Genomic DNA, 57,671 nt, shown 5'->3' on the forward strand with positions numbered 1-57,671 from the left:
TGAAGTAGCAATGCCTGCGGCCTCGCAGAAATTTTTTGATACCGGCTGTTGTACTTTGTGGCATCTTCGTTGCGTCGCAATCCTTTCATCGGCTGGTACTTTGGGCGTCTTTTCAGACCCGGGTAGGAAAATCGTGAGTGGTGAATGGTGAATGGTGAGTGGTGAATAGTGAGTGGTGAGCACACTTCATTTACGTCGTACATCCCACATCTAACATCTTACATAAAAAAGGTACTTCGTACTTCTCCCTTCGTACTTGCTTACATCGTACATCCCACATCATACATCTAACATATTACAGGTACTTCGTAACTCGTACTTGTTTTGCATCGTACATCCCACATCTAACATCTTACATATTTAAAACGCTTCGCCAAGGTTGATGTAGAAAATTTTTGAATGCTGGCTGATGGCATAATCCAGGGCTATGTTGGTGTTAGAGCGCTTGTTGAACTTTATCCTGAAACCAACGCCGGCCGCGGGGTGAAAATTGGTGAACCAGTATTGATTGGGCCTTGTAACCGTATTCATGTTTACAAATACGGTATAGCCCAGCAAACCATTCTCTGTAATATCCCGCCGGTATTCTGCCTCAAGGTTTAAGAGCCCTTTACCGCGATAGCGGTTTTGATCAATACCGCGGCCGCTGCGGTTGCTGGGGTCCCAGCCGATGGAAGGCAAATCAAGGTATGGCGTATTGCCTCCAAGCACCGTCCAGTAATAAGCCCAGAGAGCCAGCACGTTATGCTTTTTCTCGCTGTAGGGGATATACTTTCTGAAATCGACATACAAAGATTGCCATGTATCGTTGCTGCCCAGGAAGCCGGGATTAAAACGCAATACAGCATTGGCGTAGTAACCGGATAATGGGTTAATAGAGTTTTGCCGGGAATCTCTTAAAAGGTTTAACGACAGGCCTGATGATACAGAATGTGCGCCAGGCTCTGTACCGTAAGGATACTTTACAAAATCGGCAAGTTGCAGGGTATCATTATTTCGTATGCGTATGCCGGAATGCCAGTCAAGATGGTAACCTAAACCACCCAGCAGGCCCGGTTTTATTACTTTCATAAAAGTTTGATACAACCTGAAATAATTATTGCCTACCAGTTGTTTCTCTTCTTCGGGCACACCATTCCCCAGCCCCCAGGTATATTGAGGGTTTATGATAAAACGAAGGTCGCCGGTTATATTGCGGTTATTACCCTCTAACCAAAGGTTAGAATGGAAAGAGAAAGAAAACCGCCCGCTAAATGAAAAAGATGGAGAAAAAGATACATTGGATAACCTGGTAGTGGAGCGTGGCCCCATGTAAAATGCCGCATTGGTAGAGGTAACAAGTGCCCTGCCACCACCAGGTATATTAGAAGCTATAGGTATAAGTGAGTAATAGACTTTCTTTTTTCCGCGTTGGGGCAGTTTTTTTGTACGGAAGGTGAAGGTTTGTTTTAAAACATCAATAATATCTTTTTTAATAACAGTGTCATACACTATATCGTTCCTGGATTTCCTTCTGGCCCTGCTGCTGTCCTGGGATTGCACCAGCAACGGGATAATAAGAAATGGTACGGCCAAGTATTTTTTCATCCGGATAGTTTTAGTGTTTTAAACAGGGTTATAGTTGCCGCCATGACCAGCCCGCTTCCACGTACCCACAATGCTATTGCATTGCCTGTTACCTACTTTCAAACATCGTACCCTTTGCAAAAGGGTAATATTTTACACAGCTACACTTACGAAAGTAACAAGCCACAACAAAACCATTTCGTGATCAAATCCAGCATTACACATTTCTACAACCCCGTTCTGAAATTTCTTGAATTAACCGTTGTAACAGCCACAAGCTGGTCGTGCCGGCCACTTAAATCGCGGTAATACACGAGTATGGTGTAATCATTTTCTGTTTCCCAATAATTACCGTCGGTTTGGGTGGCATCAGCGGGTTTGCCATCTTTAAGGTCTTTGGTTACATAGGTATAGGTATAATAACCCTGTTTAAGCAATAAAGTTTTCTCGTAAACGCCCAGGTTGGCATTATAGTTAAGCTTTGTTTGCTCATTAAGTTTATAACCTGTAAACTGGCCCACTATATAAACATCCTTACCGGCATAGGGCTGGTTGCCGTTGGGGCGCAGTATAAAATTAACGTTGGCATAATCGCCCTGCCACCAGGGATTGATAGATTCGGTGCTGCTTATCTCATAGAACCCGTTAAGATCGCGATATGTCACAAACCGTAACTGCGTTCTTTCCGCATCGGGCTGCATTACCACTTCAAAAGGCCGGGCAGACATATTGATAGATGCCACCCTTTCACTCTGAAAGCGGAAGCTGCGTAAATCAGCCCAACGGTATTCCTTACCCGCCGGAAAAACCAGTTCATTTTCATTGTTGTACTCAAACAGGTTGCCCCGCATAAAGGTGGGCTGGAGTATTTTGGTAGCATTATCCCACCTGAAGTTTTGCAGCACCACCACTTTTAACTGTTGCTGCGGATTAATAATGTTGAGCTTTGATTTATCTACCGTAAACTGTATTTTCTGGTGTGTGCGGAACATATCAGGGTTAAAGGGCTGGGTAAGCTGTGCAGCTACGCTAACCACCGATTCATATATCATGAACCGGGAAGTAAAAGCCAGCTTACTGGTATCGCCATTAAGAAAAACTTTCAAAAGGTAGTTGCCACTTTTAGTAGGCATGCTGTTGCGGTTGGGAAAAGTAACCTGGTAATGTATGTAATTGGTTTTGGCGATGGACGACTGCCTGTACTGTGTAAACCTGTTTTGGGTAAAGCCCTGCATATAGTCCATTATGCTAAGGCTTACCGGCTTCCAGTCCGCGTTGCATAGCTGAAAAGTATAATTAAAGTTTTTTACGTAGTTATCAAAATCGTCAAAGTGCAGCTCAAGGCCTTCAGAAGCGCCCAGCGCAAGTATGGGGTAAACAGTTTGATCTCCCTTTACAAAAAGCTTTACGCTGTGTATGGAAGGCATGTAAACACTATCGGGTAACTGAGCTTTACCTGTTAAAGGGGATAAACAGTAAATAAGGGCAATGGCAAGGCCAAAGAAAATTCTCATCCACTCAAATTTGTTCTAAACATACAATAATCTTACCACATGAAAAGCAGGCAGAGAACATGAGCATGTAATGGTATTGCCTGATATTTTATACTCAGCAACAGTCTCTTTTAAGCCTTTCCAGCAACATATTTGTTTCAAGGCTGATGAATGATGCCGAATAGTCGCTTAACCCGTAAGGTATTATAATATGATCGTTGTTAATGAACGACCCGCAGGAGTATACTACATTGGGCACATAACCTTCCCGCTCATCATCGTTGGGCACCAGCAAAGGGTCTTTCAAATGCCCGATAACTTTTGAAGGGTTCTCCAGGTCCAGCAGGCTGGCGCCAAGGCAATACCGGCGCATAGGTCCAACGCCATGCGTTATCACCAGCCAGCCATCTTTGGTTTCCAGCGGCGAGCCGCAGTTACCAATCTGTATAAATTCCCAGGGATACATAGGCGCCTGTAACATTTTAGGTTCATCCCATATACCAATGTTTTTGGAGTACATGATATAATTATTCCAGCCATCAATGCGGGAAATCATGGCATACATGTCATTTATTTTTTTTGGAAACAGCGCCAGGTTTTTGTTCTGTGCGCCATTGCCATACAGCGGCCTTACTTTAAAATGGTAAAAATCTTTTGTCTCCAGCAACTTAGGCATTATAATAGTGCCATCATAAGCGGTATAAGTGGCATAGTATTTTACATCGCCATCTTCCTCCGAAAAACGTACAAAACGTGCATCTTCTATACCTTTGCTTTCAAATTCTGATATGGGAAAAATAACCCTGTCTGATATATCCGTGTCCAGCGAAAATTGAATTTCATGGTAGGAGTCAGAAAGCCAGAGTATCTTTTCAAACTCCAGCTTGCGCATATCATCCTGCTCAAGGTTTTGAGAGTCGGCCACAAACTTCTTCAGCCGTTTGTATTCAAAATGCTCATCCAGTTTGCTTTCTACTTCTGTTATCACATTCACATCAATTTTCGCCTCCAGCGCTTTTTGAAGAAACAGCTTTTTGTTGTAGATAGAATTGCGTACTACTTCAGCTTCGTCAATGTATTCACCCGCCGGTATTACTGTGATGGCATTATGCTGGTCAATAATAGCCCTTCTGAAAACAATGGAAGAAATATGCCCTTCGCCCACAGCCCTGAAGCTGATGATTATCCTTTTCTGGCCTTCGGTTAATTCTGTCTGGTCGGGGTCTTCAACAATAGAAGGGTTAAAAAAAGCCGCGGATTCTATTGAGTACTCATGGGTAAAATAAGAACCGATGAGCAGCTTCCTGTATAAAGAAATATCATCCAGCTTAATCTGCAATTCATTAAAGATGGGTTCCAGTTTTTTACAGTGCCTTTCAAACACCCGTGTAATGTTACGGTGCCGTTTAGAAAATTCCTGCAAAAGAGGGATAACGAGCTTATATACATGGTCTTCTTCCAGGCCCATTACCCTTTGTATCAGGCTTTTGGCCCTGTCGTTACTGGAAAAAAAGAAACGGGCAATTACACGGGAAGAATCAGGATAAACCTTAATATTCATTCGTTCGATAGGTAAGCGCATGCGGTGGAATTTTATTCAACAGCTTACCATTACCTCAAACACTGTTCCAATAACGGCAGCAACATTGTTATTCACTACTACCTGTTTATGTCAATTGACGTCTTTTGGTTACCATTGTTCCCAACCATGTGGCAGCTCGTTGCGTCGCATCACCTTCATCGTCCGGTTTGTTATGGCGACAAAATCAGTCATTTTCAAAGGTATTATTTGCCCAGGTAAGCGTTTCTTTCAAATTAAAAACCTGGATTACTTTGTCCTCGCTATCAGTAGTTGTGTATTTCTTGAATTTTACCGCCTCTTTTAACCAGGCAATGGCACCTAACTTCCAACCATCGCCATCTATAAGGATAATAATGTGCTTTTCTGGCATCGCTTCCACACAATTCAAATACAAATAAGGCAGTTTTTCATCCACAGAACCAGATGTTTGTTGCCACTTGCACTCAATTCTGATTCTCAAATCGTATTTCTGCGAAATCAAAAGATATTCTGTATTTCCGTTATGCTTATAGATTGTAGTAAATGGGGCATTTTTCAGCAGAAGCTCAGTCCCATGCTTATCAATATTTTTTTCCCAATTTCTGTAATTCAATACCTCAAATCCCTTTTGGCTTAGGATTGTTTCTAACGTTCTTTCAAGAAGGTTACCTGTTCTGTTACCCTTACTTCCTTTTGCCATTGAATTAATAGTTTGTAATTACAATTTCCTGAATTTCTCCCCTCTTTGAGGCATCTGAGTTAATCATTCTTTTAGCCGGGATTCGCTGAATGTTGAATGCCTGGTAGATTTCATCAAAAAAATTATCAGAAGGATCAATATTTTTGGGGTCGGAGTTACTAAGCATCAACTGGGCCCCTTTCTCGTTTAGCCTGGTAAAAAGTTCGGCAAGCTGAAGTTGCTCAGAGTCTCCAAAATCATGTTTGCTATAGGATTTGAAACTGGCAGTTTTACTTATCGGCCTGTAGGGAGGATCAAAATAAATAAAGCCATCACCAGCATAATCTTTCTTGATTTGCTTAAAGTCAGCTTTTCGAATAGTTGCTTTCTCTAAAACTTTTGAGACGGCAAGCAAATTCATTTCGTCACAAATGGTGGGTTTATCATAATCACCAACAGGGGTGTTGAATTCCCCTTTTGAATTCACCCTGTAAAGCCCGTTAAAGCATGTCTTATTAAGGAATATGAGCTGCGCTGCCCGCGGTATCCATGACTCAGAATATTTATCATAATCAACAGTAAAACGCCCCGTATTATAGCTATGCCTTTGGTCATAGAAATACTGCTTCCTTTGGATTTTAGTAAGTTTATGGTAAGTCTTCTGGTATCTCTTCAAAAAATCAATAAGTTTATTAACATCCTGCTGGATAACCCTATAAGTTATAATTAGCTCTTCGTTAATATCATAGAGAAAAGCAGCATCTATATCAAAATTTTGAACTATATCAAAAAAAACAGCACCACTGCCTAAAAAAGGCTCATAGTACTTTTTTATTCGCCTGGCTTTAAGCTCTTTGGGGTAAAGTTCCTGAAATTTAAAGAGGAGTTGGCTTTTTCCGCCTGCCCATTTTAAAAAAGGCCTCGCCCCAACATTATATGGCTGAAACAAATCTTCAAGAACATTTGAAGATTCTTCATTATTGATAGAATAGGATTTAGTCATAGCCAAAAATACCGTTTGCTTATAATAATAACCACAAAAGTTTTACCCACTCTATCTCCCCTTTTTGCCCAGCACTGCCACCGTAAGCCGGCTTACACAAACCAGCTTTTCATTGTCATCATGTATGTGTATATCCCATACGTGTGTTGTACTGCCAAGGTGTATAGGGGTGCAGGTAGCGGTAACATGGCCATCCCTTACGGCACGTATGTGGTTGGCATTTATTTCAAGGCCCACGCAAATAAACTTTTCAGGATCTATTACCAGGGCAGATGCTATGCTGCCAACCGTTTCAGCAAGGGCTGCCGAAGCGCCGCCATGCAACAGGCCATAAGGCTGGCGGGTACGATTGTCAACCGGCATACTGCCTTTTAAAAAATTATTGCCTATTTCAATAAACCGCATGCCTAAATAATCGCCCATGGTGTTGGCGCCAAGATGCTGCAAATCCTCTACTGTTACCGCTTTATTAAACCAGATGCTCATTAGGTATGTTTAATAATCCCGCTCAATTAAAAACGCGGCCAATTCTTCCAGCGGTTTTTTACGGGCAGAAACAACAGCGATGGCTTCCAGGTGATGGTACGCTTTATCTACATACTGTTGCTTTAAAGCCTTCGCCCACTCATCCACGTTACAATCCCGGAAAATCTGCAAGACCTTTTCCACTTTATCCCCCGGGTTTTCTTTCATCAGCCGGTATAGCTCAGCCTTTTGAGATGCAGAAGCTATTTCCAGCGCATGTATCAGCAGAAAGGTTTTCTTGTTCTGGCGTATGTCGCCGCCGGCATCTTTTCCAAATTTCTCCGGGTCGCCAAAAGCATCCAGGTAATCGTCCTGCACCTGGAAGGCAATGCCTATGTTGCGGCCAAATTCGTACAGGTGGTTGCGGTTGCCTTCGCTGGCTCCCCCCAATACCGAACCCATCTGCAGGCTTGCAGCCAGGAGTACCGAGGTTTTTAACTGTATCATGTTAATGTATTCATCCAGTAAAACATCGTCACGCTTTTCAAAATCCATATCAAGCTGTTGGCCTTCGCAAACCTCTTTGGCAGTGCGGTTAAACAGTTGCAGTATTTTGGGCAGGTAAGCCGGGTTTATTTTGTTAAGGTATTCGTAGGCCACTATCAGCATTACATCGCCGGTTAGCAGGGCTGTGCTTTCGCCGTACTTGGTATGCACGGTTTGCAGGCCACGCCGCAAAGGCGCTTTATCCATGATATCGTCGTGTATCAGCGTAAAATTGTGAAACAGTTCTACCGCCGTGGCCACCTGCCAGGCATCGGGAATAATTTCGCCAAAAAGCTCATTACCCATCAGGCACATTACGGGGCGTATGCGTTTGCCGCCAAGTGTAAGAAAATAATCACCAGGGGTGTACAGGCTGGCAGGTTGTTGGGGGAAATGCGGTGTATCGAATTTTTCAGCGAATTCCGCTACCAGTTCTTTAAACGATTTCATGCGGGTGAAGATACAGGATGAAAAGGAAAAAACAGGTTACGGCTTTTACCTGGCGGCAACTATGGAGGGCACGCAGGCTGTGTCACCACCGCGCCAGGGATAGCAGTGAAAACCCCGCTGAAGGTACGTGCCGGGGGCTTTTGTGGCGGAGTTGTAACGGATAGCCCGGTGCCTTCGGCAGGCGCCCTGAACATTTTTTGTTTAATGCCCGGCTGAAGTTTTTATTAAAACCTTAAGCATTGGCAGCTTTACAATATAGCAGGCATTAAAAAGAAATTAAAAATGTCTGATGTACAATTACAGATAACCGTTTTAGCTATTTTGAAACAAAATCCAATATTCCATGCGCTCATTAGAAGTAAAATTTCTATTTGATGGGGTGCTGTTTACTACCCCCATCTACATACTCAACTCCTCTGCCGAGAACCGGCGTGTTGAGTTTTTTGTAACCTTCAGCACCAAATACCTTATTAAGGAATACGGCAGAAGTTATAAAATGGTGTACGAGAACAACCGCTTCACTCCTATTTTCAGCGAGAAACAAAAAGAAAGGGAACTGATAAGAAGCATTCAGGACGCCATTAAAAGCCATCCCGAAACATTACTGGTTGCTTAACTGTTTACACCAAAATTGCATATAACCGGATAACACTTTTACACGCTATTCTTAAGCCGCACAGCATACAGCAGCCCCCGGAAACACACCAACTGCACAAAGTAAAGCGGCAACAACCACCCAGCCTATAAAACTTCTGAAGGGTGCAACTGAAGCAACTCAGACGACCAGGCCCTTAACTGCCTTGCAACTACCATGTTTTTGGCCAGTGACTGGCCAAAGGAGGGTATCATTTGCCTTAACTTATGCTGCCACTCCGGCGATTGCATTTGCGCCGGAAAGCAGCGCTGCAGCAGGGTTAACATGATAGATACGGCTGTAGAAGCACCCGGCGATGCCCCAAGCAACGCAGCCAGCGAACCATCCGCGGCGCTAACCACTTCTGTACCAAACTCCAGTATGCCGCCCTCCTCCTCGTCTTTCTTAATTACCTGTACCCGCTGGCCGGCAATTTCCAGTTCCCAATCCTGCATTTGCGCATTGGGCAAAAATTCTTTCAGGGCATCAAGCTTGTCTTCGGGTGATTGGCGCACCTGCTCAATAAGATATTTGGTAAGCGGTATGTTGTGCAGCCCCGCCGCCAGCATGGGGCGTATATTACTAAACCTTATGGAGGTAAGTAAATCAAGCGATGAACCCTGCTTTAAAAATTTGGTAGAAAAACCAGCGTAAGGCCCAAACAACAGCGCCTTTTCACCGTTAATAACCCGCGTATCCAAATGCGGTACAGACATGGGCGGGGCGCCCACCGCGGCTTTGCCATACACTTTGGCATTGTGCCTTTCTATAATGGCGGGGTTGGTACATTTTAACCACTGGCCGCTAACAGGAAAACCACCAAAACCCTTGCCTTCTGGAATGCCGGATTTAAGCAACAACGGCAAAGAGCCCCCTCCAGCGCCAATAAACACAAAACCTGCATTTATATCAGTCTTTTCACCGGTGTTTTCGCCTTTTATCTCTATACTCCACCGCCCGCCTTCTTTGCGCTCAATATCACGCACTTCGCAGTTAAAATGCAGACTTACGCCAGGTTGCGTTTTCAACTCATTAAACAGGCTGCGTGTAAGGGCGCCAAAGTTTACATCGGTGCCCATTTCCATACGGGTGGCGGCCACTTTCTGTTCGTTGCTGCGGCCTTCCATTATAAGGGGCATCCATTCCATTAGCTGCACGGGGTCTTCAGAATATTGCATGCCTTCAAACAAATGGCATTGCTGCAAAGCAGCGTACCTGGTTTTCAGGTACTGCACATTTTTTTCGCCCCATACAAAACTCATGTGCGGTATGGGTTTTATAAACTCATCCGGCTCTGTCAAAATATTTTGCTGTACCAGCCAGGCCCAAAACTGCCGGGAGACGTCAAAAGATTCAGCAATCTTAACCGCCTTGGATATGTCAACAGAGCCGTCTTCTTTTTCGGGCGTATAATTCAGTTCGCAAAAGGCTGAGTGGCCGGTGCCTGCATTGTTCCAGGCATCGGAGCTTTCAGCGGCGGCAATATCCAGCCGCTCAAAAATTTTGATGCTGTAATCCGGGTTCAGTTTTTTCAATAAAATACCCAGCGTAGCGCTCATTATTCCGGCGCCGATAAGTACAATATCGGCGGTAGTATCCGCAGTGTTGTTCATGCCGCAAAGATGCATATTAATAGCCTGACAGCCTTGTGAAAATGGGAAAATGAAGCACTGAGGTTGCTTCAATTGTTAATTTAAGCGTATCAATAAAACAGGAAGAATAAGGGCGCCTGCCAAAGGCACCGGGCTATCCGTTACAACTCCGCCGCAAGGGCCGGGCACAAAGCCTTCAGCGGGGTTTTCACTGCTATCCCTGGCGCGGGGGTGACGCAGCGCAACCACCCACAACGCTGTTTATGGCAAGAGCTATGCAAAACCCTGGTAATACAGCATTGTAAAAGGCAGCGGCACTTACAAAAGCCCGGCTTTAAGCACTTCGTACTCTTCTTCTGTAATGCTGCCGTTGTTTTTAAGGGCGGCAAGTTTTTCTATATCGGCTATTTTTTGAATGGTTTCTGTTTTAGCGGGCTGCCGTTCCGGCCGGTTATGCTTTTTTACAGGTATGGAAATATTTCCCAGGCCTTTTTTATAGTTCATTCTCAGCCCATGTGTTTTGGCCAGCAGCAAAAGCGCAATCGCCGCCGCTATTGCCAGCCATATACCAGGGGCTGTTCCGGTAACAATCATTCCGCCGGAAGCGCCGGCCAATATGCTGGAAAATGCAACTACAATACATAACAAGGCTGTAACTGCCGCTACAATAAGCCCAAGGCGGCATAGCTTCTGCCATAACCTTTTTTTAAACAAAGGCAGTGAAAGCAGCGCAGCCGCAGCAAAAGCCAGGAAAGCTGCCTGGCCGCCCCCCTGCAAACCGCTTATGCTAACACTTGCATGCATGGCAGCACTGCCTGTTGAAACCCTTACCCAGGGCAACAGTATAGCCGCGGCGCCAACTACTGCCGCAATAAACAGCCACAGCCTTCTTTGCGTGCTTATGAATACAAGGTTAATCATGCTACACTATTTATGAAAGGTGGTTTAGGGCTGATGGCCAGGCATTGCGCCGGCTTGCACTGTTATGCATCACCGGCCGCTTAAAAAAAGGGGGTATATAAACTTTTTTAAAAAATACCGGCCTGTTCTTTTTTAACGGGTTATGCATTAACAACTTTAATTGTATCTTTAGCTCCTGCACATGCATATTTTATAATACCTTTTCTCCAATGCCATTGACGCGAAACCTGCCAGCCCGGCGACACCTGCGGAAAAAATAACAGGACTAATTTTGTACAGGGCGGCAACGTAAATTTTCTATATAAACTTAACTGTAGTTTTAGCCGTGGTTTTGGCGATTTATTTTTCGTGGGTGTTGATTTATTTTTTGCAGGGAGTGAAATTTTAAACGAAATTATTTGCCGCTGTTGCGGCTTTTGTTAAGAAGCACCATGTCGCAAGCTGCATAGCATTGGTAAGCGTCACCTGGCAGCAGTACCCCATAAAAATCCTTTGCCTTATGCAATAACTGTTATCTACCCAAAAAACCGTTAACAAACAACCAATAAAAGCCCCCTTTAAACCTCGCTCACATGAAAAATGCTTTGTCCCTACGCTGCCAGGGAATACCATTTAAAACTGCATTATTGCTTTTTATGGCGATGCTTTGCCTTTGCATTTGCCAGGCACAGCAGAAAAAATTAGACAGCCTGCTTAAGGCTTTTAATACCCATACGGCCGAAGACAGCACCAGGCTGGACATTCTTAACAACCTGGCGCAGGTGTACAGCAGCACCGACCCTGAAAAGGGCGTACAGGTAGCAGATAAAGCCATTCACCTGGCCACGTTGTTAAACGATAAGAAAAGGCTGGCTTCGGGCTATAACTACAAGGCCACCAACCTGTCGTCGCTGGGTGAAGATTCCGCAGCTTTGTCCTTTTACAATAAAGCACTCGCCGTACACATGGAAGCCGGTAACAAGCTGGGCATGGGCTCTGTAATGTTCAACAGCGGCATCATTTATTTTAACATGGGCAATTATGATGAAGCCTTTAACCTGTACAGGCAGGCGCTTAAAATATTTGAACAGTTAAACGACCGCAGCCGTGTTGCCGCTGTTTATAACAGCCTTGGCATAAACTACATGTACCTGTCTGACTACCCGGCAGCTATGGAAAATTACCTGGATGCGCTGAAAGTATTTGAAGAACTGGGCAACCGGGAAAAAGTGGCTATGGTGCTGCAAAACCTGGGACTGGTAAACAGGCACCTCTCCAACCCGGAGAAGTCGCTGGATTATTACAAAAAAGCGCTGGCCATTTTTAAAGAAACTGACGACAGGAAAGGCATGGCCGATGCGCTGGGCAATATGGGCACCATTTACGATGAAACGGGCAACCAAACCGAAGCATTAAAATATTATGGTGAGGCCTTAACCCTCAGCGAAAGCATTGGCAACAAAAAAGGTATAGCCAGCAACCTGGCCAACCTGGCCATTGTTTACAATGCACAGGCTAATTACCCGCAGGCTTATCAATATCTTCAAAAGGCTGCTGCTATGTACCGTGAAATGGGCGATATCCAAAACCTTGCTATTGTACTGGATGAAACGGGTACCCTTTACCGCCAATGTACTGCGGCTGATTTAAAGACAATGGGCATACCGGCCACGCAACGTTATGCCAAAGCATTGGAAAACCACCGCCAGGCACTGGAACTGTTTAAGCAAACCGGCTCTCTAACCTCGCAAATGCTGGCATTGGAGAACATTAGCCTTACTTACGAAAAACAGGGCAGCTATACCCAGGCACTGGAAGCTTATAAACAAGCCAACAGCCTGCGGGACAGTATTCACAACGATGAAAAAAACAAACAGATAGCCCGCAGGGAGCTGGAGTTTGAATATGAAAAAAAGCAGGCGGTAGCCAGCGCTGAACATGAAAAAAAACAGGCCATAGCCGCCGCGGAAATAAAACAGCAAAAAACAGTACGCAATGCCGGCATAGGCAGCGCTGTATTGTTGCTTATTTGTGCCATAGCCGGTTATGTTTTGTACAAAAGAAAAAGAGATGCTGTTGAACAGCAAAAAGAGGCCGACTTTAAAGTGCAGGTAGCTGATACGGAAATGAAGGCATTACGCTCTCAGATGAACCCGCATTTTATTTTTAATTCGCTCAACTCCATCAGCGATTACATGCTGAAGAACGATATAAAAGCCGCCGATGCCTACCTTACCAAATTTGCCAAAGTAATGCGGATGATTTTAGAAAACTCCGAGCAGAAAGAAATAAGCCTGGCCGATGATTTAAGGGCACTAGAACTGTACATGCAGCTTGAATCTCAACGGCTGAACAAAAAGTTTACTTACGAAATAATTGTGGATGAAGACATTGACGAGGAAAGTACCTTGATACCTCCGCTTATTTTGCAGCCTTTTGTTGAAAACAGCATCTGGCACGGGCTTTCGCAAAAGAACGGAGATGGCAAAATTACCATACACATACAACGGGACGGCGATATGTTGAACTGCGTGGTGGAAGATAATGGGATTGGCCGGCAGAAAAGCCCGGCTGTAGCGGAAGCAGGCAGCGGCAAAAAATCGCTGGGCATGAAGATAACCAACGCCCGTATAGACATCATTAACAAGATAAAAAAATCCAGCGCCGCGGTACACCTTTCAGACCTTACGGAAGGAATGCGGATAGAGGTAAAGCTTCCGCTGGAGGTAAGCTATTAACGTAAGTTTTGGGTTTCGCACATACCTGTATTGAATACCCTTATTTACTTTTTTGTCTTGACACAAAAAAGTAACAAAAAAAGTCAAGGAAGAAACGATATACAGCACGTTTCTTCCATTCGCCCTGATTAAGCTTTTGTACTGCTGTGATTTCAGCAGTAGAATGTTCTTATACAAGGCATACTGAATTTAATGATGCAGTTAAAATGAATGATCCTATATGATTTTTATCTATATATATATGATATCAGTATAAAAGATCCAAAACTCTCGTTATTAGCCTTTAAAAAGAACGTTGTGCGCAACAGCCCTGCCCGCAAAAACAGCAGCGTGTTACACTTTCGGGTGAGGGATTGAAACGGTTACCCCGGTGAGGCCATTGCAGCCAAGCTTTGTGCCGGAGTAGTAGCACAACCTTCGTTAAAGCAACTAAATGTTGCTTTAACGAAGGTTGCGAACGTAGTTCTGCCCGACCCCTTGCGCAGCTTGGGGGCACCCCCAAAAATCTTATGACAGCAGAATGCGGACACTGTGCCCCAACCTGCTTGCCTTATCACAACTTACGATCAAGGGAAATCGTCAACATTTTGAAAGCAAGGCATTTATATAACCTATATCTTTAGCATAGTACTTAAAGGTATAACCGGAACAACACGATGATAACAGCCATAATAGTTGACGATGAACAACACTGCACTGACCGGCTTTCGCACCTGTTGAAAGAATATGCACACAACGTTACCCTTGAAGGGATGTATGCGAACGTTGAAGACGCAGCTACCGCGATACAGCAAATACAACCGCAGCTTGTGTTTTTGGATGTGGAGATTCATAACAAAACAGGCTTTGACTTATTAAAATCCTTGCCGGAAATAAACTTTCATGTAATCTTTACCACCGCTTACGAGAAATACGCGGTGCAGGCATTTAAGTTTAGTGCAGTAGATTACCTGCTGAAACCTGTGGATGCCGATGACCTTAAACTGGCGCTGGAAAAACTGCAAACCAAAATTTCCAAAGAAGAAATTTCCAAAAAGTTTGATGTGTTGTTCCATAACCTGCGCAATATGCAGGGGGTATCCAAAAAGATAAGTGTACCCACCGTTAAAGGCTTTGTTTACCTGCAGGTAAATGATATTATTTATTGCCGCAGCGAGGTTAACTACACCACGCTGTTTTTAAAAGACAAACAAAAAATAACCGTAGCCAAAACCCTTAAGGAATTTGAAGACCTGCTGAAAGATTACAATTTTTACCGGGTACACAACTCCAGCCTTATTAACCTTAGCTATATAAAAAGCTATAACAAGGGCAAAGGCGGCTGCGTGGTAATGAGCGACAACTCAGAAATTGAAGTATCCACCCGCAGAAAGGATGATTTTTTAAAAAGGCTGGCTGAAATATTTTAATGCAGGCTATTTAACCGCCTCCAGTTTTTCCAGGAATGTATCCGCATCAGCATAACTGTATTTCTGCAGCACATTAGCCTGCCGCATTAATACATAAGAAGGGTTTACCCGTACGGCTGTTTTAATTACAGTGGCATCACAGATAAGCACATGTGGCGCTACGCCGGCACCAAATACTTCCAGTGCTTTTTGTGGCAGCGAAGTAACATAGTATAAGGGGATATTTTTGGTTTTGGCCGCAGCCTGTATTTTTGAGAAGGTTTCATTCTTCCATTCGCTAACCTCGCTAAAGTCTTTGATATAGAACAATACATAGTACCCTGGCTGGCTGAGTATTTCGGTGGTGGTATCTGTTTTGCTGAGGCTTTGCAAGGCAAAATCTGTAATGGGTGCAGTGGCGTTTCCTTTGCGTACCAGCTTATCATAACGGTCAACAAATTCGTAGGTAGAATCAAAATCGGCCGGAAAATGTTCCGGGTCAAACTCAAGCACATTTCCATTCTTTTTGTAGCGGAACGTCATAGCAAAGCTATCCGGCACGGCGCCGGGCGGCACTTTCATTTTCTCGATAAGATTGTTGCCTTTTTTATAGGGCAGGCAATCCACAAAAGGCAAATGGGTAAGCGCATAAGCCTGCATATAACTAATGGCGATAATACTGCCAAGCAACACTACAAAAGAGGGCAACGTGCCCAATAGCGGTTTAACCTTACTATGGTTAACCAGTATCAGCACAATCAGCAATAACAGCAAAACATCCTTAAGGAAAGATTGTAGTGGCGTTAGCGGCAAACAATCCCCAAAACAACCGCAGGTTTTTATTTTACCGGAACGCAGGGCATAGCCTGTTAAAAAAGTAAAGAATACTATCAGTAACAGCAATAACCTGCTGATGAGCCGCATATTCCACCCGATGAGCAACGCTATACCTGCCATTACCTCAAACACGTTCATGATAATGGACATGGCCAGCGTATAATCATTCAGGCTGTGCCAGCCCCACACTTCAAAAAACTCCTGCATTTTATAGCTTAGTCCAAGGGGGTCGTTGGCTTTGATAAGCCCGGAGAAAATAAACAACACCCCTACAATAATCCTTGATATGTTTAATAGTAGCTTCATGGTAGTGATGGTGAGTAGTGAGTGGTGAGTGGTTGATGACCGGAAAAATTTCCCTGCTTACACAACCTTCTTCATTCGAAATTCCTTGATCCTTGTTCGTTATTCTTTATCCTGCATGTTTGCCTTCCGCTATCAGTATCAGGGCGAACAATGCGTAATTGACGATATCTACATAATTGGCATCTATGCCCTCGCTGATGATAGTCCTTCCCTCATTGGCCAATATCTGCCTTACGCGCAGCAGCTTTACCAATATCATATCGGCAAAGCTTTCCTGGCTCATTTCACGCCAGGCTTCGCCGTAATCGTGGTTTTTATCTATCATTACAGATTTGGCAAAAGCCGCCTGCTCCCGGTACAGCTTTTCGGTTTCTTCCAACGCCAGGTCTTCTACTGCGGGGTTATTAAGTGCCAACTGTATAAGCCCGATAATACCATAGTTTACAATGCCGATAAACTCACTCTTAATATCGTCGCCCACTTTTTGGGTTTTCTTCTCCTGTATGGTACGTATGCGCAGGGCTTTAATAAAAAGCTGGTCTGTTACAGAGATAGTCCTTAGAACCCGCCAGGAAGTGCCGTAATCTTTTGCTTTCTTTAAAAACAGTTCCCGGCAAAGTTCCAGGGCTTTATCGTATTGCTCATTTGTCATAAAGTCAAAAAAAAGTCATTGGGTCAAAAAAAGTCATTAAGCCATTGAGTCAAGAAGTCATTAAGTCAAGAAGTCATTGAGTCAAAAAGCCATTAAGTTATAAAGCCAAAGAGTAAAACAAACGGGTGGTTTTGCGGCATAACTACCAGTTACGGCAAAGGCTACTTCAACCACCGGCAACACATCTTTACCTTAGCTTTACAGCCAAAAATAAAGGAATAATGTTTACGCTTAATTGCAGGGGGCGTTTATTAACGATAGACAGGCCGGTAGTAATGGGCATTATCAACAGCACGCCAGACTCTTTTTTTGCTGACAGCAGGCAGCAATCTGTTAACGCTGCGTTACGGCAGGCAGAAAAAATGCTGAACGATGGCGCCGCCATGCTGGATATTGGCGGCCAGAGCACCCGGCCCGGCAGTACGCAGGTAACGGCGGCCGAAGAACTGGCAAGAATAGAAAATATTATACCGGCCATACACAACAGGTTTCCGGAAGCGGTTATTTCTGTTGACACCTATTATGCCAGTGTGGCCAGGATGGCGGTACAGGCGGGGGCTGCCATCGTAAACGACATAAGCGGCGGCATGCTGGACGAAGCCATGCTAACCACCGTTGCGGGGCTTAAAGCTGTTTACATCTGCATGCACATGAAAGGCAACCCGCAAACCATGCAACAGCATACCCAATACGAAGATGTTACCCGAGATGTGCTGGATTACTTTATTGAACGTACAGAAGACTGCCGCCTTGCCGGCATAAACGATGTAATTGTTGACCCCGGCATAGGCTTTAGCAAAACCATTCAACAAAATTTTGAGCTGATTAAAAACCTGGCTACGTTAAGAATGCTACAAAAGCCTCTGCTGCTGGGCGTTTCAAGAAAAGGCACCATTTATAAAACCCTGGGCATTACGGCAGATGAAGCGTTGAATGGAACCACGGTGCTGCATACCATCGGGCTGCTTAACGGGGCTAATATTTTAAGGGTGCATGATGTTAAGGAAGCTGTTGAAGCTATAAAACTGGTAGATGCCTGCGCATTTGCCGGATGAAGCTTGCCGAAGGCAAGCAATGGTACCCGCTTAAATGCCGCCATAAAAAACTACCGCACACGCTGTGCGACGCAAGAGGCGATGCCATGAAAAACCGTCTGCCGGGCCCATAAAAAAACTCCGCCTAAAGCGGAGTCTTTTCTATAGCATACTTTGTAAAATTCTTAATTGCCCTGCTGCTGCTCCTGCTCACGCTTAAGCTTTTGCAACATGGGGTGGCCGGCCTGGTCGGGTGCATCCTGCACGTCCCTTACTTCTATATCAAAAATAAGTGTGGAATTTGGCGGAATACTGCCGGGCCTGCCTTGCGGGCCGTAAGCCATGTTGGAAGGTATGTACAGCCTGCCTTTGCCGCCTTTGCCAAAATAGGGCAAGCCTTCATCCCAGCCGGGTATAACAGAACCTGTACCTACCACCAGCGGGTAAGGATCGGGATGACCTTTGGATGAATCCATATTGGTGTCAAAAACTTCGTTGTTAGATTTAAGGTAACCCCTGTACATGATGGCCACTTTTTTGCCCGGCTCTGCCTTTAAAGAAGTATCACCGGCCGACTGTATTTCTACAAAAGTGCCGCCCTTTGTTTTTTGTGTTTTAATGCCTTTACCGGCAAGGTATTTTTCCAGGTCTTTTGCTTCCTGCTCAGAAGCCTTGGCCTGCCTGCCCCTTTCTAACTCCAGCTCTTTCTGGTAATCGGCATTAATTTCTTCTTCGTTTTTAAAAGAGCTTAATATCCTGAACTTGCACATAATCCTGTCGCCCTTGCCAAATGTTTTATCATACTGGGGTATCATGCCCCTTTTGACCAGGGTATCAACACTTAAAATGGCGATGCCACTATCGCCCACGGCGCATTTGGTAAACACTTCCATAAAAGAATGCTGGCTTCTTGCTGAAGTATCTATGGGGGTATAACCCGGCAATTTTCCGTAAGTGCTGTTTAACAACGTATCTTTTTCCGGTATAGTAAATTCAATATTGAATTTGGCATACTCACCCACCTTTAATTTAGGCGCTTTGTCGTTTTTGCTGAACACTTTGTATGCCACGCCCGACTTGGTTTTGTCATAATTCACATTGCAGGCGCTAAACAAAGCCAGTACACATATGGCAGAAATAACTCGCATCATTGTTAGTTGTTTTTATTAAGTTCTTGTTCGTATTGATGTATTACCTGTTTAAATTTTTTTACGGTTTGTTCAAGGCTGTCGCTGCTGCGGCCACCGGCGGCATTTTTATGTCCCCCACCCTCAAAATGGTTGCGGGCAAAAACATTCACGTCAAAGCTGCCCTTGCTGCGAAAGCTCCATTTACGTTCTTCATCACGGTCTATGACAATAGCGCCCAATTTTATACCCTGTATGGTTAACAGGTAATTTACCAGCCCTTCCGTGTCGCCGGTTTTAATGTCGTACTTCATTAAGTCGTACTTGTTTATTACCATCATGGCTGTATTGTACTCGTACAGCACATCCAGCCTGTACAGCAATGCCTGGCCTATAAACCTCAGGCGTGATTCGGAGAAGTTGTCGTAAATATTTTCATGTATCGGGGTATGCTCAAGGCCCATCTCTTTAAAGTGTGCCACCGCCCTGTGTACAGAAGCCGTGGTAGAGGGAAAGCGAAAACCGCCTGTATCCGTCATAATGCCGGTGTACAGGCAGGTAGCAATATCCAGGTTAAGTTTATCCGCATAGCCAGACGCCATAATAAAATCATACACCATCTCGCAGGTGGAGCTTTTGCCGGTATCGCTGGCGCCGTAATCAAAGGCTTCTTCCTGTGGCTGCTGGTGATGGTCAATCAGCACTTTTACAGCTTTCGATTTTTGCAGGTGCGGCTCCATGTTTTTTGTGCGGTGCAACACATTAAAATCAAGGCAAAAAATTAATTCCGCCTGCTGTATTACTTCTATGCATTTTTCTTTTTTGCCCTCAAAGTCAATAACCTGGCTGCTGCCGGGCATCCAGCTTAAAAAGCCGGCCCAGTTGGTGGGAGAAATGGGCACTACATCATGACCAAACTGCACCAAAAAATGATAAAGCCCGAGCATGGAGCCCATGGCATCGCCATCAGGCTTCTGATGGGTGGTAATAACTACTTTTCTTGGTTGCGGGAGTAACGCGTAAAAATTCTGTATCGCCTGCATATAACGGCGGCAAAATTGGGTGTTTCAGGGCATTTGCTCAAATATTATTTACAAAAGGGGTGCATTGGGCGACTGCCGGCACTTTGCGCAGAAATAAATTTTAAGGGGGTGTCCCTCGTACCTCGGGCCGGGCTTTCCGCTATTACTCCGGCACAAAAACCAGCGCACAAGGCCTCACCGGGGTAACCGCTGCAATCCCTCACCCAAAGTGCAACACGCTGCCGCTTTCGCCACGAGGTTGTATTAAATAAAGGCAAGCCACGTTTACCACGCAAAAACGCAATTTGCGAAAGCCATTAGGTTTACTACATTTGCGGCGAAATTTTATACAACCTATATGAGCAACAGAACTTTTACAATGGTTAAGCCGGACGCTACATCCAAAGGATATACCGGCGGCATACTGGACCAGATTCTTAATGCCGGTTTTACCATTAAGGCTATGAAATGGACCAGGCTGACCGAAGAGCAGGCTGGTGAATTTTATGCCGTACATAAAGAAAGGCCCTTTTACCCCGAACTGGTGAAATTTATGAGCAGCGGCCCTATTGTGGCAGCTATACTTGAAAAAGACAATGCCGTAGCAGACTTCAGGAAGCTTATCGGCGCCACCAACCCCGCACAGGCTGAGGAAGGTACAATCCGTAAAAAATACGCTGCCTCTATGGGCGAAAACGCTGTTCACGGCAGCGATAGCGATGAAAACGCCGGTATTGAAGGAGATTTCTTCTTCTCCAAACTGGAAAGGTTTTAATCTGCATTGCGGCAGCCGAGTTTGTATTAAACAAAAACTTCTATAGCGGCCACACCGGTAGCTATCAGCATAATTTACCTGTAGGGAGCTTTTCCTTACAGGTTTTTTATTTCATTAACCAGTGGCCGTAGTGTATAACCCTTTTGCTTAAGCAGGTTAATTAAGCCCTTGTCTCCCCCAAGGTGACCGGCCCCAACCGCTATAAGTAAACTTTTGCCTTTTGTTATAGCGGGAAATTGCGCTGCCCAATTGGCGTTCCTCTTATATAGCATGATATCCTGTACGCCTTCAGACCCGGTAAGCTCACCTTTTGTGGACAGTTCGTACAGCTTTTCAAAATCCTGCTGCCTGTACAATTCAATCATTTCATTTATCATCTTCCTGTAATCATTTATGCTGTCTGCCATGTTCAACAGTTCTTTGGCCTGCAGGCTGTATGGAATTTCGTCCAGTATGCCCGCCTGGAATGCTGCCGTTTCAAGTCCTTTTATTTCTTTGTTGTAGGGTTTGGCTTCTTTCATAATAGCCAGTTCCATACCATTGGTTTCGCTACAGGGCAGCAATAACTGGTAAAGCAGGGACGAGGTTAAGATGGGCTGCATACGCTGCACTGTTTCAAGCTGGGCACCCATATCGTGATCGTCAAAAAAACGCCCAAGCCTTTCATAGTCTTCTTTGCTGTACAATTCACTTAATATAGTATCATTTTTCATTCGGGCCATGGTAAAACCGCTGAATAGCTGCCCCAGATCATCCATATCAATTTCAAAGTAAATTTCATCCGCTTTTTTTATTACCGCAGACAATGTTGTTCCAACCTTCGCATCGGGGGCGCAGATGAGGTGTATGGTCCCAAACACATAAACAGGCTTCTGAAGCCCATTTCCGCTCACCTCCCACAAAAGGCTTTTACCCGATGGGGCTGTTTCATACTTATCCTTTGATTTACAGGAGAATATATTGAAAGCTGCGAGGAAAAAAGTGAATAATTTCAAGAGATTCATGTATTTACACTGTTAACTAAATGTTGATAACGAAAATTTTTCTGATTTTTTCTAAGAAAAAAATGTTTTTTGATTAGGATATTGGCATGGTTTTCGTACTTTTGCAATAGTTTTTTAAGGGTTTAGGGTTGAAAAAGGGGCGTTGGTTTTCCTCCGCCCCTATTTTTTTCTTCAACCGCAACACTTACACCTTTGTATACAGCCATTCTGCCGATTAAATTTCATACTCACCTAACAACATTGTAAAGACTTCCTGATTTGGCAAACAGCCTGTCAATGTTCTTTTCTACCACAGGGTCACTTTCCAGCACCGGCGCATGGTGTGGTTTTATGCGGGCATCAAAAACAACGGGCCCGCTACAGCCCCAGTGCTTGTATTGTGTATGTGCGGCAATTCCATATATGTCATGCGATGGATTGCACCGGGTATAAGTTACCCACAGATAGTTACGCAGGTTGGCGGCTGTAAACTTTGCATCATCACATACGGTTATAAAAGCAACTTCAACAAGGGTGGATAGTTTGTCTGCCAGTTGTTCATGCAATAGTTGCATTTCGGCTGCTGCATTGTCATACGTTGTAAAAGGTTTTGCCTGCAGGCAAATAACGCCGGGCATAGCAAGGCTGGCATTTTCAAATCCTTGTAATTCACGTAAAACGGCAGGTACGTCCGTACAAAGCTTTCTTTTAATATCTCCGTAAGCGGCAAATACCACTTTACTGCCACTATTAAGCCCTGTGCCTGAATAGTCCAGCGTATCAATGGTGGTATTGGTATAAAAATGAATGTCCCTGGCAAAATCCATCCGCTGCAGCATGTAAAGAAAAAACTCCTGCACTTTGTGCGCAGAAACAGGCTCCCTGTCTTCCGCCGTTATAAATAAAAATTTAGCCAGGCTAAGCTGCCCCGTACCCAGCACATGGTTAGCGATGGTTAAAATTTCGGCAGGCTGCTTAACACGCATATAAGGTGTATAGCGTTCGCTGCCTACAGCCAGCAATAAAGGATGAACACCCGCGGCGTCAACCGCATGCACTTCTTTAAGCCCCGGCACTTCCTGCTGTATGGCATCACCGGTTATGGCATGTATCAGTTCACCAAAGCTGGTGTCTTCCTGTGGCGGACGGCCAACCACTGTAAAAGGCCAAATAGCATCCCGTTTGGCGTACACTTTATGCACCCGCATTAAAGGAAAAGGATGGCGCAGGCTGTAATAGCCCAGGTGGTCTCCAAAAGGGCCTTCCGGCTTGTTCTCGCCGGGGCATACTTCGCCGGTTATTACAAAATCCGCATCCGTACTAATACAGTAACCATCCTTATAAGCATACCTGAAGCGCCTGCCGCCAAGCACGCCGGCAAAAGTCATTTCACTAATGCCTTCCGGCAGCGGCATTACCGCGGCCAGCGTATGAGAGGGAGGGCCACCGGCAAAAACGCTCACTTTAAGCGGTTGTCCCTTTTTGTTGGCCTTTGCCTGGTGTACACCAATGCCCCGGTGCAACTGGTAATGCAGGCCTATCTCTTTATTTGTTGTATAATCATTGCCCGTTAACTGCACCCGGTACATACCCAGGTTGGCCTTCATAATACCAGGCTCATCCATATCTTCTGTATATACCTGCGGAAGGGTTACAAAAGCGCCGCCATCCATAGGCCAGTGTTGTATAAGCGGTATATCCGTTACCTGTATCTCATTTTGAAGAACCGGCTTAGAAGATGGATTTTTTAGCGGCAGTGCCTTTAAAGCTGCCCAACCTGCATTAAAATTTTTGAAAGGGCTTTTAATGGCCTTAACCGGGTTACTCTTTAGCTCAATTAAACGCTGCACCAGTTGCAGCGTATCCCTGAAAATAAAGCGGCTTCTTTCCAGTGTACCGAAAATGTTGGAAGCGGCCCTGTATTTGCAGCCTTTTACATTCTCAAACAACAGCGCCGGGCCGCCAGCTTCATGAACCCTTAAATGAATGACAGCCATTTCAAGAAAGGGGTCAACCTCTTCTTTTACCCTTACAAGATGCCCGTTTTTTTCCAAGTCTTTTAAACAATCTTCCAGTGATGAATAGGCCATAAGCGAAGGTAAACAGAAAGGCTATACCTTTTGATCAGCGCTTCCCAAAGAGTTTTTTTGAAGATGATGGGCCCGGCGGAGGAACTGCTATTAAGCATCGTTGCGTCGCACTCTTGTACGTTTGGATTCGCTACGCGGCTTTTCCCGCAGGATAGTTTAGTTTCTGCACTTCGTTAACCACCGTCAAAAGTATTGATGGTAATCACCAACTTTTATTTAAATCACCCGGATATACAGATCGCACCTACGGCGCTCTTTGCAAATAGTTTCTTTTCTTGTCTGCTAACATGCCGCCCGATGGAGCTTATTGTTCAATGTTCTTTTGTTTAAAGTTTTATGTTGCCAGCCTGTCGCTGTATGGCACTTGCACCTCACACTTACTCAACATGACCAGCTACCAGCTACTTTTCTTATCCCAAATTGAGACCCATTTTTTACTTATGAGAAAACAGACCTTAGAAATTCTACACAACGCATTGATTTACAAAGAATAATATTCCCGGCACGCATATCGTTAATAGTATGCCGGTTTTAGTTTCCTATTGCTTTATTTATATAACATTTTTAGTCCGCACTTTTCAACCATTAAACCCTTAGTCATATCCTGCCGTACGTACGGCAGGATATATTTTAAAACACTGGTCATGCACTCATTAAATGCCGTATTGCATTTCATTCACCTGAATGACATGTCAATTGAAGATTTTGAAGATATCGCCGGGTTATACCCCGGCACTTTAACCGATGCTTACGAAGCTTCTTCGGAATTAAGAAACAGGGATGTTAACAAAATAATAGCCAGGTTTGGCCGTGAATTATATAATCTTGGTTTTATGGTTTACCCTGTGCACCGCACGCCGGGCAACCCCAATGATTATGTGATTATGGAAAAAGACCTGAATGAAATGTTTTTTGCGGATAAACTTTAGCGGTTACGCTAACCCGATTTACAGTTTTAACCCATGCCCTCCTACCCTTTTTCAAAACCCGCGATACTTATATTTTGGTCTGCCAACGCAGTTAAAATACTGCCTTTTAAGCCCCAGATCTGCCCTTAAATTTTAAAACCCTACCTTTGCGGCTCTTACAAATTATTAAATAACCATGTTGAACAACATTGCCGTAATTGGAAGCGGCAGTTGGGCAACGGCACTGGTGAAAATTTTTGCTGAGAGTGGAGTACATATAAAATGGCTGGTCCGCAACCAACATGCAGCGGATTACATAAGGCAATACCGCCATAACCCACGTTACCTCAGTTACGCCAATTTAAACACAAAATATATCACACCCCTTACAAGCGCTGAAGAAGCCTTGCAGGATGTTGATTTTATTTTATTTGCCGTTCCATCTGCCCATTTAAAAAACACAGTACAGGATATTGAGCCGGAATGGCTGGCAGGCAAACAGCTTGCCGTATCCATTAAAAGTTTCGTGCCCGGCACAGGTAACATACCCGGTGTTTTTCTTAAAAAATATTTTACGGCAGAACAGCCCGTGATGGTGCTTGGCGGCCCCTGCCATGCAGAGGAAATTGCCATGCAACGCAACACTTATCTTACCGCAGCCGGAGATGACATGGCAATGGTAAAGCAGGTGTGCGATAGTATCAAAGTGCCCTACATTAAAACCATTGCCAATGCAGACCCCAGCGGTGTAGAGTACTCGGCCATACTGAAAAATATTATTGGTATTGCAACGGGCATAGCCAATGGCCTGCATTACGGAGAAAATTTTCAGGCCGTGCTGGCCAGCAATGCCATGCGGGAGGTACAGCGCTTTCTTGCAGCGGTAAACCATACCACAAGAGATCTTTTTGATTCTGCCTATTTTGGTGATATGCTGGTGACAGCCTACTCTGACTTTAGCCGCAACAGAACACTTGGCAAGCTTATTGGTAGGGGGATGCAGGTTACCAAAGCGCTGCAGGCTATGGAAATGGTGGCTGAAGGTTACAATGCATCAAAAGAATTAAGCGTCGTAATGAAGCAGCTTAATTTATCGCTGCCCATTATGAATAGCGTTGGCCGGATACTGCACCACCACGCTAACCCGTTTCACGAGTTTAAACTGATAGAACAACAGTTGAGATAACGCCTTTGCGGTTAAAAAAACGTGATGCACAATGTTGAGCAGAATTACAGAACGTAAAAGAGTGCGACGCAACAGCAGCTCAATAGCAGCATTACAGTCCTGGCCCAAAAATCCTTACTTAAAACTACATTATTAACAAAACAGGATGATATAGGATACATAAAATTTACACAACACACTTTACTTACTAAGTTACCTTGCGTAAATTCATAGCATCCCCGCATCCGTGTTCAATTAAATAATAGATTATGATTTTAGCAACGGATTTAGACGGCACTTTTTTAGGAGGCAAAAGTTTACATAAACAGCAGTTGTACCGGCTGATACGAAAGGACACCAGCATACAGTTAATTTTTGTTACCGGCCGCGGGCTGGAGTCTGTGATACCTTTATTGAATGACCCCATTATTCCCAACCCTGATTATATTATCTGCGATGTTGGCGCTACAGTAGTTAACGGCCATACGCTGGAAGCTATAGAACCTTTGCAGAATGAAATTGAACAACACTGGCCCGGCGTTCTTAAAATACGTGAAGCGGTTAAAGACATTAAAGGCCTGCAATACCAGGAAGTACCGCAACAACGGCGTGTATCGTTCTTTGTAAAAGATGAAAATGTTATTGAAGAAGTAAAAGAAAAAGTTGCCGAAATTGATTGCGATGTTATTTACAGCGCCAATAAATTTTTAGATGTGCTGCCTAAAGGCACCAACAAAGGAAGCACTTTAACCAACCTGATTAAGTTTTTAAAATCATCAACAGATGAAGTATTGGTGGCAGGCGACACACTAAACGATATGGCCATGTACCAATGCGGTTTTAAAGGTGTGGTTGTAGGCAACAGTGAAGATAAGCTGGTACAGGCCACTAAAGACATTGAACATGTGTACCATGCCAAACACCCCGGGGCAGGCGGCATACTTGAATCGCTGAAAAACTTTCAGCAACTGGCGCACTACAGCCGCAAGTTTGATGAAGAAGTGATACAGGAAGAAAAGAGCGATACGCCGCAACTGGTAATGATGTACCACCGCTTTCCGTACGAGATAAAAGAAATTAACGGTGTTAAAGAAAGGGTATCGCCCAACAGCCCCAACGGTATACTGCCCACATTACAAAGCTTTTTTACCAGTGGCCGCAGCGGGGTGTGGATTGCCTGGGAAGAAGTTGCCAAAAGTGGCGAACAACTGCGTAATGTGTATATAGATAAGGATAAGTATCCTAACCTGATGGCATCGCGTATTGGCCTTACCAAAAAAGAGGTGGAAATATTTTATAAGTCGTTTGCCAAAGAAGCTTTTTGGCCCACGATATTTTCATTTATAGAAAAAGCGAAATTCAACCACCACCACTGGGACCATTTTGTAAACATCAACAGGTTGTTTGCACAAAAGGCCAGCGAACAGGCCGATTATGGCGCTATTGTATGGATACACGATTACAACCTTTGGCTGGTACCCGGCTTACTGCGGGAGCTAAGGCCCGATGTTAAGATTGGCTTCTTTCACCACACTGCTTTTCCTGCGGCCAATACGTTTAACATACTGCCCTGGCGCAGGGAGATTATCAGCAGCCTGCTGCAATGCGATTATGTAGGCTTTCACATACCCCGTTATGTTGAAAACTTTGTGGACGTGGTAAAAAGCCTCTTCCCGGTTGAAGTACTGGAAGAAATAAACTGCGCACCGCGTTATCTTACTTACAGCACAGCGCTTGGCGTACAGAAGATGACAACTACCATAAAAACAGACCATCGCGTAGTAAAGCTGGGCGCCAACCCCGTGGGTATTAATGTTGGCTATATTAAGCAACTCATGCAGCAGCAGGAATTACAGGATAAAATAACTGCTATGAAAACGCAAATGGGTGATAAAAAAGTTATCCTTAGCGTTGAGCGACTCGATTATGTGAAAGGCCCCCTGGAGAAGGTATTGGCCTTTGAACAGTTCTTAAACGACTACCCGGAATTTCATGGAAAAGTTGAACTGTTGCAGATATGTACACCCCCTGCGCAGGGCATGAAAATATACGATAAAATACAGCATGACCTTGAGCATGCCATTGGCCGCATCAACGGCAGGTATTCCCGCATTGACTGGATTCCTATACGCCTCTTCAGCCGCTCTTTCCCCTTTGAAGAACTGCTTACTTACTATGCCGCCGCGGATATTGCATGGATAACGCCCCTGCGTGACGGCCTTAATTTAGTGGCCAAAGAATATATTGCCGTGCAGGGTCAAATACCTTCAAGCAAAGGCGTTCTTATATTAAGCGAATTCGCCGGCGCCGCTGTGGAACTGCAATATGCTTTGCTAACCAACCCTTACGATTTACGTTCTTTAAAAGAGTGTTTGCTACAGGGTTTACTGCTTGATGACAACGACAAACAAACACGCATGCAACGCCTGTATGAACAGGTAGAACATTATGATATTGACTTTTGGGCAGATGATTTTTTAAACCACCTGGGCAACTAAACCAGCACAGATAAATTGTACGTTTATCAGGATACAGCACTTTTCGGTGCTGTATTTTTTTATGGGCCCGGCTGCAGGAACTACTATTAAGCTTCCGTTGCGTCGCACTCTTGTACGCCATCACTTTACGCAGCAGGTAACAGCGCAGCCCAGGGCATCAGGCTACGGTTAAACAACACAACAATCTTTGATGATATTTTTACCCTTATACTGACGCTTTAAAATGCAGATTTTTTGCCGCAGGTTATTGCCCCATCAATTGTTATTGCTACTTTGTTTATTAATTGCAGGCAATAACAAAAGCCCGGCCACAAAGCATATAACATGGGGAATACAGGATACGACAACATACTGCTGCTTACAGCAGGTTTTATTATTGGCACACTGGGTACATTAATCGGGGCAGGTGGTGGTTTTATACTGGTGCCTGTATTGATACTGGCACAGCCTGAGCTTTCGCCGGAAATCATCACCGCTATTTCCATAGCCATTGTTGCCGCCAACGCTGTATCAGGGTCAGTAGCCTATGCAAGGTCTGGGCGCATAGATTTCAAGGCCGGCCTGGTGTTTACTCTTGCCGCTTTACCCGGCTCTGTTTTAGGGGTTTACTCTACTGCATGGATACCCCAAAAATTGTTTCACATTTTTTTCGGTTTGTTGCTTATTGTACTTTCTGTATTACTCTTCATCAAAAAAAACACAGCTCCTGCATATACAATGCCCGCACCCTTACGAAAGGGATGGAAGCACCATATTCTTACAGATAAAGAAGGCATTACCTACGAGTATGCTTATAACCAGAACAAAGGCATTTTTATCAGCGCCATAGTTGGTTACCTCTCCCCCCTGTTGGGTATTGGTGGCGGAATTATACATGTGCCTGCGCTGGCAAACTGGCTGCGCTTCCCGGTACATATAGCAACGGCCACATCACATTTTATACTGGCCATCATGTCGGTGGTAAGTGTTGTTGTACACGCTTTAAAAGGCAACTACAGTAATCCTTTTGTGCTGCACATGGTATTGATGCTTGGGATTGGTGTTGTTATCGGCGCCCAGGTCGGCGCACTGTTGTCGCACAAAATACAGGGCAACAAAATAATACGGGCACTGGCCATTTGCCTGGCCATAGTAGGTTTAAGGATACTGCTGGAAAGCTAAAATCACTTATAAAAGAATGCAGCTTCACTGCTGAAATTGTATTCCGGGTTACCAGGAAACTCTCCACGGCTCAGCATTTTATGTAGCTTTTTGTCTTCCTGTTCAACAGTAAAGAAATGAACCTTTTCGGGTACCCCATTCGTAAGGGTGGTTACCTTGCGGGGAAACCTCGTCATACTGCCAAGCAATGGATAATTATACAATTCATACATTTCCTCAATACTAACCGCACTGATAAATACCCAGGCATTAAAACTGCACTCCTCTGTATACCCTTCTATCACCCGTGTTACAGTATGCCCGTTGTTGCTTACGGAGACTATTTTGGCAGGCAGCGATTGGGCATTGTATTCATACGTGCTGGCCCATACCAGTTTCTTACCGGCTTCGTTGGTAATATAATAATCCAGCTTACTTAACTTTTTGCCTTCGTAAAAAAACTCCAGCGTTGTTACTGACGGTGAGTAAAGAGATGTCATAACAATTTTGCTTACCTTACCCTCACTGTTATAAAAATACCTGGAAGTTCTTGGGGAACGTGTACTGGCAATTGTTTCTACCTTCTTGTTAAGGTAAGTGAACCTAAGCGTGTCTGTGGCAACGGCGGACTTGTAAATAATCCTGTTTTCCGTGCTATCGCTGTTATACCTGAAAAGTGCATGGTAGTCGTAATCTTTCCATGCCACACTGTCAAGCAGGTAACGGGGCATATTTTCGCCAGGGCCGTCGGGCAAAGGTTTATCATCTTTTGAGCAACTTATTAACAAGAGCACAAGCGCTACATACGCAACAGTGGTTTTTACATGTAACATCCGGATATCATTTTCAGTATAAAACTAAAAGCGCCCGCCGCACCATGATTTTAAGAGTGGTTGAATTGTAATATCCGGCGCTGAATTGATAAAAACCATTACCAGAGAAATAATAAAAAACAACATGCCGATCTTTATTGGCATTACGCCCGGCAGCAGGGTAATTGTTTCAACTGCGGAATGAATTTTGTAGGACAGAATCCGTAATAAATTTACCATAGCCGGATATTAACAGGAAAATCTATGATCAGCATCGTTTTACCGGCCCTTAACGAAGGGGCTACCATAAGAAAAGTAATACAGCGCATAAGGCCCGCTAACCTGGTACATGAAATTATTGTGGTGGATGACAATTCAGCAGACGACACAGTGGAACAGGCGCAAAAAGAGCAGGTAAGGGTTATTACCAGCTCCAGGCGGGGCAAGGGCATCTCCATGCATGAAGGCATGATTGCAGCCCGCTATGACATTATTGTTTACCTGGACGCTGACATTCTTACTTACCCCAAAAACATAGTAGAACTGCTGGCACAGCCCATCCTGAATAATGAAGCAGATTTTGTAAAATCTTATTTTGAGCGGCAGGCGGGCCGTGTGACACAGCTTGTGGCCAAACCGTTGCTGAGTATTTTTTTCCCCGAACTGGAAAAATTCCAACAACCGCTAAGCGGTATGGTGGCAGTGAGAAAATCTATGCTAAAAGATGTTGACTTTGAGAATGATTATGGCGTTGACATTGCCCTGCTGATTGATGCACATCATGCCGGCCTGCGTATTAAAGAGGTTAATATCGGTTACATAAAAAATGCCATGCAAACGCTGGAGGCATTGGGCAAAATGTCAAGACAGGTATCCCGCACAATTCTTCAGAAAGCCTCTTTTTCTCCCGCTGAAAACTTTGAAACTCTGGCCAACATACATAAGATAAGCGATGAAATGGATTACGCCATTTTAGAATCCATCAACAGGTTGCAGAAAATGGTGATTATTGACATGAACGCATTGCTGGAAACAGACTTTTTATTATACACGGCGGCAGCCAATAACTGGGAGCAAATGATGATAGACATCTATACTTCCGGGATGAACAATGAAGAACAATTACATGCCATAGCCGCCATGTACAAAGGCAAAAGCCTGCCGGAAATGCAGCAGATGCTCGACAGCATTCCCTTGCTGCCGGATGCAAGGGCTACCATACGCCAGTTAAAGAAGAAGGGATATATATGCGTACTGGTTAGCAATGGGTTTGATGTAGTGGCAAGCCATCTGAAGAACAAACTGGGATTTGATTACAGCTTTGCCAATAAGCTGGTGATGGAAAAAAGCATCGCTACCGGAGAATTGAAAGTTCCCGATTACTTCAGAACTGAAAACATAGAAAAGGGTACATACAGTAAGGCGGCGATACTTGACTTTTTATCGGAGAAATTTAAAACCCCGGCCAAGAATATGATATATGTCGGCTGTGAAGAGGAAGACATAACCCTTATACAGAATGCAGGCCTGGGTATTGTACTTTCAACAGCTACCATTTCAGCCAGGCTGGCCGCTGATGAAGTGATAAAAGAACACTCGTTAAAGCCACTGCTGCAACTAACCGCTGGTGTTGCCACCAGGCAAAACGGAACAGTTGCTACAAAAATCAAAAGAAACATCGGCATTGCCGGCCTTACCGCAGCCGCATCGCTGGGGGTTTACTTCTGGCTTAAGAAAAGCGGTAGATTTAACTGGCAATAACACCCTATTTGTTTCTGCCGCTATTGGCGGCAGAAACAATATGTACTACCCTGTGGGAAAAGCCGCATAGTGAATCCAACCGTACAAGTGAGTGACACAACGGAAGCCTCATACGTATTCCTGATGCCGGGCCCATAAAATTACCCGGGCTATTGTTTACCCCTACTGTGTTCCCCGCAACATTCCAGACCGTCACCTCAATAATTTTAGCCATCTTTAACCAAACAGAATTTTGCTTCATGAACAATAAAACGCGGCAAGTATTGTTGCATGTGTGTGGCTGCATGGTATTCCTGATGCTGCCTGTATTATTCGCCCCGGACCTGCCGGAATCTTTTAATATTACCAGGAGCATACCCACGCAACGTAACATGCTGGCTTACCTGTTGATGATTGCGTTTTTTTACCTGAACTACTTTGTTCTGATACCCCGCTTTTATTTTACCGGCAAATATGCCCGCTTTGTAATTGCCATACTGCTTTGCTTTATGGTGGTGGTTACGCTGCCGCATTTTATAATACCCAATGGCAGCCACCGCTCACAACCTCCTCCACGCAGAGAGTTATCGGACAGGCCACCACCAAGGCCTATGCCTATGCCCGGAAACGAAGGCTTTAACCGCCAGCCAGGCCCGGGCGAGCCGGAACGGTTTTCGGTTTTTAACATTACACAGCACCTGTTTATTTTTTTAGCGGTTGTATTTTTTTCGCTGATACTGCGCATCAGCAACCGGTGGAAACAATCAGAAAGAGAAAAACTGAACGCGGAACTGCAATACCTTAAAAGCCAGGTGAACCCGCATTTTTTGTTTAACACGCTTAACAATATTTATTCGCTGGCTTTACAGAAATCTGACAATACCGCATCTGCGGTGGTAAAGCTATCCGGCATGATGCGGTATGTGCTGAGCGAAGCAGACAAAGATTATGTACCGCTTGAAAAAGAACTGGCATACATTAACAGTTATATTGAATTGCAGAAAATACGGTTTGAAGACACTGTAAAGCTTGAGTTTGAAACCGGTGGCGACCAGCATGGCAAAAAAATTGCACCTTTAATACTGATAAGCTTTATTGAAAATGCTTTTAAACATGGTGTTAACGCAGAAGAGGACTCGGATATAAGCATAAGGATACACATTACAGAAACAGAACTGGATATGCTTGTAACAAACAACAAAGTAACCCATGCAGATGATACAGCGCAACACAGTGGCCTGGGCATTGAGAACACCAAAAACAGGCTTCAATTGTTATACCCGTTTAAGCATACTTTAGTAATTGATGATAGCAGCGACAATTTTACTGTTGCGCTTAAGTTGATAATAGCATGATTAAAGCGATAGCGATAGATGATGAATTACCCGCACTTAAAGTGATAGAAACCTTTTGCGGCAAGGCTGGTTTTATTGAACTGGAAAAAACATTTAATAAACCCTCTGAAGCGCTTAAATACATCAACAAATTTCCGGTGGAGCTGTTGTTCCTGGACATTAATATGCCATCGCTAAAAGGCACGGAACTCTACCGCAGCATCAAGCAAAAAACGATGGTTATTTTTACCACCGCCTATAGTGAATACGCGGTTGAAGGCTTTAACCTTAACGCTGTGGACTACCTGCTTAAGCCCTTTACGTTTGAACGGTTTATGCAGGCCGCTGATAAAGCAAATAACCTGCTTGCACTTAGCCGCAACCAGCCAAAAAATGATGAACATTTTTTATACATCCGGGCAGATTACAGCCTTATTAAAATAAACACCGCTGAAATACTTTTTATAGAAGGCCTTGATGACTATCTTAAAATACACCTGGACAATCAAAAGCCGGTAGTTGCCAGGATGACGATGAAGGCCATGATGGAGAAACTGCCTGCGCAAAATTTTATACGGGTGCACAGATCTTACATCATATCGTTTAATCATGTGGAGCACCTGCGCAATAAGATCATCACCATACGTGGAGAAGAAATACCTGTAGGCAACAGCTATGAAGAACCCTTTTTAAAACTCTTTAACAGATAAGTTAATAACCTCAAAAATTCCCGCCTTTACCTCAATCATTTTTACACCCTTCTTTTTTATTGAAATTTTGAACCGTTAACAGTAAATGATGCTGGTGGGTAAACAGCGCCGGGCTATATTGTTATACCATGCATTAAACAATCAACTTATTACATGCTTCAGCTTTACTAATCACTCACAACTAAAACTTCAACTATGGAAAGAAAAGACTTTCTGAAAAACAGCATGGGCATATTGGGTATAGGCACCCTTTTGGCAGAGGCATGCAAAAAAGACGTTACATCCGGCACGGACACTACCGGCGGCACCGATACCGGCGATTGTACAGTAACTGCAACTGAAACAGATGGGCCTTATCCTTTGTACAACAGCAGAGGCTCAGCCATTCAGCGGGTAGATATAACCGATGGCAAAACCGGAGTACCTCTTAGTATAACACTTACTGTACGGAATGTTAATGATGACTGCAACATAGTAAGCAATGCACGGGTGGATATATGGCACTGCGATAAGGATGGCTATTATTCGGGCTACTCCAATTCAGGTTACCTGGGCACGCAGAACAACACAGCGCTGGTTTTTTGCCGGGGCCTGCAATACACAGATACTACAGGCGTGGCTAAATTTACTTCCATATACCCGGGCTGGTACACAGGCCGCATTACACACATACATGTACAGGTATATGTAAGCAACACGCTTAAGCTTACCAGCCAGATAGCTTTTCCGGCCGCTATTACTACTGCAGTGTATAATACGTCACTCTACAGCGCACATGGGCAAAACACTTCCGTATCCAGTTTTTCGTCAGACAATGTTTTCAGCGACGGCACAGATACAGAATTGGCTACCGTAACGGCCAACAGCAGCACTGGTGGATACGACCTAACCCATACGATTTACATTTCAGCATAAAATTATTCAATGGCTTTCTGTTTAATCATCATAAACTTTCTCCCCAATAAAGACAGCAGCGGCAGGCATTTCTTAATGCCTCCCTGCCTTTTATGTACAAATTAATACCCATATTATGACCAAGGCTTATATAAAACTGGCCATCAGGCAAATAATAGACGCTTCCAGCCACGGTAGTTTTGAAAAAGATGTGTTTAACGACACCTATCATGAGTTGCTGATGCAGGCACAGGCTTACAACCCCGGCAACAAACTCAGCACTTTTAAAGATCTCATTGACAATAACCCTAAAGCCAACAGCCTGCACTATAAGGTTGGCTTTTGTATAGGGTTATACGTACAAGAACTGAATAATATAGTGCCCGGAATTACCGATACGCTTAACCGTGTGGCACTGCCTTTTGAAACAGCCCAATTTCAAATAGTGGAATCCAGTCTTATTAACAAGCAACAGCACAAAATAGCCTTAACCTACACTTCAGGCACCTTAAGCCTGCATGCCGTAATTGGAGATGCTTTATTGTTATCCAGTGGCGAAAATCATGAAAACAGCGAGGCAGCGGAAACTTTCCTGCTGCAGTTACAACCGTCCATTTCTATTTGCAGCTTTAAAGAAGCGCATACAATAACCGCTTAATTCAATACCGAAGGCCCAAAATCAAAAAAAACTTAAAACTTTTAAATATACTTAAATAAGGTAGTACCGGGTTAGATACGTTGGGTAAATTGCTTATTAAACGCAACCCAATATCTTATGGCACTTTTTGCCTATTACTTAACAGAACTCTTCCTATCTGTTTTTTACCGGAAAAAATACCACGCTTCTAAAAAAGAGTTTTACGAGCGTCAACTGAGTTTTGCATTCTTAGACTGGATATTTATTCCAGAGGAGAATAAAAAGCTTTCATCTGCCGATATTTTCTTTGCCAACGACAGCCCATTTCGTTTTATGGATGTTGAACTTTGCCAAAACAGGCAGCAATGCACAAATAAACTTGGCAGGCCCAACTATGTTTTTAACATAACCGCCAAAGCAGGTATTAAAATAAGCGTAATATTTTACAAGCTAATTATAGCACACACTACCTGCCTGCTTCAATTGTATTTTGCAGACAACAAACTTTATTGTGTGGATCTGAAATTTGGCGGCAACCTAGAAACCAGCCGTGAAACAGTTCTGGAAAGACTGCAGGCTGTAATGCAGGATACACTGCCACCAGATGTAAAAAAAGAACTGGTAACCCTTACCTTGCAAAACAGGTTTGCAGACATACTTACCGGAAAATTCTATGCCCACATAGAGAACTATTTCAGTTTCCGCATACGTGTTATCCCTCATTTCAGCAAGTATCGTTCATTAATTTCTCACAAGAAAAACGCCAAAACCGCTTATCATAAGTTATAAAACATGGCTGTTGGCAAGCTTTGTGGCTTTGCATTAAATTATTTTTTTTCAACTATACATAAAGCATATACGCAATGTTTGTATTTTGCACCCGTTATTGAAACTTTGGTTTACCATAAGCAAAGTGAACCTTTTATCAGTTGTGTTCCGTATTGCCGCTAAAGATGAAAACCAGTATAAGAAAACACCGAATGGTGCCTTAGTTTAGGTTGCCTCTATGACAGATTCTTATATTGCTTTTTATAGCTTCTGATAATGCTTCAATAATGCATCTCTTTATTTACAACACCAGGAACTTCGGAGAATTTTTTTACCACACCGGCCGGCTCACCGCCTGTATTTAATAAAAATTCCTGATGTTTTTCATCAGTCTTCGCCATCATAACACCCCGGCTTTTGTATTGCAGCAACTGGCCATGTAATCTGTTACCGTAAACGACTGCTTATTGCCGTTCGCACCCAAAAAACAGTACACTAAAAAGACAGAAACCAAACACAAAAGATGATCTTACTCGGGATAGTAAGCGACGATTCAGTATTGATTCAAACAATTAAAAAGATGGTGCAGGCTAACCCTGGCTATGGCATCAGCTTTGTGTTGCAAAATTTTGACCCGGGCAACAGTAACGAATCTGAAGACAATTTTGCTGACGTGGTGATAATTGATAAGGAGCAGGAGGAAATGGATGCCCTATACACTTTAAAGCATTTTAAGCGCAGAATAAACCCTGTTTTTATAACCGCCATTTCAACTGACAGCAACGCATCCCTGCTGTTAAAACTGATAAAAGCCGGCACCAGCGGTTTCATTACCAAGCCGCTGGCTGAGGAAACCCTGTATAACTGCCTTAACAACATTGCCAATAAAAAATCTTACATAGATGAAGCTAAGCTGTTGCAGATTTTTACCCTGCTGCAAAAAGAAGAGCACAGCTATGCCAACATCGTGTTAAGCAAAAGAGAGTTTGACATTATTAAGCTGATTACCCGGGGGCTGACCAATAAGGAAATAGGTGAAAAGCTCAATATATCCCACCATACGGTAAATGAACACCTGAAGAAAATTTACCGGAAGTTTGATGTTAATTCAAGAGGCCGGCTGATACATAAATTTATTACCATTAACCCCGGCAAATAGCTGCATAACGTAATGTTTTATGCCTCCTGCCCAATCCATACAGCACCGCCGATGCTGTTGCGCATTGCGCCTGTAACACTGCTTAAAACGGTATTCTCTTCCCGCCAGCGAAGTATGCCGTATAATGCCATTACCAACGCCTCCTTATACTTAACGGTGCTTTCATCTGCCACCGTAGCCAGGGTGTTACATGATTGAAGATTTTCCTGCAGTCTCTTTACCAGGAAGCTGTTGAAAGCGCCGCCGCCGGTAACCAGCAGCTTAGCTTCAGTACCGGCTTTTTTAACAGCATTTACCGCATAAGCTACCTGTTGGGCTATATGCTCCGTATAAGTGCGCAAGGCATCTGCTGTTGGCAAATCAAACGATTCTACTAACGGCAAAATGGTTTGTGTGCCAAATTCATTCGCCAGTGATTTGGGGTAAGGCTTGCTGTAATAATCCTGCCTGTTAAGCATCGTAAGCAGCGGCGTATAAATTTTTCCAGACGCGGCTATTTTTCCATCTTCATCATAAGCCTTTCCCTCTTTTTGGGCCAGTGTATTTAATATGCGGTTGGCAGGGCAAACATCAAAAGCAGTTACAGCATCTTTGTTATGGTAAGACAGGTTGGCAATGCCGCCGATGTTCAGGAAAAAGTCATACCCCTCAAAAAGCAGTTTCTCGCCAATAGGCACTATGGGGGCGCCCTGCCCTCCTAATGCCACGTCTATATTACGCAGGTCGCTAACCACATTAATGCCTGTTAATGCGGCTATGGTGGCTCCATCGCCAAGCTGGGTACTTATACCGTGAGAAGGATCATGAAATACTGTATGCCCGTGAGACGCAATTAGCTGTACCCGGTGGTAAAGGTTATGCTCTTCAATAAACATGTTAACCAGTCCGGCCGTGTAACGCCCATAGGCAGCATGTAGCAGCATATAATCCCTTGCGCTTAATAAAGGCGCATTCTGTAGTTTTTGCACCCATTCTTCATCATAGGTATAGCAGTTTGCCGCTTTAATCTCGTATTTCCATTTGCCGCCACTGTCTTCCAGTTCTGTAAAAACAATGTCCAGTCCGTCTAAAGAAGAGCCGCTCATTAATCCAATAGCCCTGTAAACCATACTGTAATTTTATTTGTAAAGATGAAGAAAATACAGGGATAGAAAAATGGAATACATGTTTTACAAAGCCTAATGTATGTGCATTGCTATATCGTTTAAGGCAAACCGGATGCAAGACGAAAGTTAACCTACGCTTAAATGTCGCCCATTGAACAGAACGATGAAAAGATTACCAGCCAGCTTTGTTATTGTATTTTGGCGCTGGCGAACCTCCTTCGTCGGTTTGCGACGCAACGATGAAGCCATGAAACCATATCGCTGGTATCTAAAAATTGTTTTATACAGCTATAGCGTACTAAGCCGCCTGCGTGCTTATGTACCTCACCAGCCTGCGTTTGGCAATGGGTAGCAGGGTTTCTTCAACAGGTATATCCAGGTTTACTTCTATGGCATATACGGCAGGGTTGGGCATCATTGTCCTTTGCTTTATAAGATGCCGCTTTATACTTTCGTAAGTGTTGGTAAAGCTGCGCTGCCAGCTATCTATAAATTCAGTCTTAATACTGCGGTATTTTTCATCATGCTTCTCAAAAAAACTAAGCCGGTATTGATATACCCTGGTACGTTTAGCCGTTTCGCTCAAAAAAAAGTACCCTTCATTTTGTTCCAGCGGTATAAGGCCAATAGGCGCAATGGTAATTTTTTCTTCAACAAATTCATATATCTCGGTACCGCTGCTAATGGTTGACTGCATTTTAGCAGCGGCATATTGAATAATATCTTCCAGTTCCTGCATCAGTTCATCATCTTCTATCATTTGTTCGTACAAAAGCTGCAGTTTCTGTAACTGTATGCCGGTAAGTTTTTTGGGAAATTGCTCCTGCAAATACTTCTTATTTTCCCTGAAAGCTACAAGGTTGTTGTAGTGAAAAATAACATCTGCCAGTTGGGGATAGAGTTTGGTTTGGTTAAAGTATTTACTTATTTCCTGCAGGTAAGCGAGTAGGGTATATTTTTTCAGCTCAAAATCAATATAGCCATCCGCGAACCACGTCTCAGATAATGTTTTCATGCCGTATAATTTTGTATCTCAATTTACAAAAAAATCAACATCAAAAACCAGGGTATTAAGCTTTAAGGTTTTACTAATTTGGCTATTGCTAAAGCCATTCACATATTTTAGATACCAGCGACATATTTTTATGGCGTCGCCTCTTGCGTCGCAATCCTTTCATCGTTCTGTTCATTGGGCAACTTTTCAGACCCGGATAGAAAATATCCAACAAGGAACAAGGAATGTAGAATGACGAAGGAACTCCCCCACTCACCATTCACCATTCACGACTCAAATACCCAGTTTATCCAACACTACTTTGGCCATCAGGTAAAAGGCTTCATGGCTGTAGCCGGCTATATGCGGTGTAACAATCACGTTGGGCCTGGCCACCAGGCTGGCCAGTTGTGTTTTCTGCTCTTCGTTGTATGTATCCAGCTTTTCATTCTCCAGCACATCAAGTCCCGCGGCGGTTATTTTGTTATTATCAAGTGCCCGTATTACGGCTGCGGTATCTGTAACCTTACCACGGCATGCCGTTAAAAAGTAAGGCTTCTTTTCAAGCTGGTTAAAAAAGGCATCATTGGCATAGTGAAAGGTCTCATCTGTAAGCGGCAGGTGCAGGCTTATCACATCCGCATAACGGGCAAGCTGCTCCAAAGAAGCTTCACGAACAAAATCTTTCGCAAAGCCAAACTTGTATTTATCATGCGCCAGCACAGTAACATTAAAAGGCTGCAGCAGCCTTGCAAAAGCACCGCCGGTATTGCCATAACCAATTATGCCAACAGTTTTACCGGTAAGTTCAACCGCACGGTTGGCATCCCTTATCCATTTGCCCTCTTTTACTTCATTGTAGCTGCTGACAATTTTGTTCATTAACGCCAGCAACAAACCCAGAGAGTGTTCTGCAACCGCGTTGCGGTTACCTTCCGGACTGCTAACGCAGGTAATGCCCCTGCTTTCAGCATAAGGCACATCAATCAGCTCCATACCGCTGCCCAGCCGGCCTATCCATTTAAGGTTAGGCGCAAGGTCAAGCAGTTGTTTATCTATGCGCAGCCGTGTTGTAACAATAAGGCCGGTAACATCCTGCAGCCTGCTTTGTATTTCATTGTAGGTAATGGCAGGCTCAAACAACACTTCAAAGCCTTTCTCCTGTAACCTTTCCATTAAATAGCCATGCACTTTAGCCGTAACAATAACTTTCGGTTTCACTATCTGTAATTTATGATTGGGTGCGTTATTTACTTCATCCGGAAAGTAAGCGCCGCAAAATCCTGCACACTCAACTGTTCCGCACGTTTGTTAAATATTTCGTCCTGCAGGGTTGCTTCATCAAACATGCCTCTTACAGCATTGCGCAGCGTTTTACGCCGCTGGTTGAAAGCGGTTTTTACCAGCAGGAAAAATTTTTTCTCCGATTGCATAGCAGGCACTTCCTGCCTGCGCACAAGCTTTATTACACCGCTCATAACCTTGGGCGGTGGGTTAAAGCAGTTGGGGTGTACATCAAACAGGTATTCCACACGGTAAAATGCCTGTACCAAAATACTGATGATACCATACACCTTGCTGCCCGGCGCCGATGCGACACGTTGGGCCACTTCTTTTTGAAACATGCCGATGCACACAGGCACCTGCTGCTTCCACTCCAGCACTTTAAATAATATCTGCGAAGAAATATTGTAAGGAAAATTGCCCACCACAATAAATGAATTATCAAACGGGGCGGCAATTTCAAGAAAGCTGCGGTGTATAATCTTTTCCTTTAATGCCGGGTATTCATTCTCCAGGAAAGTTACTTTCTCGGCATCCAGTTCCACCGCTTTAAAATCAACATCTGCCAGTTGCAGCAGGTATTTGGTTAAGGCGCCGCCGCCGGGGCCTACTTCCAGCAGTTGGTTAACAGTGGCATCAGTCATACTTTGCTGCAGGGCTGTTACTATTTTTTTACAAATGTTTTCATCCCGCAGAAAATGCTGGCCCAACGATTTCTTTAATGTGTACTGCATGCGCCGCAAAAGTAAGTAAACAACACAATGCAACTGTACCAGGCGCTTTAACTGCATTGCCCGGCTATCTCATTAACCAGTTGTGTACCCATTTTTCTGAAAAGCAGCCTGTTGTACTTTTAAAAGCCGAATCACTTACATTTACACCTCAAATTTTTTGATATGAGTAATGAGTTGCAAAAACCGGTGATTGGATTTACCTGTGGCGATGTAAATGGCATTGGGCTTGAACTGATCATTAAATCGCTTTCAGACAGCCGCCTGCTGGATATATGTGTACCCGTAGTTTTTGCAAGCAACAAAAGCCTCAACTTTTACCGCAAAGCTTTGCCCGACATTAACATAAGTTACCAGGCCATTAAAGATTTCACCCGCATTAACAACAAACAAATTAACCTGTTTAACTGCTGGGAAGAAGAAGTTCAGATAACCCCTGGCCAGCTAAATGAAATTGGCGGGAAATACGCTCTCATTTCGCTTCAACAGGCCACCGCTGCATTAAAGGAAAAGCAGGTTGATGCCTTGGTAACGGCCCCCATTCACAAAAAGAACATACAGAGCGAAGCCTTTAACTATAGCGGCCATACACCTTACCTGAAAGACCAGTTTGAAGTAAAGGATGTTGTGATGATTATGGCCGCTGAAAACATGCGTGTGGCGTTGGTTACAGAGCATGTACCTGTAAGCGGCATAGCTGCATACATAACCAAGGAAGCTATTGTTAGCAAACTTAAAATACTGCATGCCAGCCTGCAGAAAGACTTTGGTATTGAAAAACCAAAAATTGCTGTACTTGGCCTTAACCCCCATGCCGGTGATGAAGGCCTGATTGGCAACGAAGAAGAAACGATTATTAAGCCGGCCATTAAAGAAGTAAAATATCAAAACGTACTGGCCTTTGGCCCTTACAGCGCCGATGCATTCTTTGCCCGTGGCAACCATGAAAAGTTCGACGCGGTGCTGGCCATGTACCACGACCAGGGGCTCATTCCTTTTAAATCGCTGGCTGTTGGCGAGGGCGTTAATTATACCGCGGGCTTGCCAACAGTACGTACAAGCCCCGACCATGGTACCGCTTTTGACATAGCGGGTAAAGGCCGGGCAGACCATGCTTCTTTCCTTGAAGCCATTTATGTGGCTGTGGATATTATAAGAACCAGGGCCGGTTACCACGAAAACCGCAGGAACCCTTTACGCAAAATGAGCGCCATGCTGGTGGCCAATGCCCAGGATGAAGTAATTAAAGAAGACAGCCAGGCATAATAGGCATACAAGTGAACTTGTATGCAACAGCTTTTTATGGGCCCGCCTGTATTGCTGCTATGAGACTTTACCTGGGCAATTCTGCGTGTTGAAGCAGCAGAATTGGAAACTCTTGTACCGCTGCACCGCTACTGTACATTGTGAAGCAAGCCTTTTTATTTATTCAGCTTATCAAATAAAAAACGTTTAGCATGATTATACAAAACGAGGTTCTTACAGTTGACATAGCAGCCAAAGGCGCGGAACTGCAAAGCATTGTAAGCATTCAAACCGGGCTTGAGTATATGTGGGATGCCAACCCCGCTTTCTGGAGCAAAAAAAGCCCTGTGCTTTTTCCGGTTGTGGGCGGGCTTAAAAACAACAGCTACCAGTTTGACGGAACCGTATATCACCTGAACAGGCATGGCTTTGCCCGTGAAATGAACTTTGTTGTTACAGAACATACCGATACCAGCATCACTTTTCTGCGCAACAGCAACGAAGAAACCTGGGCACACTACCCCTTTAATTTTGAATTTTACGTAAAATACAGCCTGCATGGCAACCGGCTTGATGTTACTTACATCGTTAAAAACAAGAGCGAAGTAACCATGTTCTTTTCCGTTGGCGGGCACCCCGCATTTAAAGTACCCGTTGCGCCAGGCACCAGCTTTGAAGATTATTACCTTCAGTTCAGCGATGTGGAAACGGCAGACCGCTGGCCGCTTTCTAAAGACGGGTTGATTGAACTGCAATCCACACCGCTGCTGGTAAACAGCGATAAGATACCTTTAACCAAATCATTGTTTTACGAAGACGCGTTGGTGTTTAAGCACCTGCAATCCAGCAGCGTGTCTATTGTTAGTGACAAAACTGTACATGGCCTAAAAGTTAGTTTTGGCAGCTTTCCTTTCCTGGGTATCTGGAATTTTAAAGATGCCGATTTTGTGTGCATTGAGCCCTGGTGCGGTATTGCCGACAGTGTTAACGCTACCGGCCGCCTGCAGGACAAAGAAGGCATTAATCAATTACAGGAAGCTGAAACTTTTGAACGCACCTGGAGTGTGGAGGTGTTTTAGTGGTGAGTGGTGAATGGTGAGTGGTGAGTGGTGAGTAGTGAGTGGCTAGTGGGGGTATTCCGCTTCGCCATTCTACATTCCTTGTTCCTTGTTCAATATTCGTTTCGTGAGTGGGGAATGGTGAGTGGTGAATCGTGAGTGGGGGGTCTTCATTTCTTCATTCTACATTCCTTGTTCCTTGTTCGATATTCTTTCCGTGAGTGGTGAGTGGGGGCATTCCGCTTCGTCATTCAACATTCCTTGTTCTTTGTTCAATATTCATTCCGTGGGTGGTGAGTGGTGAGTAGGGGGCTTCATTTCTTCATTTATCATTCCTTGTTCCTTGTTCGATATTCTTTTCCCTGGTGCGTGTCTCCACGCACCAGCCTACCCGGGCTGAAAAGCCGCCCAAACAACCAACCGATGAACGGATTGCGACGCAACAGGCGATGCCATGAAACTATGCGGCTGGTATCATAAAACTCCCGGGCCTGCTATGCTGGAAGCCCTTACCACCAGCTCTGCCGGTAAATTTATTTTAACGTTACCGCTATTACCGTTCTGCTTTTGCAGCAAAACCTGTGTAGCTATGGCGCCCATTTGCTTAAGGGGCTGTTTTAAATAAGTAAGCGGGGCGTAAAACATATCCAGCGCCTCGGTTTCATCAAAAGTTACAATAGCCATTTGCTGCGGCACTTTAAGCCCCAGTTTATTAATGTATTTTACCCCATGTATAGCCACCACATTGCTGGTAAACAGCAGCGCATGCACCGGATGCGGCAGTGCCAGCATTTCGTCAATGGCAGCCTCCACCTGCTGGCGGGTATCCGTTACCGTTACCTGCTGTACCCATCCATCGTGCACGGGTAAATGATGCTGCGCCATGGCAGAAAGGTAGCCCCGCTTACGCTCCTGCATGTGAAACAACGAGGTGTTGTACGTAACAAGGCCTATGTTCTTAAACCCATTAGCGGCCAGGTGATTAATGGCCTGTAAGGACGCCTCATGGTTATCCAGCGCCACATAGCTGGCATCAAGGCCGGGAAAATAGCGGTCAATCAATACAAATGGGGTACCCTGCTTAAGAAGGTCGCCTATTTGTTCTTCGGCATGTTCGGCGGCAAAAATAATAAGGCCTTCTACCTGCCGGGTGGCAAGAATATCCAGCAGCTTCAGCAATTTACGGGCATCGCCATCGGAACTGCCAAAGAGTACGGCATAATTTTGTTTTTCAGCCTCGTCCTCTATTATGCGTGCCAGCGCCGCGTCAAAGGGGTTTGAAATATCGGCCACCAATAATCCTATGGTATTGGTTTTGTTTGTTTTAAGGCTGCGGGCAATCTGGTTGGTTTTGTAATTCATTGCCCGGGCAGCATCCCTTATTTTTTGGGCAACTTCTTTACTTATACGGTTTTCCCGGCGGTTGTTAAGCACATACGAAACCAGCGCTGTAGAAACGCCCAGCTTTTGCGCAATATCTTTTAATGAAACTTTTTTGTTCATACGGCCATTCGGTTGACTTTTTTTTGGGGACCATCTGCAGTATTTCATGGCTGCATCGTTGTGTCACTCACTTGTACTGCTGGTTTTTTATGGCATCATTTAAGCGGGTATTAAGCCCTCGCAGAAACCTTACCACTATACAAAAACGCTTCTGAAAAACCCTGCTACAATAACTTAACATTTACCCAAATTACAAATTTTACCTTGATAATCAGTAGTTTGAAAGTTAAGCGACAGCGCAATTTATACAGTTTAAGCCAATGGTTAATCGTTTAACCAAAATTCCTTTATCTTTGCCGCTGTAAACCTATTTGTAAACATTAAATCCAGAGATGTATGAACAGTGTAAAAAATGTGGGTTTGTTATATGGCGGTTTTCCCGGAAAGGAATTGCAGTTTACAGGCAAGCAAAACTACCGGCTTAAAAAAATACTGGTGAAAGAGGATGTTACTCCCAACCACGATACCGCCCGCAATCCAAATACAGAAATAGTCCACGATAAAAATGATATACTGCAAGACGAATCTATTGACCTTGTAATTATATCAGACCACACCGTTAAAGATGTTGAGTTTGCCGCAGAAGCATTGCGTGCAGGAAAATATGTGCGGCTAGCCTAAAGCCGTTGCTGACGGTAAACACCTTACCTGATAACACCCACCCGGGTTTACCGCAGGCGCACTTTTACAGAACGTTCTCCATATGAATTTTAATGATTGTCTGCTGAAGAAAAAGCGGGCCAGATGCATAGCAGCAAACTATTGGCATTGTTGCTGGTGCAGCCCGGTTATGTAACAATTAAATTCAAAAAAAAAGGAGATGATTATGAAAACATTATCGTTAAACTTATTAGACAGGCTTACGCATTTATTATTTACAAGAGCAAAAAATGCAGGCCCTAAAGACAAAACAATAAACACCGCTAAAAGAAACAGCTTTATGCAATCTGCCTCTGAAGGCAGAAAAGCCTATACCGGCAACTTTTTTGCCGGCCCACATTCCATATTTGACCCAAGGCTGTTTACTGTTACCGAAAACAACGGCTAGTTAAAAGCCGCCAGACCATAGTGAAGAACACAACCTGCCCGGGAACCTTTGCAAACAGGTTGTGTTCTTTTTTTATACTGCTAATTAATACCCCCAATACATGAAAAGTCTTCTTACAGGCGCAGAGCTTTTAAGCTGCGTGGCGATGGTTATATCTGCCATTTTTAAGATGGCCTACTTTAGTATGGCAGGCAAAACAGGCGTAGCTGATTTTATCAATAGCTTCTGCCATTACTACCGCCTGCCTGCGATAACCGGTACAACAGACGCCAGGGAAAAACATTTTATGCGCATAAGCAATAAAGCCAATACAGCATGGTGGGTGGCGGCAGCGTTAAGCCTGTTTATTTTGCCCTATGCTTAGGCTGGATAGATTAAACGGCAATTAAAGAAATGGTTTTCCGGGCCTGCTTTGTTAAACGGGATTAAAAGCCTGTTTAATGGTTGCTTAAAATAAACACATCTACCAAATACAGGCTGATAAAACTGTTACTTGCAGCATTGTTTAAATCACAGCTTTTCAGCCCCAAACTTCTCAGCAGTATCGCTTCGGCCCTTCAATGAATTATAAAGATCACCGGCAAATACCGGTGATTTTTTGTGCCATTTATACCCGAAAAGGCATGGCTGTATTGCCGGTATTTTGCCCGGCGGGGTTGACATTAACCCGCAAAAGCCATATCTTTCTTAGTAAAGGACGGAGATAACCCACCCGCCTGGATATGTATTGAACGATGTGGCCGCCTGCACTATTACTCTTCATCATTTATACCCATTTTATGAAACCATTAGCATGCTTTCTCTTTTGTACGCTGCTGCTGCACCAGCTTTATGCAAAAGCTGCCACTGAACAAACTATACTTTTCATCTTTGATGCTTCGGGCTCTATGTGGGCCAACCTTGATAACAGCACAAAAATTGAAGCAGCCAGAAGCACTATGCAAAAATTATCGGCAGCAATACCATCAGGCGCAAGTGTTGGCCTTATAGCGTATGGACATAACAGCGCCAGCGACTGCCAGGACATTGAAACCCTTATGCCAATAGGCAAGTTTGATAAAGAGGTATTTATACGCACTATAAACAAACTAAACCCAAAAGGCAAAACCCCAATAGCGTTATCCATGGCACATGCACTAAAACTGATTGATAACATGAGCGGTCCGGTTACAGTTATACTTATAAGTGACGGGCTTGAAACCTGCAGTGGCAATGCATGCGAAACAATAAGGAAGGCCCGGAGGGCTGGTACCCAGGTAACCATGCATGTTGTTGGCTTTGGCATTACCGAAAAAGACCTTTCTCCTTTAGAATGCATAGCCCAGGCCGGCGGGGGGCAGTACTTCCCCGCTAACAATGGCGAAGAACTAGCAACAGCGCTGCAAACAACCATACAACCCGTATCAGCAGGAAACGCGTTTATTGCCGTAAAAACCACCCTGGATGGAAAACTGAAAGACGCTACTGTAAAAATTTATAAAAAAGGGCAGTCTAAAGAGTTGCTTTTAGGCAGAACATACGAATCGCCCGAAACCAACCCCCGGATTATGCAGGTTGCACCCGGAAGTTATGATGTGGAAATTATGCCCGTGGAAATTACTGGCTATACCCCTTTGAAAATTACCAGCCTTGTTGTTAAGGAAAAAGATACTACCTACAAAGATGTGGAATTTAAGCAGGGCACCGTGGAAATAAAAGTTACACGCAATGGCATGTTGGCAGATGCATTGGTGCAGGTATTTAATGCAGGTACTAAAACCATTGTAGCTGCCGCCCGTACATATAACCACTCACAAAGCAATCCTGCTAAAGTTAAAATACCGCCCGGAACTTACGATGTTGTATTTGGGTGCATTGAAATAAGTAACAAGCCTGAAATAAAAATTAACAACCAAATTCTTGGCAACAGCGAAAACCTGGCCTATACTTATAATTTTGATTCAGGCGAATTACAGCTTTGGGCTGCCCAAGGCGGGCAACCGGTAGATGCCACAATTAACATTATCAGCCTGGCAACGGGCAAGCCGGCTGGCGCTGGGCGCACTTATGCAAGTACAGAATCTAACCCCAAAACATTTACCTTATTACCGGGAAAATACCGCCTGGAGCTGAACTCGGTTAAACCTGCAGGGCTGGGCAGGAAATTTGCAGAAATAGAGGTTACAGCAAATAGCACAGTAAAAAAAAATATAGACTGGCAGGCGCAGTAATAATAAAAACTCCTGTTGAAGTGCGGCTTAGTTTATTGCCGTGGTTCGTATTAACCGGCACGTTATTATCTTTATGCTGTACACCAACCAGATCATCATAGTAAAATACCATGAAAAAACTCCTGCTACTGCTGGCCATTATTTCCGTTTTTACTTCGTTTAAGCAAAAGCATATAAAATGGGTAGCCATTGGTGACTCCATTACTTACTTGAACGACCACCAGGATGAAACGGGCAACCGTATTACCAAAGGTTATATGACGTTGGTGAAAGAGCAGCTTTCTTATATTGAATTTACCAACCAGGGCCACAATGGCTGGACGTCTGGCGGCATTGCTGAAAAGTTTGACGAGCTGGGCGTTGAAAAGGCGGATGTTTACACAGTTTTTCTTGGCACTAACGACTGGTGGGCAGGCCGGCCTTTAGGCACGCTGGCTGACTATAAAAATAACACAGGCAATAATACAGTATATGGTTCGTTCCGCATTATTGTCAATAAACTGCGATTGCTGAACAACCATGCTAAAATTGTGCTTATTACGCCCATGCAGCGGGTTGACTTTGTTTACATTGCCGACATGAAAAACAATGCCTGGGGCTCTTACAAAGAGAAAAAAGGCCAATGGCTGTCTCAGTTTGCCGAAGCCATTAACAATATCGGCAAAGAAGAACACCTGGATGTAGTTGACCTGTACAACAGCAGCGGTATGACACCGGAAACGCTTGTAAAGTTCAAGCGGTTAAAAAACCCCGCAACCGGCGCTTACACCAATTACAAATACCCGGATTTTATTGATGTGCCTTTTAACCCCGAAGCAGATGAGTACCCCTACCCTGTTGAAGCTGTAGATATGACTTATGATGGATTGCACCCATCTGACAAAGGCTATGCCGTTATAGCGGGTATGCTGGTTAAGGTGCTAAAAAATTACTAACGGCATGCATCATGGCTTTAATATAAATACTAAAGGCGTTGGAATAGATTTTTCGATGGAAGCGGAGATGGTCGCAGAACTTCTTACAAGTATTCTGCCGAAAAAATACAGCTTACGGGGGGCTACTGCTACTTGACAACATTCTTGGAGAGTATGACTGTGTAACAAAAGTTCGTAGCTATGACTTTCACAATATGCCGGAAAAGAAAGAAGAACTGGACGAATTACTCCCCTATTAGACATGGCAGCATTTATTGACAAATTCCATGATTCAAAAAAGCATTAGCGACTGGTAAATTCTCATCCACAATATCCTGTTAACTATACCGTGCCGAACGCACACAAATGAGCAACAGAATTTATTCTCAACTTTGGTACCTTACGCCGGCCTGTAGCTGTGGGTTGAAAGCTTTCAAATGTGCTGCCTAAGCAAGCTGTGGCCGTTGGCGTCAATCAAACGTAATGACGAAACAAAAAAATAAACCCAATTTATATGACAGCTAAAACTAAATTCTTTGCGCTAATCTTTGCTTTTACCATTTTGATAAGTTGCAAAACCAGTCAACTGAAACATTCGTCTATGCCGGAAGCCGGGATGTTTAAGGTGGAAATACTTTATGCAAACGGAGAAGATAAAACCTTTGACATGGATTATTATGAAAAAAACCACATGCCGATGATGGCTGGTTTGTTGGGCAAAAATTTAAAGTTTTATGAAATTGACAAGGGCATAGCCGGCAGAACGCCCAATGACAAAGTGCCTTTTGTAGCTGTCGGTTATTTCTACATTACCAATGTTGCCGAATACAATAAGACGATAGCAGAGAACAGGGATGCAATTATCAATGATATTAAAAAGTACACAAACATTCAGCCTGTTATACAGATTAGCGAAATTAAACAGATAGGACACAATACTGCCAACTAAGGAATAAAACCTTTTAATCCATTATTCTGAGAATGTTCAATATACTGGTAGCGCAAGACTGGGGCGTAAGCTTCGTGCCGGGCGTTTTGTGCGGTACGTGTACACTTGCAAACACTCTGGCCAAAGCTATTAGTGCTTCTGCTTTTCACCCAAAGCTTAAGCCTTGGGCTTTCCGCTGCACCGCATTGCAATGTCTTTGAGTTAAGCTGTAAGCCCGAATTCCGGAACTTCGGAATCTAAGGCAGGGTTCGGGAAAAAACGACTTCTATAAGCCGGTTTCGACAAGCTCAACCTGACATTCACAGCTTAACTTTTTGACACCGCACCCCTTCTATACCCCCGCAGCCTGTTACACCATCGGGTGAGGGATTGAAGCGGTTACCCCGCTGAGGCCTTCGCAGCCCGGCTTTGTGGCGGAGTAATAGCGGAAAGCCCGGCCCCTTGCGCAGCTTGGGGACACCCCCAAAAATCCCTTCCCTACTTTTTTAGCTTAACCATTGGCATTTTGGGTACCAGTATTTTAAACATGATAAGCCATGCCGCCAGGTACCCCAGGCCACAATACAGGAACATGATGTAATACCCGGTTTCAATTTGCCCCAGCTTCTTGTAATAATCAAAGAGCCGCCCGGCAGACGCGGAAACAGCCATGCCACCCAGCCCGCCTGCCATGCCGCCAATACCTATTACTGATGCGACGGTGCTTTTGGGGAACATATCTGAAACAGTGGTAAAAAGGTTGGCCGACCATGCCTGGTGTGCCGATGCTGCCAGGCTGATAATAAGAATGGCGTACCACATATTATAACTACCCGCGGCCTGGGAGAAAATGATGAACAAGGGGCAAAAAGCATAGATAAGCATGGAGGTTTTCCTGGCCCGCAGCACAGGCCACTGCTTGTGTTTAACCAGCCACATGGGCAACCAGCCGCCTGCAATGCTGGCAAAGCCGGCTACCACATACACAAACGCCACCGGCATGCTTATTTCAGTTCCTGTAAGCTGGTACTGGGCGGTTAAAAAAGCGGGCAACCAGAAAAGAAGAAACCACCAGATACCATCCGTTAAAAACTTGCCTGCTACAAAGGCCCAGGTTTGCCTGTAAGAAAGTAGAGAACCCCATGAAGGACGCTGCAACACTTCCTCTCCGGTTTCTTCGCGGTCGTGATGGATATAATCAAATTCCGCCTTTGATAACCGCTTCTGTTTAGCTGGTATATCGTATAACCAAAACCAGAACAGCAACCAGATGAAACCTATTGAACCAATGGCAATAAAGGCAACCTTCCAGCTATAATGCAAGGCTATGTAAGGCACGGTAAGCGGCGCCAGTATTGCGCCTACATTGGTGCCGGAATTGAATATACCGGCGGCAAAAGCCCGCTCTTTGCGGGGAAACCACTCGGCAACGGCTTTAAAGGCAGCGGGAAAGTTGCCAGCCTCTGTAACGCCCAAAAATGCCCGGTAAACCGCAAAACTAAAAGCACCTGTTGCAAACGCATGCAGCACCGACGCAATGCTCCACAACGTGAGTGTAATGGCATACCCCAGCCTGGTGCCTATGCGGTCAATAATACGCCCCGCCCCTACCATGCCAATGGCATAAGCAAACTGGAAAGCCACCACTATGTTGGAGTAATCTGACTCAGACCAACTGAACTCCTTTTCCAGCGTGGGCTTTAACAGGCTGATTACCTGCCTGTCCAGGTAATTGATGGTAGTAGCAAAAAATACCAGGGAACAAATCGTCCAGCGGTATTTACCGATTTTTTCATTAATGGCTGTATGCATGCAACGGTTTTGATAATGGTTGGTAAAATGACTGGCTAAAAAACGGTAATGGCAGTTTCCGCGCCCTTTCTTTCAGCGGAAACATAACCTGCGTAAATGGTGGCAATAACATCGGCGGCAAGCCTGCTATCACTTTCTACAGCTTCGCCATAAGCGGCGGCGCGGTAAAAATTTTCCATCTCGTGCTGGTAACCGGCAAACCAGCCTTCATCTGGCGAAATGTACGACCACCCCTGCTTGGTTTCTGTTTTTTCAACCACGTACACATTGTCAAAATGCGACTGGGAAGGCGTGTAGGATTGCATTGCCGTATTAGGATTAATATGGCAAATGGTTCTGTGGTTGGTAGTGTTTACTTCAATCCAGTTATGTACGCCACCCAGCACCAGTTCACCCGCAAAGAGGCTTGCCACCGTACCGTCTTCAAAAACCAGGTGCATCATAGCCAGGTCTTCGGTATCCTGGTAAGTAGTACGCAGGTAGCCTTCGTTTTTAAAAGTAGGCATACGGGTAATGGCATGGGTGCGGGCCGTGATGCTTACCGGCCGTATAGCTTTGCCATGGCGGGCCTTACCTTCCACATGCTTAAAATATATAGCTGCTGCCAGCGGATGGCAGCCCTTGCCTATCATAGAGCCGCCGCCTGAAAATTTCCATTGGCCATAGGTTAATGAATGTGAGCCCGAATGCGACTGCTCACCATGCATCCACAATATTTGTGCGCCGGTTTTTTCCAGAAGTTCTCTTTGTTTTTGAACGGCCGGGGCATACACCCAGTTTTCCGCATACATAATAACGCCTTTGCTTTGCTTTTCCGCATCCAGCATCCTTTGTATGCTTTCCATAGCGGCGGCAAGCCCCTGCTCTTTGGGGAATGTATCGCCATTAAAGCCAGGCGTACCATCTCCAAAATAACCGGTAAAAGGCTTTTCAACCACCACATGTTTGTTTTGCTGCAGGGCTTTAACAACAATAGGCTCATGCGTTACCGGCGGCGTGCAAATATGCAGCAGGTCGCACTGCGCTATCAGCTCATCCATGTCATCAAAAGCCTTCAAGCCCCTCGGACTGGTAAAAGCCTCCAGCTTTTCCCTTGTGGGTGACCATGCGCCCACCAACTCGACCTTAGTGCTAAACACACGCTGCAGGGCATCGTAGTGAAACTTAGCAGCGAACCCTGAACCGATAAAGCCGGCCCTGATACTTTTTTTGTTCATATAGCCTTGTTTTACTAACAGCTTATTTACTTTATCTGCTCCAGTTCTTCCATGGTAAAAGTCTTCTGCCTGTCTTTATATTTTTTGCGGACAGCAGTAACATCAGCCGCGTTTATTTTGGAAGCTTTGTTGTTCCATGCATTGCGCACAAAACTTAATACCTGGGCAATGTCCTCATCAGAAAACTCATCGTTGGCGCCAATGCCCGGCATATCCCCGCTTATCTCCGGCGCTTTATACAATTTACCGGCTACCTTAACAGGCCCGGTTAAACCATATAACACTATCGGTAACAGTTTATTCTTATCGCCCAATACCCAATCAGATGTATTCAAGGGTGGCGCCAGCGCGGTAACGCCATTGCCATCGGCGCCATGGCATGTTTGGCAAACAGACTGGTACACTTTAGCACCCCTGGGAAATTGTTTGGCCAGCCTTTCAAAATTGCCCGCATTAGCGGCTTTGCTTATGTCTTCAAACACCTTTTTAAAGCGCCGTACCATAACTGTGGCAGTATCTGTAGCGCCGGCAAAAACATTATCGTAAAACGCCTTTTCTTCTTTGTACAGGCTGCTGATGATGGCATCTGCCACATAACGGTTGGAAGGATATTGCCCGGCCAGGCGTATCAGCAGGCTATTCGCCGCCGTTTTGCTGAAAGGCCGGATACTTTTTGCCAGGAAAGCTATGTAGGGTGCAATCACAGAATCTTTCTCCGCAACCATGGAATCCAGTACCTGGACAACCTGTTTGTAATTAGCGCTGTTAACAACAGCGGGCAACACCGCCAGCCCCTGCATTTTTACATTGCGTTGGGTTGAATGCAGCAGTGGCCATACATCTGGCAGGGTTAAGGCGTGCAACCCTTCCAGGGTCCATACCGCATGCGTAATAAACAGCGGGTTAGCAGCATCTTTCAATGCCTGCCGCAGCGCAGGCACTACGGCAAGGTCTTTGGCATCAACTATTGTTTGCTGAGCCTGGTTACGCACCCACCCATTGTTATTGCCAAGCATGCTTACCAGCAGGGCAGGCTCAACAGGCAGCGTTTGCATTTCCGGCCGTGAACCACGAGGGATTACTTTGTAAATGCGGCCACAGTTTAATGGCTGGGTAAGCGCCCTTTCTTTTATCTCATTTTTAAGGTAAGGCGTAAGGTATGTTTTATGCTGTATAATACCGCGGTACATATCCACTATATAAAGCGCACCATCCGGGCCATTATACAGGTTAACAGGGCGAAAGCGTTCATCTTCACTGGCAAGAAACTCTTTGCGTTCATACGCTTGTTTTCCTTTTATCACATTACCGTTTTCTTCCAGCAGGTTTCGTTTGATGAGGTTGGCAGAAGGCTCTGCCACAAACGCGTTGCCCTGGTAAGATGGGCCCAGTAAACCGCCTTCATAGATAAGGGGGCCGCAGGCCGCGGTAAAATTAACCAGGCGCAGGCTGTCGTCCAATACATCCTTCATATAACCACGGTTAACGCCCGGCGTTGGCCTGGTGGGATATACCCTGTTGTCTTCAACAATTTTTGCCACAAAACCTGCCACACCACGCTGGTTGCTGTTACCTGCCCCAAAGCCGGGCGGAAAGAAATCTCCCAGCAGGTCTTCTGAATTGGTATTGTAAAAAAGCCTTCCATAATTATCCTGGGATATACCCCACTGCCCTCTGAAATGTGTACGTTCAATCAGCCATTTATCTCCCTCCTTGCGGTAACGTTTGGATGATTTGGCGTTGTATATCCAGTTATCAAGCGCCCTGAATAACCCGTTAGGCTGATGCTCCACATTACCACCTTCTGCATAAGCGGCATCCACCAGTGTTCTGCCTGTGGGCTTATCATCCTTCATGGTATAGTACCATAACTTAGGCGGCTCGGCCACCAAAAGCCCTCCTTCCACAAAACAAATGGCACGTGGCAACACCAGGGAGTCAAGAAAAACCTTACTGTCATCCATGATGCCGTCATGGTTGTTATCGCTCAGTATTACCACTTTGCCTGTAGGCAGGTCTTCACCGGTGCCAACCGTATCGGGCATGTAGTCCATCATCTCCACTACCCACATCCTTCCTTTATTATCAAAGCTCAGTGCCACGGGCGCCGCTATCAGCGGTTCCGATGCCGCCAGCTTAACTTCCAGCCCTTCTTCCACTTTCATTTTTCCAATCGCTTTATCAGCCGGCAGCACTTCCGCCTCCGGTATAAGTTTTCGCATGGATAAAGAGTCACCCGTTTTATCTTTTACCGGTGCTGTTCCACATCCACTAAGCAACACATTGGCGGCAATACAAAATACGAACGGCCAGTAAAATGGATAGCAAATACGATTCATTGGTTATATGTTAGGAGCTACCGGCAAACAATCGGCGCTGAAATTTATTGCGTTACAACCGGATATGTCGTCAAACATCGGTGAAACTATGCTTTTTTTCTACCATGATTTACCTTAACCAGCAGGCATTCCATTTCAAACGTTGTAAATAAAATCAACAGTTTAAAAACCCGGCCAAGAGAATGGTGTATTGAAAAGGATTATCATCCGCATGCATCAACGATACCCGGTGAATCATTTATTCAACAGCAGAGATTATTGGGGGCTTTCAGTTGCAGTATTTCAATGTAGCAGCAGTCCCGGCTTTTCACTACAAGTCCTCACCACCTCCGCTAAGGCTCCGGTGGTTGCGGGCTTTCCGTTTCAATCCGGCAGCCATTGGGCGATAGAATTGCTATGGGGCTTTGCCCGCAGGGTAGCATTAGTAGTTCAATGTTCTTTTGTTTAAAGTTCAATATTGGTAGCCCTTCCATTTTAGGTGAACCCGGGTAGATTTTAAAAGCCTGAAAGGCTTTACTAATAATAGCCCCGGTTGCAAACCGGGGTTACCGGCAAACATAATACCCCAACCCTGAAGGGGTTGAATATGTAAAAGTTCAACCCCTTCAGGGTTGTTGCAGTATGCGTTTTTTAACCACGGGTTTCACCCGTGGCTATTGTTATTTTGCCCTTCGGGCAAGGGGAAAAGCTTATTTCATCTACTAACATGCCGCCCCGATGGGGCTTTGATTGTTTAGTGTTCTTTTGTTTAAAGTTCAATGTTGGCAGCACTGCCACTTTAGGTGAACCCGGGCAGGTTTTAAAAGCCTGAAAGGCTTTACTAATAATAGCCCCGGTTACAAACCGGGGTTACCGGCAAAAATAATATCCCAACCCTGAAGGGGTTGAACTTTTACATATTCAACCCCTTCATGGTTGTTGCACTATACGCTCTTTAACCACGGACTTCACCCGTGGCTATTGTTATTTTGCCCTTCGGGCAAGGGGAAAAGCTTATTTAATTTAAAGTTGAATGTTTGCAGGCTCTGCCACTTTATGGCACTTGCACTTCATAGCCCCAAAGCAAACTAAACCACTTACCAATCTGGTAACCTGCAACTGGTAACCGGTATCTTTCCAAACCCATGAAAAACATATCGCACCTACGGCGCTCCCTTTACATAGCGTTTTCCTTACCTACTAACATGACGCCTCTACGAGGCTTTGCTTGTTCAATGTTCATTTGTTTAAAGTTTAATGTTAGCAGCGGGTATTGAAGAGCTTCTGCACTTCATCATTCAAACAAATTATAAGCCTTTTAAACTTCAACAGACCGGCAACCAGCTACCTGTAACCGGCAACTGTCTTTCGGGTGAGGGATTGAAGCGGAAAGCCCACAGCCACGAGGCACGAGTGGCGAGGACTTGTAGCGGAAAGCCCGGCCCCTTGCGCAGCTTGGGGACACCCCCTGAACATTTTTGTTATTTCTTACACAGGCAACCAACGAGGCATTCGAAACAGGGAGGCCTGCGTAACACGGCTGGGTAACCAATGCACCCATTGCCTTATTTTTGACGCAAAAATTAACCTGGCTTTGAAACACTTACTTCTTGTTGTACAATTTTTCTTCTGCTTTAATTTGGTAATAACGGCGCAAACCGGAAGCGCTTATGAACCGGTGAGGTACATTGGGGGCG

Annotated in this window: 51 protein-coding genes (1 of these 51 running past the window's edge); 25 read left to right on the plus strand and 26 right to left on the minus strand. The window is 44.5% G+C overall.

Going from position 1 to position 57,671, the window contains the following annotated elements:
• The 8 genes from F0364_RS28880 to F0364_RS09100 form a co-directional block, all read right to left on the minus strand.
• A partial coding sequence (locus F0364_RS28880; RefSeq protein WP_207632587.1) for a hypothetical protein occupies positions 1-203 on the minus strand: 203 nt, incomplete at its 3' end.
• A 157-nt stretch (positions 204-360) separates the two neighbouring features.
• On the minus strand, positions 361-1,587 hold the full coding sequence (locus F0364_RS09070; RefSeq protein ID WP_153797459.1) for a BamA/TamA family outer membrane protein: 1,227 nt from the start codon (positions 1,585-1,587) through the stop codon (positions 361-363).
• 206 nt (positions 1,588-1,793) lie between these two features.
• Entirely contained in the window at positions 1,794-3,080 is a 1,287-nt protein-coding gene (locus F0364_RS09075) for a type IX secretion system plug protein (protein WP_153797460.1), read from the minus strand.
• A gap of 94 nt (positions 3,081-3,174) precedes the next feature.
• A complete protein-coding gene (locus F0364_RS09080) occupies positions 3,175-4,641 on the minus strand; it encodes a glycoside hydrolase family 130 protein (RefSeq protein WP_153797461.1) in 1,467 nt (488 codons plus the stop codon).
• A 184-nt stretch (positions 4,642-4,825) separates the two neighbouring features.
• Positions 4,826-5,320 (minus strand): PD-(D/E)XK nuclease superfamily protein, encoded by a 495-nt coding sequence (locus tag F0364_RS09085; protein ID WP_207632588.1) that lies wholly within the window; start codon positions 5,318-5,320, stop codon positions 4,826-4,828.
• 4 nt (positions 5,321-5,324) lie between these two features.
• Positions 5,325-6,302, minus strand: a complete 978-nt coding sequence (locus tag F0364_RS09090) for a DNA adenine methylase (RefSeq protein WP_153797463.1) — start codon at positions 6,300-6,302, stop codon at positions 5,325-5,327.
• Positions 6,303-6,353: 51 nt separating this feature from the next.
• On the minus strand, positions 6,354-6,788 hold the full coding sequence (locus tag F0364_RS09095; RefSeq protein ID WP_153797464.1) for a hotdog fold thioesterase: 435 nt from the start codon (positions 6,786-6,788) through the stop codon (positions 6,354-6,356).
• A gap of 9 nt (positions 6,789-6,797) precedes the next feature.
• Entirely contained in the window at positions 6,798-7,763 is a 966-nt protein-coding gene (locus F0364_RS09100) for a polyprenyl synthetase family protein (RefSeq protein ID WP_153797465.1), read from the minus strand.
• Positions 7,764-8,106: 343 nt separating this feature from the next.
• Here F0364_RS09100 and F0364_RS09105 point away from each other — a divergent pair, with 343 nt between their 5' ends.
• Complete coding sequence (locus tag F0364_RS09105; protein WP_153797466.1) at positions 8,107-8,379, plus strand: hypothetical protein; 273 nt, start codon at positions 8,107-8,109, stop codon at positions 8,377-8,379.
• Between the two features lie 125 nt (positions 8,380-8,504).
• Here F0364_RS09105 and F0364_RS09110 read toward each other — a convergent pair whose 3' ends face one another.
• Positions 8,505-10,010, minus strand: coding sequence for a malate:quinone oxidoreductase (locus F0364_RS09110; protein WP_235921037.1), 1,506 nt, complete (start codon positions 10,008-10,010; stop codon positions 8,505-8,507).
• Positions 10,011-10,307: 297 nt separating this feature from the next.
• Positions 10,308-10,910, minus strand: coding sequence for an SHOCT domain-containing protein (locus F0364_RS09115; protein ID WP_153797468.1), 603 nt, complete (start codon positions 10,908-10,910; stop codon positions 10,308-10,310).
• Positions 10,911-11,482: 572 nt separating this feature from the next.
• Here F0364_RS09115 and F0364_RS09120 point away from each other — a divergent pair.
• Both F0364_RS09120 and F0364_RS09125 read left to right on the plus strand, forming a co-directional pair.
• Positions 11,483-13,627, plus strand: a complete 2,145-nt coding sequence (locus F0364_RS09120) for a tetratricopeptide repeat-containing sensor histidine kinase (protein WP_153797469.1) — start codon at positions 11,483-11,485, stop codon at positions 13,625-13,627.
• 656 nt (positions 13,628-14,283) lie between these two features.
• A complete protein-coding gene (locus F0364_RS09125) occupies positions 14,284-15,036 on the plus strand; it encodes a LytR/AlgR family response regulator transcription factor (protein ID WP_153797470.1) in 753 nt (250 codons plus the stop codon).
• Positions 15,037-15,042: 6 nt separating this feature from the next.
• On the opposite strand, the gene F0364_RS09130 is transcribed toward F0364_RS09125, so the two are convergent.
• Both F0364_RS09130 and F0364_RS09135 read right to left on the minus strand, forming a co-directional pair.
• Positions 15,043-16,158: a BT_3928 family protein gene (locus tag F0364_RS09130; RefSeq protein WP_153797471.1), complete on the minus strand. Its 1,116-nt coding sequence runs from the start codon at positions 16,156-16,158 to the stop codon at positions 15,043-15,045.
• 106 nt (positions 16,159-16,264) lie between these two features.
• Positions 16,265-16,810 (minus strand): DUF1599 domain-containing protein, encoded by a 546-nt coding sequence (locus F0364_RS09135; RefSeq protein WP_153797472.1) that lies wholly within the window; start codon positions 16,808-16,810, stop codon positions 16,265-16,267.
• 221 nt (positions 16,811-17,031) lie between these two features.
• Between F0364_RS09135 and folP the strand changes: the two genes are divergently transcribed.
• Complete coding sequence (gene folP, locus F0364_RS09140; protein ID WP_153797473.1) at positions 17,032-17,865, plus strand: dihydropteroate synthase; 834 nt, start codon at positions 17,032-17,034, stop codon at positions 17,863-17,865.
• 164 nt (positions 17,866-18,029) lie between these two features.
• Here the strand turns inward: folP and F0364_RS09145 are convergent, their stop codons facing one another.
• The gene (locus F0364_RS09145; protein ID WP_153797474.1) at positions 18,030-18,995 is read right to left on the minus strand and encodes an FKBP-type peptidyl-prolyl cis-trans isomerase; all 966 of its coding nucleotides are present in this window, start codon (positions 18,993-18,995) and stop codon (positions 18,030-18,032) included.
• Between the two features lie 2 nt (positions 18,996-18,997).
• Positions 18,998-20,014 (minus strand): DHH family phosphoesterase, encoded by a 1,017-nt coding sequence (locus tag F0364_RS09150; protein ID WP_153797475.1) that lies wholly within the window; start codon positions 20,012-20,014, stop codon positions 18,998-19,000.
• Positions 20,015-20,351: 337 nt separating this feature from the next.
• Between F0364_RS09150 and F0364_RS09155 the strand changes: the two genes are divergently transcribed.
• Positions 20,352-20,768 carry a nucleoside-diphosphate kinase gene (locus tag F0364_RS09155; protein ID WP_153797476.1) on the plus strand — a complete coding sequence of 139 codons (417 nt, stop codon included), beginning with the start codon at positions 20,352-20,354 and terminating at the stop codon, positions 20,766-20,768.
• A 95-nt stretch (positions 20,769-20,863) separates the two neighbouring features.
• Here the strand turns inward: F0364_RS09155 and F0364_RS09160 are convergent, their stop codons facing one another.
• Both F0364_RS09160 and F0364_RS09165 read right to left on the minus strand, forming a co-directional pair.
• A complete protein-coding gene (locus F0364_RS09160; RefSeq protein WP_153797477.1) occupies positions 20,864-21,772 on the minus strand; it encodes a TraB/GumN family protein in 909 nt (302 codons plus the stop codon).
• 227 nt (positions 21,773-21,999) lie between these two features.
• Complete coding sequence (locus F0364_RS09165; RefSeq protein WP_153797478.1) at positions 22,000-23,841, minus strand: UbiD family decarboxylase; 1,842 nt, start codon at positions 23,839-23,841, stop codon at positions 22,000-22,002.
• A gap of 644 nt (positions 23,842-24,485) precedes the next feature.
• On the opposite strand from F0364_RS09165, the gene F0364_RS09170 reads away from it, so the two are divergent.
• The 4 genes from F0364_RS09170 (at position 24,486) to F0364_RS09185 (ending at position 29,573) form a co-directional block, all read left to right on the plus strand.
• Positions 24,486-24,770 carry a hypothetical protein gene (locus tag F0364_RS09170; RefSeq protein WP_153797479.1) on the plus strand — a complete coding sequence of 95 codons (285 nt, stop codon included), beginning with the start codon at positions 24,486-24,488 and terminating at the stop codon, positions 24,768-24,770.
• A 175-nt stretch (positions 24,771-24,945) separates the two neighbouring features.
• On the plus strand, positions 24,946-25,935 hold the full coding sequence (locus F0364_RS09175) for an NAD(P)H-dependent glycerol-3-phosphate dehydrogenase (RefSeq protein WP_153797480.1): 990 nt from the start codon (positions 24,946-24,948) through the stop codon (positions 25,933-25,935).
• A 248-nt stretch (positions 25,936-26,183) separates the two neighbouring features.
• Complete coding sequence (gene ggpS / locus F0364_RS09180) at positions 26,184-28,412, plus strand: glucosylglycerol-phosphate synthase (protein ID WP_153797481.1); 2,229 nt, start codon at positions 26,184-26,186, stop codon at positions 28,410-28,412.
• A 324-nt stretch (positions 28,413-28,736) separates the two neighbouring features.
• Positions 28,737-29,573, plus strand: coding sequence for a sulfite exporter TauE/SafE family protein (locus F0364_RS09185; protein WP_153797482.1), 837 nt, complete (start codon positions 28,737-28,739; stop codon positions 29,571-29,573).
• Between the two features lie 2 nt (positions 29,574-29,575).
• On the opposite strand, the gene F0364_RS09190 is transcribed toward F0364_RS09185, so the two are convergent.
• Both F0364_RS09190 and F0364_RS28885 read right to left on the minus strand, forming a co-directional pair.
• Complete coding sequence (locus F0364_RS09190; RefSeq protein ID WP_153797483.1) at positions 29,576-30,385, minus strand: hypothetical protein; 810 nt, start codon at positions 30,383-30,385, stop codon at positions 29,576-29,578.
• Positions 30,386-30,409: 24 nt separating this feature from the next.
• A complete protein-coding gene (locus tag F0364_RS28885) occupies positions 30,410-30,604 on the minus strand; it encodes a hypothetical protein (protein WP_207632589.1) in 195 nt (64 codons plus the stop codon).
• A 24-nt stretch (positions 30,605-30,628) separates the two neighbouring features.
• On the opposite strand from F0364_RS28885, the gene F0364_RS09195 reads away from it, so the two are divergent.
• From F0364_RS09195 to F0364_RS09225, 7 genes are all read left to right on the plus strand, one after another.
• Positions 30,629-32,125 carry a glycosyltransferase gene (locus F0364_RS09195; RefSeq protein ID WP_153797484.1) on the plus strand — a complete coding sequence of 499 codons (1,497 nt, stop codon included), beginning with the start codon at positions 30,629-30,631 and terminating at the stop codon, positions 32,123-32,125.
• 239 nt (positions 32,126-32,364) lie between these two features.
• Positions 32,365-33,459 carry a sensor histidine kinase gene (locus tag F0364_RS09200; RefSeq protein WP_153797485.1) on the plus strand — a complete coding sequence of 365 codons (1,095 nt, stop codon included), beginning with the start codon at positions 32,365-32,367 and terminating at the stop codon, positions 33,457-33,459.
• Positions 33,456-34,148: a LytR/AlgR family response regulator transcription factor gene (locus tag F0364_RS09205; protein WP_153797486.1), complete on the plus strand. Its 693-nt coding sequence runs from the start codon at positions 33,456-33,458 to the stop codon at positions 34,146-34,148. Before F0364_RS09200 ends, F0364_RS09205 begins: the two co-directional genes overlap by 4 nt.
• 195 nt (positions 34,149-34,343) lie before the next feature.
• Entirely contained in the window at positions 34,344-35,063 is a 720-nt protein-coding gene (locus tag F0364_RS09210; protein WP_153797487.1) for a dioxygenase family protein, read from the plus strand.
• Between the two features lie 115 nt (positions 35,064-35,178).
• Complete coding sequence (locus F0364_RS09215) at positions 35,179-35,700, plus strand: hypothetical protein (protein ID WP_153797488.1); 522 nt, start codon at positions 35,179-35,181, stop codon at positions 35,698-35,700.
• 117 nt (positions 35,701-35,817) lie between these two features.
• Positions 35,818-36,468, plus strand: coding sequence for a hypothetical protein (locus F0364_RS09220; protein WP_153797489.1), 651 nt, complete (start codon positions 35,818-35,820; stop codon positions 36,466-36,468).
• A 502-nt stretch (positions 36,469-36,970) separates the two neighbouring features.
• Positions 36,971-37,606 carry a LuxR C-terminal-related transcriptional regulator gene (locus F0364_RS09225; protein WP_153797490.1) on the plus strand — a complete coding sequence of 212 codons (636 nt, stop codon included), beginning with the start codon at positions 36,971-36,973 and terminating at the stop codon, positions 37,604-37,606.
• 17 nt (positions 37,607-37,623) lie between these two features.
• Here the strand turns inward: F0364_RS09225 and F0364_RS09230 are convergent, their stop codons facing one another.
• The 4 genes from F0364_RS09230 to rsmA all read right to left on the minus strand — a co-directional run bounded on the left by F0364_RS09230 (position 37,624) and on the right by rsmA (position 41,724).
• Positions 37,624-38,715, minus strand: a complete 1,092-nt coding sequence (locus F0364_RS09230) for an anhydro-N-acetylmuramic acid kinase (RefSeq protein ID WP_153797491.1) — start codon at positions 38,713-38,715, stop codon at positions 37,624-37,626.
• Positions 38,716-39,010: 295 nt separating this feature from the next.
• Positions 39,011-39,727 (minus strand): hypothetical protein, encoded by a 717-nt coding sequence (locus tag F0364_RS09235; protein ID WP_153797492.1) that lies wholly within the window; start codon positions 39,725-39,727, stop codon positions 39,011-39,013.
• A 273-nt stretch (positions 39,728-40,000) separates the two neighbouring features.
• Positions 40,001-40,927: an NAD(P)-dependent oxidoreductase gene (locus F0364_RS09240; protein ID WP_153797493.1), complete on the minus strand. Its 927-nt coding sequence runs from the start codon at positions 40,925-40,927 to the stop codon at positions 40,001-40,003.
• A 29-nt stretch (positions 40,928-40,956) separates the two neighbouring features.
• A complete protein-coding gene (gene rsmA / locus F0364_RS09245) occupies positions 40,957-41,724 on the minus strand; it encodes a 16S rRNA (adenine(1518)-N(6)/adenine(1519)-N(6))-dimethyltransferase RsmA (RefSeq protein WP_153797494.1) in 768 nt (255 codons plus the stop codon).
• 162 nt (positions 41,725-41,886) lie between these two features.
• On the opposite strand from rsmA, the gene pdxA reads away from it, so the two are divergent.
• Both pdxA and F0364_RS09255 read left to right on the plus strand, forming a co-directional pair.
• Positions 41,887-42,987 carry a 4-hydroxythreonine-4-phosphate dehydrogenase PdxA gene (gene pdxA, locus F0364_RS09250; protein ID WP_153797495.1) on the plus strand — a complete coding sequence of 367 codons (1,101 nt, stop codon included), beginning with the start codon at positions 41,887-41,889 and terminating at the stop codon, positions 42,985-42,987.
• A 191-nt stretch (positions 42,988-43,178) separates the two neighbouring features.
• Positions 43,179-44,045, plus strand: a complete 867-nt coding sequence (locus F0364_RS09255; protein ID WP_153797496.1) for an aldose 1-epimerase family protein — start codon at positions 43,179-43,181, stop codon at positions 44,043-44,045.
• Between the two features lie 453 nt (positions 44,046-44,498).
• Here the strand turns inward: F0364_RS09255 and F0364_RS09260 are convergent, their stop codons facing one another.
• Positions 44,499-45,527 carry a LacI family DNA-binding transcriptional regulator gene (locus tag F0364_RS09260; protein WP_153797497.1) on the minus strand — a complete coding sequence of 343 codons (1,029 nt, stop codon included), beginning with the start codon at positions 45,525-45,527 and terminating at the stop codon, positions 44,499-44,501.
• Positions 45,528-45,863: 336 nt separating this feature from the next.
• On the opposite strand from F0364_RS09260, the gene F0364_RS09265 reads away from it, so the two are divergent.
• The 6 genes from F0364_RS09265 (at position 45,864) to F0364_RS09290 (ending at position 50,648) form a co-directional block, all read left to right on the plus strand.
• The gene (locus tag F0364_RS09265) at positions 45,864-46,148 is read left to right on the plus strand and encodes a hypothetical protein (RefSeq protein ID WP_153797498.1); all 285 of its coding nucleotides are present in this window, start codon (positions 45,864-45,866) and stop codon (positions 46,146-46,148) included.
• A 205-nt stretch (positions 46,149-46,353) separates the two neighbouring features.
• Positions 46,354-46,575: a hypothetical protein gene (locus F0364_RS09270; protein ID WP_153797499.1), complete on the plus strand. Its 222-nt coding sequence runs from the start codon at positions 46,354-46,356 to the stop codon at positions 46,573-46,575.
• A gap of 100 nt (positions 46,576-46,675) precedes the next feature.
• A complete protein-coding gene (locus F0364_RS09275) occupies positions 46,676-46,939 on the plus strand; it encodes a hypothetical protein (protein ID WP_153797500.1) in 264 nt (87 codons plus the stop codon).
• Positions 46,940-47,354: 415 nt separating this feature from the next.
• Positions 47,355-48,785, plus strand: a complete 1,431-nt coding sequence (locus tag F0364_RS09280; RefSeq protein ID WP_207632590.1) for a vWA domain-containing protein — start codon at positions 47,355-47,357, stop codon at positions 48,783-48,785.
• A 110-nt stretch (positions 48,786-48,895) separates the two neighbouring features.
• Positions 48,896-49,720 carry an SGNH/GDSL hydrolase family protein gene (locus F0364_RS09285; protein WP_153797502.1) on the plus strand — a complete coding sequence of 275 codons (825 nt, stop codon included), beginning with the start codon at positions 48,896-48,898 and terminating at the stop codon, positions 49,718-49,720.
• A gap of 493 nt (positions 49,721-50,213) precedes the next feature.
• On the plus strand, positions 50,214-50,648 hold the full coding sequence (locus F0364_RS09290; RefSeq protein WP_153797503.1) for an EthD family reductase: 435 nt from the start codon (positions 50,214-50,216) through the stop codon (positions 50,646-50,648).
• A 477-nt stretch (positions 50,649-51,125) separates the two neighbouring features.
• Here the strand turns inward: F0364_RS09290 and F0364_RS09295 are convergent, their stop codons facing one another.
• From F0364_RS09295 to F0364_RS09305, 3 genes are read right to left on the minus strand one after another with little or no spacing between them, the layout of a single operon-like run.
• Positions 51,126-52,439 carry an MFS transporter gene (locus tag F0364_RS09295; protein ID WP_207632591.1) on the minus strand — a complete coding sequence of 438 codons (1,314 nt, stop codon included), beginning with the start codon at positions 52,437-52,439 and terminating at the stop codon, positions 51,126-51,128.
• 35 nt (positions 52,440-52,474) lie between these two features.
• Entirely contained in the window at positions 52,475-53,656 is a 1,182-nt protein-coding gene (locus F0364_RS09300) for a Gfo/Idh/MocA family protein (protein ID WP_153797504.1), read from the minus strand.
• Positions 53,657-53,682: 26 nt separating this feature from the next.
• Entirely contained in the window at positions 53,683-55,995 is a 2,313-nt protein-coding gene (locus F0364_RS09305) for a DUF7133 domain-containing protein (RefSeq protein WP_153797505.1), read from the minus strand.
• Positions 55,996-57,568: 1,573 nt separating this feature from the next.
• Between F0364_RS09305 and F0364_RS09310 the strand changes: the two genes are divergently transcribed.
• A protein-coding gene (locus F0364_RS09310) for a hypothetical protein (protein ID WP_153797506.1) crosses the window boundary here: on the plus strand, positions 57,569-57,671 show its beginning. Its footprint extends 1,748 nt past the window's final position; the window shows 103 of its 1,851 coding nt (coding positions 1-103); its start codon is at positions 57,569-57,571; its stop codon lies off the right edge, out of view.

This window comes from Foetidibacter luteolus (assembly GCF_009650435.1).
Taxonomy (GTDB): Bacteria; Bacteroidota; Bacteroidia; order Chitinophagales; family Chitinophagaceae; genus Foetidibacter; species Foetidibacter luteolus.

Coding starts and splice junctions, on each gene's coding strand:
- F0364_RS09165 (WP_153797478.1), bottom strand. CDS start 23,841: ATGGCCTATTCATCACTGGAAGATTGTTTAAAAGACTTGGAAAAAAAC.
- F0364_RS09295 (WP_207632591.1), bottom strand. CDS start 52,439: ATGCATACAGCCATTAATGAAAAAATCGGTAAATACCGCTGGACGATT.
- rsmA (WP_153797494.1), bottom strand. CDS start 41,724: ATGCAGTACACATTAAAGAAATCGTTGGGCCAGCATTTTCTGCGGGAT.
- F0364_RS09230 (WP_153797491.1), bottom strand. CDS start 38,715: ATGGTTTACAGGGCTATTGGATTAATGAGCGGCTCTTCTTTAGACGGA.
- F0364_RS09100 (WP_153797465.1), bottom strand. CDS start 7,763: ATGAAATCGTTTAAAGAACTGGTAGCGGAATTCGCTGAAAAATTCGAT.
- F0364_RS09130 (WP_153797471.1), bottom strand. CDS start 16,158: ATGAAGCTACTATTAAACATATCAAGGATTATTGTAGGGGTGTTGTTT.
- F0364_RS09195 (WP_153797484.1), top strand. CDS start 30,629: ATGATCAGCATCGTTTTACCGGCCCTTAACGAAGGGGCTACCATAAGA.
- F0364_RS09300 (WP_153797504.1), bottom strand. CDS start 53,656: ATGAACAAAAAAAGTATCAGGGCCGGCTTTATCGGTTCAGGGTTCGCT.
- F0364_RS09285 (WP_153797502.1), top strand. CDS start 48,896: ATGAAAAAACTCCTGCTACTGCTGGCCATTATTTCCGTTTTTACTTCG.
- F0364_RS09170 (WP_153797479.1), top strand. CDS start 24,486: ATGCACTCATTAAATGCCGTATTGCATTTCATTCACCTGAATGACATG.
- F0364_RS09290 (WP_153797503.1), top strand. CDS start 50,214: ATGACAGCTAAAACTAAATTCTTTGCGCTAATCTTTGCTTTTACCATT.
- F0364_RS09115 (WP_153797468.1), bottom strand. CDS start 10,910: ATGATTAACCTTGTATTCATAAGCACGCAAAGAAGGCTGTGGCTGTTT.
- F0364_RS09185 (WP_153797482.1), top strand. CDS start 28,737: ATGGGGAATACAGGATACGACAACATACTGCTGCTTACAGCAGGTTTT.
- F0364_RS09150 (WP_153797475.1), bottom strand. CDS start 20,014: ATGCAGGCGATACAGAATTTTTACGCGTTACTCCCGCAACCAAGAAAA.
- F0364_RS09080 (WP_153797461.1), bottom strand. CDS start 4,641: ATGCGCTTACCTATCGAACGAATGAATATTAAGGTTTATCCTGATTCT.
- F0364_RS09105 (WP_153797466.1), top strand. CDS start 8,107: ATGCGCTCATTAGAAGTAAAATTTCTATTTGATGGGGTGCTGTTTACT.
- pdxA (WP_153797495.1), top strand. CDS start 41,887: ATGAGTAATGAGTTGCAAAAACCGGTGATTGGATTTACCTGTGGCGAT.
- F0364_RS09175 (WP_153797480.1), top strand. CDS start 24,946: ATGTTGAACAACATTGCCGTAATTGGAAGCGGCAGTTGGGCAACGGCA.
- F0364_RS09110 (WP_235921037.1), bottom strand. CDS start 10,010: ATGAACAACACTGCGGATACTACCGCCGATATTGTACTTATCGGCGCC.
- F0364_RS09210 (WP_153797487.1), top strand. CDS start 34,344: ATGGAAAGAAAAGACTTTCTGAAAAACAGCATGGGCATATTGGGTATA.
- F0364_RS09260 (WP_153797497.1), bottom strand. CDS start 45,527: ATGAACAAAAAAGTTTCATTAAAAGATATTGCGCAAAAGCTGGGCGTT.
- folP (WP_153797473.1), top strand. CDS start 17,032: ATGTTTACGCTTAATTGCAGGGGGCGTTTATTAACGATAGACAGGCCG.
- F0364_RS09265 (WP_153797498.1), top strand. CDS start 45,864: ATGAACAGTGTAAAAAATGTGGGTTTGTTATATGGCGGTTTTCCCGGA.
- F0364_RS09200 (WP_153797485.1), top strand. CDS start 32,365: ATGAACAATAAAACGCGGCAAGTATTGTTGCATGTGTGTGGCTGCATG.
- F0364_RS09215 (WP_153797488.1), top strand. CDS start 35,179: ATGACCAAGGCTTATATAAAACTGGCCATCAGGCAAATAATAGACGCT.
- F0364_RS09095 (WP_153797464.1), bottom strand. CDS start 6,788: ATGAGCATCTGGTTTAATAAAGCGGTAACAGTAGAGGATTTGCAGCAT.
- F0364_RS09235 (WP_153797492.1), bottom strand. CDS start 39,727: ATGAAAACATTATCTGAGACGTGGTTCGCGGATGGCTATATTGATTTT.
- F0364_RS09125 (WP_153797470.1), top strand. CDS start 14,284: ATGATAACAGCCATAATAGTTGACGATGAACAACACTGCACTGACCGG.
- F0364_RS09085 (WP_207632588.1), bottom strand. CDS start 5,320: ATGGCAAAAGGAAGTAAGGGTAACAGAACAGGTAACCTTCTTGAAAGA.
- F0364_RS09160 (WP_153797477.1), bottom strand. CDS start 21,772: ATGAATCTCTTGAAATTATTCACTTTTTTCCTCGCAGCTTTCAATATA.
- F0364_RS09255 (WP_153797496.1), top strand. CDS start 43,179: ATGATTATACAAAACGAGGTTCTTACAGTTGACATAGCAGCCAAAGGC.
- F0364_RS09280 (WP_207632590.1), top strand. CDS start 47,355: ATGAAACCATTAGCATGCTTTCTCTTTTGTACGCTGCTGCTGCACCAG.
- F0364_RS09075 (WP_153797460.1), bottom strand. CDS start 3,080: ATGAGAATTTTCTTTGGCCTTGCCATTGCCCTTATTTACTGTTTATCC.
- F0364_RS09155 (WP_153797476.1), top strand. CDS start 20,352: ATGAGCAACAGAACTTTTACAATGGTTAAGCCGGACGCTACATCCAAA.
- F0364_RS09220 (WP_153797489.1), top strand. CDS start 35,818: ATGGCACTTTTTGCCTATTACTTAACAGAACTCTTCCTATCTGTTTTT.
- F0364_RS09305 (WP_153797505.1), bottom strand. CDS start 55,995: ATGAATCGTATTTGCTATCCATTTTACTGGCCGTTCGTATTTTGTATT.
- F0364_RS09090 (WP_153797463.1), bottom strand. CDS start 6,302: ATGACTAAATCCTATTCTATCAATAATGAAGAATCTTCAAATGTTCTT.
- F0364_RS09145 (WP_153797474.1), bottom strand. CDS start 18,995: ATGATGCGAGTTATTTCTGCCATATGTGTACTGGCTTTGTTTAGCGCC.
- F0364_RS09135 (WP_153797472.1), bottom strand. CDS start 16,810: ATGACAAATGAGCAATACGATAAAGCCCTGGAACTTTGCCGGGAACTG.
- F0364_RS09225 (WP_153797490.1), top strand. CDS start 36,971: ATGATCTTACTCGGGATAGTAAGCGACGATTCAGTATTGATTCAAACA.
- F0364_RS09205 (WP_153797486.1), top strand. CDS start 33,456: ATGATTAAAGCGATAGCGATAGATGATGAATTACCCGCACTTAAAGTG.
- F0364_RS09270 (WP_153797499.1), top strand. CDS start 46,354: ATGAAAACATTATCGTTAAACTTATTAGACAGGCTTACGCATTTATTA.
- F0364_RS09275 (WP_153797500.1), top strand. CDS start 46,676: ATGAAAAGTCTTCTTACAGGCGCAGAGCTTTTAAGCTGCGTGGCGATG.
- ggpS (WP_153797481.1), top strand. CDS start 26,184: ATGATTTTAGCAACGGATTTAGACGGCACTTTTTTAGGAGGCAAAAGT.
- F0364_RS09120 (WP_153797469.1), top strand. CDS start 11,483: ATGAAAAATGCTTTGTCCCTACGCTGCCAGGGAATACCATTTAAAACT.
- F0364_RS09070 (WP_153797459.1), bottom strand. CDS start 1,587: ATGAAAAAATACTTGGCCGTACCATTTCTTATTATCCCGTTGCTGGTG.
- F0364_RS28885 (WP_207632589.1), bottom strand. CDS start 30,604: ATGGTAAATTTATTACGGATTCTGTCCTACAAAATTCATTCCGCAGTT.
- F0364_RS09190 (WP_153797483.1), bottom strand. CDS start 30,385: ATGTTACATGTAAAAACCACTGTTGCGTATGTAGCGCTTGTGCTCTTG.